This window comes from Symbiopectobacterium sp. Eva_TO (assembly GCF_053848865.1).
Window position 1 is genome coordinate 1 of record NZ_JBSPEY010000004.1, and the last position, 53,592, is coordinate 53,592.

A 53,592-nucleotide genomic window follows, 5' to 3' on the forward strand; every position below is an offset into this window, starting at 1 on the left:
ATACGGCTCTCCCTCTACTGGCGCATGTTATCCAAAGATAATGGCCAGAGCTGGAAGACCATGAGCCACGCCAAATACGACACCCAAATAGCAATATAAAAACAGGAGCACCCATGAATTATGCATTCGCGGGTCATGCTGCCCTCATGGGGAGCTATCACCCGGAAGAAACCCAACTGGATAAATGGGTTCAATGGCTGAGAAACGGATACAGAAGGCTTATCGATATCCTCGGGCAGCAAGGCAAACCTCTACGACCTGCATCAGTACTCTAACCAAGGCTGTTACAGCCTGAAATCACCTGCATCACCGCACACCCTGTCGGCAACCTTCACTGTACCGTTTCCGAGATTCACAAATTCCCCGCCTGCCACCATGACAAATGGCGCAACGGCTTAATTTTAGCAGAGGTAAATAATGGCATACATCACCTTATCCGAGTGGAATCGGCGGCAACCCCGTCCGCGCTGTATGGAAACGCTAAGACGAGCAGCTAGAAATGTACGTTTTGACCCGCCAGCAATACGTGATGGTCGCGAATATCTGGTTGACGAAACCGCCACGAGGCTAAGTCAAAACGACACACTTCATTCATACAGACCTGTTAACTCATCATTAGTATCGAGGATAAAACATGGCACGCCGGAGAAGTCATAAGAACCGCGACTTGCCGCCAAACCTGCAACCGCGCAATGGCGGCTATTTTTGCTACCGTGACCCGCGCACCGGAAAAGAATACGGCCTGGGTCGCCATCGACAGGAGGCCATTACGCAAGCCATCGCCGCCAATATGGCAATTTATGGCTCATCAAAACAATCACCGCTCGTTGACCGCATCAACGGCACACAGGTGACCACAGTTAGTCAATGGACTGAACGCTATCTGACGATACTCGACGGCAGAAAACTCAAGCCGAAAACGATGAGCGAGTACAATAAATACCTGAAAACCGTTAACACCCATTTAGGCGAATTTGTTCTTCAGAAAGTAGAAACCAAAGACATTGCCTCGTTCCTTAATCAGTGGGTAAAGGCAGGAAAACCGACAATGGCGAACCGCATCAGAGCATTGCTGCTTGACTTGTTTCGTGAAGCCATTGCCGATGGGCTGCTCAAAAGCAATCCAGCCGAGGTTACGCGTAATCAGCGGGTGGACATTCAGAGGGAGCGTATAACGCTGGATGAGTGGAGGCTTATACGCAAGGCAGCGGATACATTACCCGCATGGGTTGGGCCCTGCCTTGACCTTGCTTTAGTCACCGGTCAACGTTTAGGGGATATACAGGCGCTACGCTGGGAGGATTTCAAAGACGGACGCCTTTACATCAAGCAAGCGAAAACAGGCATGATGCTTGCGTTCTCCAAGGCAACCCGCATCGACTGCCTCAATTTATGCCTTTCCGATGTACTGAACCAGTTTAGAGAATTAAACAACGGGAGGGCACATATCGTCGCAGACGCCAAATACAAGCAATTTGCCGCAAAAACGATATCTTCTGCATTTCGTGAGGCACGCAAGGCATCAGGGTTAATATGGGAACGTAACCCTCCCTCATTTCATGAAATCAGAAGTTTGTCAGCGCGTCTCTACACCGATGAGAAAGGTAGGGATTACGCGCAAAAACTCCTGGGTCATAAATCAGCAACCATGACCGATAAGTATCGGGATGTAAGAGGGGCAGAATGGATGGAGGTGTAATTATTTCGATCGAATTTCGAGTAATTTCGATCGATTGTTTGTAACCCATTGAATAAAAATGCTGATATTTCTCTGCCGCTGTAAGCCACACAGCGAAGTTATAAAGTACTAATCTAATAATTATCAAATAGTTAGGGTTAATTGGTACTCAAAAGATAGGCGACAAAACACAACAAAGCACAACAATACACGACATTTTTATCAATAACTTACCGTCCATTTCGACTTGCCGACTACGCCAGAATCCCCACATTTGACGAAGGAAATCCCATGCGCTATAGTCGCTTTCAGGTGCTGAACACACCCTAGAAGCGGATACCGCGCCCGAAAGTAATGCGGTTTTTTTACGTCCATAGATTATTATGGTCGGGTAGCGAGTAGCGATACAACACCCGTATGGGAAAAGCTGCTGGCCGTCTTCTAGCGGTGTTCAAGTACCCGACCGCCCATCTGAACAATGGGTAAATTGAACAATCTAGAAGGATGTATATTATGACCAACCCAATCAATACAAACATTCTGTCCGTCATTACCCACAATAACATCGCCGTTATCACTACTGAACTTCTGGCGCAGCTTTACGGAACTGACGTCAAACATATTCAAAATAACTATCTCCGAAATGCGGACAGATTTATAGCAGGTAAACATTTCTTCAAACTTGAAAACGATGAATTACGAGAAGCCAAGAACAGACCATCTTTAAGAGGGTTAGTTGGCAAAAATGCTCGTAGCCTCATCCTTTGGACAGAACGCGGAGCCGCCCGCCACGCTAAGATGCTTGAGACCGATAAAGCATGGGAAGTGTTCGAGCAACTGGAAGATTGCTACTTCAATACTGAACGTGCTAACAATCCGCCACAGTATCAACCCGAGTCCCACGAACTCTTCACTGCTAACGATACCGCTAACCTCGCCCGCCTGATTTGGCACATGAGCCATAACTTCCGCTTCAAACAGGCGTGGAGCAATGGCATCTGGTACGCTTTACGCGAAGCCACCGGCATTCCCTCACCTCAGCCGATGGAAGTCCGCCACATCCCGAATATCGCCCGAGAATGCGAACGCATATGGGCTGTTATCGAACGTCTGCAATCGGCTATGGTTGACGCAGAGAGACGAACCATTAGGCAGCTTGTGCGCAAGCGTGAGAATCTGGATAGCGTGATGGCTGAAATCGATAGCTTGCTTAATGACGCCAGCCAGAGCAACGCTTTCATGCTCACCGATACGCTGACCCGCTGGCACAAGTCCGAACTCAAGCAGTTCGCGCAGAGGCACTGACAGCCGCCCCGGCTCGTTGAAGGGCCGGGGATTTCGATGGCATACCGTAACCTGAGCAAGGTATACTGCGCCGATGACAACATCCTCACTCTCCCAACATGACTCCCTGTTCAAAAACCTCGGCGATATCGCTGTGGCCCGAGACTTTTTGGAAATCCATCTACCGCCGCATCTGCACATCCTGAGTATGGTAGTCGCTCCAGCTTCCTGTCCCGCGTGGGGGATGATAAGGTTATTGGCCGAGAAAAACGGTGAACCTTGAGAGGGGAAAGGGTTTTGCGTTGAGAGGATCTGTCGTTTCACCGGGTGCAGCATAAAATCTGTTTATTCAACAAAGCCAATTTTTTATTCACTTCTTTCTTGCCGTCCTGCAAAATCCACATCCACGAATTTCGAGACCGTTAATCCGTTCAGCGAATCTTTCAGTATCACCTCAAGACTTCCTTTATACGGCGCCTCCAGGGTTATCTCTGTCACAAACGGGGTAAATACCGCGTTCTTTCTTACCACAACGGCTTCATTAAAATAATTTAGCATGTGGGCAACCCGGTGGCTGATGTCGGGACTGATAGTCACCTCTGGCTTAATGACCGCGGCGTACTTGTGGGTGTTTTGTGGCAAATTTTGTGGCTCATATTCCATATGGATTGTACCATCACTGATCGTAGAGGCCGAGACGGTCAGTGAGTCCAGCGGCGTATGGCTGTGTAACACGGTAAAACTTTGCATCGTTCCGCTTAACGTATCAGTCAGCGTGATCACCGACCTCTCATCATCTCGCCCCGAATAATTCGTGGTCATGTCAATCACACCGCTGCTTTGTGTCAGACGTGAGGCTTTTAAGGGGGTAAATCTCTCCGGCTTGTCTGCCGTGACCTGTAATGCCGCTGGCAGCTCCGCATTCAGTATTGCAAACGGGATGCGGTAATTGTGATTCACCGCCGCCCGGAAGCTGAAAACCGGCGACACAATGCGCGGGGCTGTCGGGTAACCAACCATGTGTGTGTTCTCGCGCGTCGGCCATGCCGGAACCTTATAGCCCCCTATCAACAGGTATACTTGCTTATCTTCAGGGGCGGGGGGTGTGGTCAGTGCAATTTCCACCGGATTGTACTGTCCCGTCTGGTTGGCTATTGCTATCGGATCGCCATAAGCATCAAAGCCCAGCAGTTTATTCTTGCGCATATTCACATCCGGCAGCGCCTCAACGCTGGTTTCCGGCACGGTCAGGAATTTCTTCAGGTTAATGGCCTGCCCGCCGGCGATCGACGGCATGATGTTGCTGAAATAAAATTCCTGCACACCACTCGTGTTATAAACTGCCATCGCATAGGGACCTTCTGTGAGAAAGTCGGTCACCACGCCGTTGTACACCGGATAACCGGCGTTGTTTATCACCAGAGGCTGCGCCACCTGCACCATCACGCCGGATTCGTTCGCATAATAAACCGGGATCTGATTGAGGGGCTGGGTCGGGTCGGTATCAGGACGACCGATGTAAATATTCCCGTTCGGGATGGGTTTAAAACTGCGCGGCATAACGAACAGCGAAGACGGTATGCGGACCGCGACGTTAGCATTAATATCGGCCATAAATATTTCTCCGGGCGTGAGTCGTCCCCACAGAGCGAATCTGCGGTAATAAAAAACCCGCCGAAGCGGGTTAGGTTGGGTTATCTCATTTGCCGCGCTTTACTCTTGCTGGGTAGCTTGGTTTGCCAAAATTGGCTTAACTATATTTGCAGCTTGATTTAATGCTCGTTCGTATGCTGCCGTTCCTGCTTTTGTGCCAGCCAATCGCAGCAAGGCATTTCGCATTGGCTTTGACTCGTATAGGCGCATCAATGTACCAAAACCTCCTTCAATCCCAAGCGTCGCTCCGAGAGACAGCACACTACCCATCATTCTCAGCCTGTTTGCCTGAGACTGACCAGTCTGAGTAACAACGTTTGCGGCATCGGATCTTGATGTGGTACGCAAAACGTCATCCAGCGCATCAAGCTCTCTCATGTGCCTCCCGCTAAATACGCTATTGTAGATTTCACCACCGGCTTGTTTTTTCAGTTTATTCACTTGGGTCATGAATTTTGCCGGTGAGTCACCCGCCGCATCTGCCATTTTTGTGATATATGCCGCACGCATTGCATCCTTACCTTTAGGGTCAAGGGCTGACCAAATTCTCTTGATGTCAGAGGCATTACGACTATATACAATGCTATTTATCAGTTCTGGCGTGGCTTCGTTACTCGCTTTATTCAATATCGTGGATATGCGCTTATTCAAAACCTTGTTGTAAATATTTGCGTAGTCTGAGTTGGCCTTGATGTATTTTGCCGCGTCAGATGGCCCGAGCGTTTTACCTACCGATGAGCGTAAATCACGACTCATGGCATTCTCTACCATGTGGGTGATCGCCTTTGCCTGATTAGGGAAAACCATGGCATCACCCTGAACATTTGACCGGAAAGCTGTGCGATGCTGGCGAAGCAGGTCGAAATCCACTCCTTGGCTTGAAAGTTCGTCTTTCAGGTTTTTTAACGTGCCTAATAACCCCTGATCGGCAGAAGTCCCGAGGCGCTCCAGTCTTGCAATGCTGGTGTCTATTGCGCTGATAGAGTTGGTTGTTTCAACTGGTGACGCACCCATTTTCGTGGTTACGTCATCAATAACTGCCCCGGCTGCGTCCTTTCTACCTTTCAATGTTGATGTCAGTGACTTAACGATATCATCAGGATTGTACTCGCCTACTTGATCTAGGTAATTACTGACAAGTTTGCTTCTACCCGCATACTGCTCCGCTCTTTTTTCGCCTGTTCCTAAAATGGCACCTTCCGCATCTTGTTGGAGCCCTCTCGTGAATGCATTTCTCGGCTTGACCATATCTGACGTCATTGGGGTAATACCCATGCGTTCAGCATTCGCAATGGTTTGCTGTGCCTCTGGTGCAATACTCCCCTTGAGAGCCGTAACACCTCTACCTATTGCAGTGGCAGCACCAGAAAGCAGACCTTGAGCGCCTAGATTAATTGCGGCGTTTTGAGCAGCATTAGCGGCAAAATCTCCCTGCTGATTAGAAGCCTCAGCAAGTGAGCCTGTTATCATGTTACCGGCAGTGCTTATCCCGCTTGCCAGAGATGGCGATCTAGTCAACAACTCCGCTGGCAGAGCTACTTTTGCTGCCGCGCCAATCGGCATTAAATATCCGCCAATTGCCTCGCCAGCCTGAGCGAATTTGTCAGTGGGCCTGTCTACCGGGCGATAAATAGGATCGAGCACATCACCAAGACCAACCGCGCCAGTTCCGGCATTGATTAAATCAGCTCCACCCTGGAGAATATCAAACGGAATGTTTACCAGCCCCCTGGCAGCTTGCTCAACGTTATCAGCCATGGACGGTGATTGAGATTGAGTCTGTTGCTCTTGCGCTCGCTGCTGCTCAAGGGCAGAAGGGTATGCCGAATAAAACTGATCTCTCGCTTCAGCCCAATTCTCACCAGTGCGGGGGGCAACCACTTCGTCAAAGTATTGCGCCTGTGCTTCTGTTTGCTGCTGCGGAGATAGGGATTGATATTGAGGGGAAGCTATTACGTCCTTCCATGCCTTTGGCATTAATCACCCCATAGCGAAGAAAAGCCGCCCTGTTGATGCGGTTGTGTTGGTTGTTGAGCTGGCTGCGGTGCCTGCTGCTGAGACTTACTACCACCCACATTAACGTTGTACTGCTGGTTGTAGTTGTCAGTATACTCTCGAATCTCGCGTGCAGACCTTTTCGCCGCCTCTGGGCTTGAAGAATCAAACTGTGGCATACCTTGAAAATACATCTTGGCCTCTGCCACCGTGTTAATTCCGCTGGCCCCCATGTCGCGGGCAGCCGCAACACCTTGGTTTTGCATTCTTCCCTGAATCCTCTGTGCAGCATTGTATAGTTGGCGTTGCTCGCCACCACTTAACCGACTTCTTACATCTGCGCCTAAAGCTTGCTTACCCGTGCCACCAGTAATCCCTGTCATAACCCCAAGAGCCCCTGCGCTAGCACCCTCGATGGCGTCCAGATCCTTCTTCATGGCGGAATTCTGCGCCGTCGCTGCTGATGTTGGAGGCGCAGCGATAGCGCTAGCGGGGACGCGAACCATATTCCCGGCGTCATCAACCCCTTCATAGAAAGCACTGGCACCAGATCCATGCAGCTTGCCAGTGACACTTACAGTACGCCCGTCTGCCAGTTGAACCATGCTATCCCCCATCGCCTCTGGCCTACCGCGCACCCTGAGATATGTTTTTTGTTGATCTGGCCCGAGGCTCTGAAAATATTGGTATTCTCGGACAGATGCGGGGACAGACCCACCGCTGGTTCTCAGTGAGTTCTGAAAACTAATATCCTGCCCTCTAGCCTGCAAACCTTCGCTTGCCCTATTACTGCGCACCTGCTCTGTCAGTTTTGCCGCGTCATTCTGGCGTCCCTCGCGCTTATCCAACGCTTCCAGATAACCCTTTGGTCCCAGCGAGAACATAGCCAGATTGCCGAACAGGTCAGATGCACCTTTCGGGTCTTGCTGGTATGTCTGACCTACATCTGCCGGATTTACGCCAATACGGTTAAGCTCGTCAGCATTGGTTTTCAGGAAGTTGCCGAATGCTTCCGGCCCTTGCCCTGCTGCTACCTGTGCATTCATCGCTAGATCACCCATCGTTGTACGATGGTCATCGTCAATGAATCCCATGCCTTTCTGCACATTCTCGAACTGGTCAGGGTATTTCGCTGCCAAATCACGCATGGCGGTACGGTCGCCCGATTTAAAAGCGTTGCCGAACTCCTGCTGGAATACTTTCTGACGCTCTGCCTGCTGGTTTTGCTTGTAAGCATCAGACAACCCTTGCAGCCCCTGTAATGCCTGCAATCCAACGTTGTTACCACCTGCGCGGGCGAAGTCGTTGTTATCACGAATCATGCCGAGAGTGGCGTTAACATCGCGGGCGCGTGGGGCGTTTTCGTTCATTCCGCCGATACCAGCCAGAAAGCCGCCAGAGTTAATACCTTGGTTCCAGGTAGCCATCAGAACAACCCTCCAAGCAACCCAAGCCCACCACCGATGGCAGCACCCCACGGCCCACCAATCCCCATACCAATGGACGCGCCACTTAATGCGCCGCCGATGCCTTGCTGCAATGACGATGGCTTATTAGCATTAGCCGCTGCAAGTGACGCATTCTGCTGCAATAGTTGGCCGGTGTTGTTGGCGTAGGCCTGACCGGCGTTGGCCTGACCGGTCAACGCCCCAAGACCGATATTCGCCAGATTCTGGTAGTTGTTCATCTGGCCTGAAAGCCAGTTCTGACCAAGCGTAGGCGCGATGGCAGCAAGCTGGTTTCCGGTTGCGGTGGAGCCAAGACCCCCGTTTGCCTCAGCAGCTGCAAGACTCTGATAGCGGGCCTGATTCGCAAGGTCTTTATATTGCTGTGAGTTGTAATACTGATTTAGCGCACTACCCTGACCCTCAAGCGTGGACAGGTTCTGCAACTGAGATATGTTCTGCTGAGCAAGCGGCGTGAATGGCGAAAGGTTATTCATCACCGTCTGCCACTGCTCGCGCTGTAATGCAGTGGCGCGGTTCATGGCATCAGCTTGAGCCCCTGCCCCATTGTCACTACCACCGCCTTTACCCCCCTTTTCAGGGCACCAGGGTTCTTCGCCTAGCAGTTTCCTGCCCAGCGTAAATGCATATAACATGGTTATCTCCCGTGATTGAGGAAGTCGGTTAGTTCTTCGCGAGTGGCTGCGTAAAAGGTGACGTCATCAACGCCTTTGAAGTATTTCTTGATGGTTCCCACGCGATTTAATCCGATCATCGCGCAGTAGATTTGCCCGTGACGGAACTTGCAGGCAGCAAATGATGTGACGCATTGGACATTGGTTTCTGACAGGATGAATCGCCAGAACGCCAGACCGATATCTTTGCTAAATCCTCGAATCTCAGGCAGATACATTGCGTGGCAATCAAAAGTCAGCGGCTGAATCTCTTGGTAGTAGACAATCCCGCCAAACTGTCCGTGTGCATTAACCTCGAAATATCTGCATTCTGGTTTGTAGTCGTAACCGTCTCCGTTATTGCTTCCTGCGATAATGTCCGGGTGATTTCCTACCGCCTCAATCAAGTCGATATTGCGTGTTGGTTTGAAGCTAATCATATTCACGCCTCAGTCAATAAGACCATGTGTGCGAGCCATATCCTCCAGCGCTTTTATGCGTTGCTGAGCTTTAACAAGGCCAGCGGCCAGCGCCTGAATTTCTGCCTGCGAATAGGTTGCACCTGCTGCGTATGACTGGTCAGCGTTGAATGCGCCGATAAATGCTGTGCCAGTGGCCGCTGCCCATCCTGTTTCACGGGGACCCACCACCTGCTTGTTGTCAATCAGCAGTTTCGTGACGATACCCAGCGATGAGAGTAGAGCCTGCGGTGTGTCCCGCGCTGTCGAAAGATAATCGCGCTCTATCACTGCAACTCTCTGTTTTATGGATTTAATTTCTTCCTGACCGCTGAAGGCTGTCTGCCCGGCGCTGCTTGCCCGCTGAGCAATCATCCCGATATGGCTTATCAGCGTGATCAGCTGCAACTTGAATACGGGACCCAGCGCATCAGGAATGGAGAGTGGGTCAATTCCGGGTGAACCCTGGAGCGGCGTGTTCAGTTCATCGCTCATGACTCAACCCTCACGGTCAGGCCGGACAGCGTCACCGGGGCAGAACTCACGATGCGGAGTCTGAAACCGATGTTCCGGCGAACGCGCCCGACTTTGCGCACCAGGACACGCCTGTCATACACGGCAGGTTTATCAAGCACCACCAGACACTCACGGCCAAAATTAATCCCGTCCGGCGTGGCGGAAACAAACAGGGTCCCCGTCACTGAAGAAAGTCCGCAAGAGGATTCCAGACTCAAATCAAACAGCCGGGCATTGTCGGCCGATATCAACGGGGTGAACAGAATATGCTCGGTCATCTCGTCGTAAAGCGAGGACAGAGAAAAATCCACCACACCGACAAGCCCCCGCAGCTTGTCACCCGCCGTTATACGTTCACCATCAAACATAAAATCGCACCCGTAATAAATATCGTCAGCCACACCGGACTTCAGTACCGACCAGGCTGGACCACCTGCACTGACAGATGCATCGTAAACCAAGGTATGACGGGGAAGGTGGATGATTAAAAGCACATGCGACTTAAACGTCAGTGATTCCATGAACGCCGTTGCCAGTTCATCGGCGGTATAACCCAGCAATACAGCATCCACGCTGGCAGTGGACAGAGGCTGGGCTTTCCCGATATCCATAAGCCATACGGACGGAGGTCCGGATGAGGCCCCGCTGATAAACGCATAGCTGTTCATGAAACGCGTCTTGCAGTGAACACCCGCTATGCCAACAGGGATGGTCAGTGATGCATTGGGCGCATAGATAGGAGAGCTGGCGTCCACCGCGCCGGTAAGATAAAAAAATTCAATTGACGATGAACCAAAACAGACCACCGAGCCGCGCCATTCTGCTATCGCTTCAATCACATCCGACTGCGCGGTTGCACTGTAGAAGGCCCGGTACCGGTCCGGTTTTGATTCATCCTCCAGATCCGTAATGCCAAACGTGGCAGTGCCGTCTTTCACCCAGATATAACGCCCACCCACATGACATATATCCCTCACAGACCCGATATCATATTGCTCGAACCCGGTGGCCACATCCCAGTTTGCCAGCCATTTTACTTGTCCGTCATACCGGAAAAGCACCAACTCACCATCAATGGCAACGCCCTGGCTGCTCCCGCTCCCTGACATCGATACCCGCCCATGGCCCCGTGCGGTACCGACTATTGTATTTTCTTTATACACTTTTCCGCCCATTACCCGATAAACTACCCGGTTGTGCGGGTTGAACATCACCCCCCGGGAAGGGCCATCTGAATCACGAAGCCTGCGCAATCCCGGGAATGAACGCAGATATCCGTCGGCATTCAGAACGGGCTTCTGAACGGCCAGCATGTTTACCGGCAGGAGATCAACATAATCGGCATCGCGGAAGTTTTTACCCGTCCCCTTCATTAGAGGGAGTTGTTGAATCGACATCGCACGGTTCCTTTCTGTGGAAATAACGCCAGCCAACCTGTGTAGCAAGAATGTTGCCCGAACCGATTGGCATACGATTTGGGTATCCTGATCTGCACCTTGCTTTTCTGGCGCGAGACATTGCAGATAGCTTCACAAGAAGCTCTTTGCCGTTTCGGGCATTCAGGACTAATTTTGCTGTAGGTTCGATGGCATAATCAGGAGAAATCCGACACGCTAGGTTTGAAATAACAGCGCTGAGAGCGTTATTCTGCAATCCGTGATCATCACCGGGCAGTGGGTCAATCTCTGCATCTGCAAACTGATACCCAACATCAATACCCGGTGAATCCGATCCGCCAAGCCACTCGGACATCATCATTTCGAGGTCGTTTACCGTGTCCTCAGTTGACTGTGGCTCGACGTCCGTCAGCGTGGCATTAGATGCAATGCCGAGCTTGCGTAGCGCGGCATTAACAAGATCACCCTTCGTTTTCAGGTTCATCATTCACCGCCTTCGGTTTGCGGCCACGCTTCGGTTTTTCTGTCTCAGGCTCAGGAGCATCAAACAGCTTACTCGGATGGTCTAACCAGCCATCAGCCAGATATTCTTCCAAGTCAGCCTCATCAATGACGAGAACGTGAGCCGTAGTGTTCCAAACTTTCGTTTTTCCGCCCGGCTTATAAATCATCTGTGACATGCGCACCTCAAAATAAAGGGGCCGAAGCCCCTGTTTGTTATGCCTGATTAGCCAACCCAACACCGATTGCCTCGGGGCGAACCGCACATGCCGAGTACCACAACGCGATGCGGCATTTACCGGACAGGGTGCTGATATCACCCTGATAGGCTACAACGCCGTTCAGCCCCACATTCGGGATTGAGAAGCTCTGGGTTTTCATGCCAGAGAACAATTCGTGATTGATGGGGATCGGCTGTGATACAAGGCGTATAGCGTCATCAGCCCAGAACACGTTGGATTGCGCAGTGGTGGTGTTCAGAATGTTCACCGCCATAGTGTCGGCCAATGAGGTGTTTACGTTGGCGTATGCGCGTTCTTCCGGCAGCAATGCTGTGTCATCCAGAGCAATAGGCTTTGGTGTGATGGTGACTTGAGTGCCGTTAACAGCTACAACAGAAAAAGTTGCATCCTGTGTCAGCAGGTTTTTAGCCATCTGAGAAAGGTACTTGACGCCAGCAAACGAAATTTTGTCGCCGCGTTTCAGTCCAGTTCCAGAACTTAACGTCACTGTTGCCGTGCGGTTGTCCACGTTTTCACGGTTACCGTCAGCGTCAGCAACCCATGCTTGCGGCTTGAATTTCTGTGCGCCGGATACCGTGATACCCGTTGCCGTAGAGGCTAACAGCGTTGGCATTTTGGGTGAACGAAGCACCTCATTAAACCCGGCGACCTGTTTCTGAATCGTGCCAGATTTATATACCTCCTCTGGAATGCGGCCGTATAAGTCTTTACCCGCCAATTCCTGACCCGCACCGCGATAATCGGTAGGGTTGAAGAAGAATGACAGGCCAGCACTGCGATTCAATTCGCGAGAGAAGATAAGCGCCTCTGCCTCGGAAATGAAATCCCATCCTGTTTTAGCGGAACCAATCGCAGACGTGCTAGCAACTACCAGAGAGCCCATTTCAACCGCTTGTTTTGCGATAGCGTTCTCAACGTTATTAGCCAGTTTCTGACCAGATGCAGCAGCACGGCGGCGTATTGACCGTTCATCACGCAAATCATCAGCACGCAGAGTAAAAAAGTCGTTATCCGGCACACCCATGTTGCATTTGACGGACAATTCCAGAATGCCCGTTGCCTGTCCGGTCAAGTCCCAACCCTGTTGAGTTGGCGCTTCCTGTTCCAGTGGCATCCATACGGTGTTTTGCGAACGTTGCATATCGCCAGCGTGGGGAGTGTATTTACCGACGCGCTGAGCCATCGGTGTGATATTTTCCACGGTTTCGATGATTTCATCGACCATGTAGGTAATTACTTGACCTTCGTTCAAAGCCATTATCTGATTCCTTTATTAAGTTTTGCCTTGAGTGCGCGATAGGCGTCCGTGTCACCTTTGCTTGCTGCCGCCTCCATCTGTCTGCGAATGGCGTCGGTATTAGCCGCCGTCACATCACCTGCAATGGATTGGTCAGCCGGGGGCGCGGAGGAAACCTGAGTCCCGCGAGGCTTGAGAGTTAATTGCTCAGATAGTCGAGTGAGTTCGATGAGTGCGCGTTGACCGTCAAGCGCTAAGATTCGGCGTAATTTCTCTGGGTTTGCGCCCAGGTGATACATGATGGCCGCCGACTTTTCAGGAAAGAGATCCATAATGGTAGTGTCCACGCCTGCCGGGACTAACTGCCGGAACGCATCTTCTTTCTCCTGATAGTCGGGAAGATTTAGTTTCTCTGCCGAATCGTAGTGCTTACGCGCCGCTTCAACGTATTGCGCTGATTGCTGGGTGAATGCTTGAGTTTTTCGCCCTTGCTCCGCTACTGCGTTGCTACGAGCGTCCATAGCCTTGATTTGCCAGTCAGACTGAGCGGCTTGGAATGCCGCCAGCGCTCGACCCTGATCAAAGTCGTACTTCTCCATTGCAGCATCAGACAGATAATCATTAATGTCTGGCTGAGGCGGTAACTCAGGATTAACCCGCAAATCCTCCGGCACCTCGCCACGTTGAACCGCCTGCATCTGCTGTTCAATCTCACGCTGCCGCTTACGCTCAAGGCGTTTAGCTGCAAACTTGGCGTTGGTTTCCGGGTCTTGTTTCGGTTTTGTCTCATCGTCTTTCAGGACAATCTCAAAGCCTGCATCCTGCGACTGTGCGTCGTTGGCATTTGACGCGGTATCGACTGCGGTTGCCGCCGCATTATCGACGTGCAGGGCTTGGCCTTCAGTTTCCTGAATGTCGGTGGTATCGGTCATGTTAACTCTCTCTTATTGAGGTGATTTCTCGGCTACACTGCCGGAAGGTGAATTCTGTCTCTGCGATTGCAGGATGTTGGCAATGTCCAGCCGCTGTTGATGCTGCTGTCCGGTGCCTTTGAGAAGTAGCTCAGCGTTGGCTCGGGCGTCATCGCTGTTCTGTTGTTGGAATTTACCCATGAGCGATAAAAACTCACGGAATGCTGCTTGCTTGTCCAGATCCATGTTATTGAAGATTTCAGCAACCTTGGCAGCGTTAAGCTGGTTCTGGCCTTCGACCTTCGCCGCATCAACCTGGATTTGCATCTGTTGGTTCTGCGCTTTGAGCAATTCAGCCTGACCTTGCAGGTATACACCTTGTGCCTGCGTCTGCTCTGCTGATGGTTCTTGTGGTTGCTGCTGCGCCTGCTGCACCATCTGAATCTCTTCCGGTGTCTCCGGTTTTTTCAGCCCCATAATTACCAGTTGTTTGTTGGCATACTCGCGCATCATCTCGACGCCTTTACCGTCAAGCAGCGTGAAGTATTGAAGTAGGAGCATTTGCCACTCAGGGGTGCCAGGCACAACTTTGGTAAGGAGTTCCTGAATCTCTGCGCGGTTCTGCTGCTTCATGCTCTGGAATGATGGGCCAACATCGGTATAGCACTCATAGCGGCCGCGAATGTCATTCATGACAACATGCTGCCCGGTACTCAGATCAACCATTTCAGCGAGCAACTGAATATCTTTCTCGCTTCCATCCTCAAGGGTGATAGTCACGTTGCGGGGGACGTCATAGATATCGTTAACGATGGATTGGTAAATCTCACCATCTCGCCGCATGGCTGTAGCCAGGTTGTCCTGAAACACGTAGGTTTCGAGGTCAGAGCGCATGTTCAACTGGTTAACAGTATCGAATGCCACCTGTCCGCCGTTCACTGCCTCCGCATCCACGCCGAGAGTGGCGACCTCTTTCACTGCATTGGTTGCCGCTTCCAGCATGTAGGCGTTAGCCTGCGGAACCTCTGGATTCTCCATGTATGCGATGGGTTGAGTTGGCAATTCACCGTTGTTTTCATCCGCGCGATTCAACAGGTAGTACGGGTAATCGTCGTTTCCGTCATACATGTGCTCGTAACCGAGGATTTGCTCAGGCCAGAAGATAGGTTTCTTCTTCGGCGTGCGTGCAACAATGTCGGCGTTGAATGACATGATCATGTTGCGCAGGCGCTGCCCATCTTTAGTCAAGCGAACAACGCCCTCGTACACCTCTTTGCTCTCAACAAATCCCCACTCGCCATAGCACGGCACAATAGGGATGTGCTCACCGGCGATCAGTTGCTTGTCTTTGTAGATGTCAGTGCATGAGAGCAGTGTTTTATACACGCGCTTGCGCTTAATCTTGCGCTCTGCAATCTTCACCATGCCGCGCTCTGCAAGCTCGTCGATAACATCCTTGATATCTTGCTTGAAGTAACTGACGGGCTCGCCTGTTAGCGGATCCTGATAGATGAATGCTGTCTCTTTCTTCTCCACCACCTCATAGAATTCAGCGATGTGAATGGTGTCCTGCGTCAGCCAAGGAAATACCCAATCATTGGGACTCTGAAAGCTAGGCTGATTGCTTGCATCCAGGTCGTGCTCTTCTGCGAAATCATCCCAGCCGTTACGGCTCATCGAATGGATGACAGTGCAGTGACGGGCGTCGCTCTTGTCCATCTGCTTGCTATTGCTGTCCCAGACGACACATGAGCAGGCTGAGTGAATTGGTTCGCGCCGGATAATCTGGTTGTTACTGGTCGGGTCTTGGTCTTCGTACTCAGTGACGATGCGCCACGCCCCTACACCAGCCTCTACTTGCTCACGCACAGCGACGTTTACCGCTATCTTTGCTGAGTTATGTCGCATATCAGTGCGATACATCCCCATCAGCGTGTCAGCAGCGTCTGGTTTAGCTCCGTCCTTCGGTCGATACAGCACGTCGATAGGGTTCTGACGCATCTCTGCGACCAACTTGCGCACGACTGGGCGCACCACATCAAACTGACCGCGATACTGCAAGGTTGTGTACTGCGTTAGCCAGTCGTCCCACTGAGAGACGCGAGAGAAGAAGAGATCATTCTTCGCCTCTGTTCTGGCTTCATCTCCGGCTGTCCAGTCTGCGTCAAAGCGACACAGAATGCTCTCCAGCCTGCTTTCGTTATCAGCCATTATCTTCCTCGGGAAACGGGTTTAATCGGTGCTGGGATTTTCTTTTCTTTCGGCTTCTTGATGTCGCGCATCAGCTTGGCAAAGCGACGCATCATGTAGCCGTAGCGAACGGCAGACAGAATGTCATCGTTGATTTTGACTATCTTTCCATTTTCATCGCGGTGATAGAGGCGGAACTCTTCAAAGAATGGCTCGCAGGTATTGAACACTTTGAACCTACCATCGAGCATCATGTCACGCAGTTCAGTGATTCCTGGCTCAACGGCGTTACCACCATCGGGCCACGTTGCATGCTCAGGCAGCATCATGAAACCCGCATCAGCATATTGAGCTTTAAGTTGCTCACCGCCGCCCTTCTCATGCTGATTGCCATCGTGAGGCCACGCCGTGGGAATTTTACTTGCCCATGATTTGACAGCGCCCCATGCTTGAACCGCTGTTTTCTCTTTGTCTTTCCACACGCGAGCGACATATATTGTGTCCGCGTCCTTGTCCCACCAGAGTTGAATCTGTGCTTGCGGGTGATCCCATCCGAAATCCATCGCGTCGATAACATAGAAATGATCAGGACATTCGAACGGCTGGCACTTAATCGTCTCTTCCGGTATCTGGAAGATGCGACCGCTACCCATCGTCGGGATGCCACGCGCACGAGCTTCACGCTCATGCTCTGGGTAGCCAGCAATGATTTGCTCTCGCAGCTCATCAGAATAATGTTCAGCGTCATAAATGGTCATGTTGACCACCTTCTGCGCCTTGCTGGGATTTTTGAGGAACTTGATTACAACGTCCGACATTCCCATTAACGGGGTAAATGTCAGGATGGAGAATTGCCCGTGCTTGTTGGTACGCGTCAGGCCTTCACCATAAATGCTATACGGCGGCTCTTCGTCGAACCACACCCCATGGATGGTGTCACCTTGCCAACGGGCGCGACCTTGTGAGTACGGCTTGAAGTAGCAGATAGACATGCCATCTTCAACACCATCGGCAGTGTGGTGCCTAACAAGCAGGTGATCGACAAGGTTCGGGAAGAAGGGTGACTTCTTCCAACTAATGATGTCCTCTTTCGGGATTGATCCGTAGCCGGGTTCATCATTCTCTTCGATACGACCACACAGAATGCGCTGTGTGGTCTTCGTTACTGTCTCGTTAGTCTCACCACCGACCCAGAACACAACCGGCTCATAGAAGCGCTTACCTTTCCAGTCCTCGCCGTATTTACCATCATCGGGATATCCTTTAGTGCCGGGATAGCGCCCGGTGAGATGAAAGGCCACCTCAGCACCACCGGTATAAGATTTACCCAACTGGTTGCCAGCCATAAAGCATCGCTCGGGGTAATCATGCCCTGCGTCGATAAATTCTCTTTGCTTGCTGTATGGAGTGAACTCGTAAAGCAGGTGGGTTTTGCGGTAGTTCTCTTCTTCTTCCAGTAATTCGAGCAATTCTATCTGCTCGTCTTCTGTTAGCTCATCGATATCAATCGTCGCTGCGTTTGCCACGTAAAAGCTCCTGAATTCGAGAAAGCCGCTTGCCGCGATCTCCCTTATCAGATGTCACGTCTTCAACCTGTGACTGTTCTTTGAGGCCCAGGTCTCGGGCAATGATGTTTGCGTTGAGCAGGTCAGCAGCAGCGCCAGAGAATTTCTGGTCGTAGATGACTTTCTCCGCTCGCGTAGTGACCATCATAAAATCTTCACGAGCGCGATATAGTTGCCACGTGCTTTCGGCAATATCTAAGAACAGGCATAGACCCGTTAATGTCATTGCTCGCATCTTTGCGATGGGTTCTTGCGTCACTTCCCCTTGATACGAGAAGGCCTTCATTTCCCACAATGGGTGCTCTTCTACCCACTCGAAGTATTCACAGCAGGCTGACCATAGCACCTCGGGCGAATCGAACTTAGGGTTGCGCCCATGACTGCTACGAGCCTCCCAGAATCGGTTACCCTTTGGCGCTGCCATAATCATTTCCTCATCCAAATAGTGTCAGCGCTTCTTTTGCCTCGCGGATAGCTTTTTCAGTGCGAGCAAGCGGGGTTTGTTCGGCGGCTGCGAGTGTGTACTGGTCTTTGAACAGCTCGTAATTCAGCTTAACGCCAGCAACAAATTCAATGGCCTTTTCTGCCGCTGCGGTGTCAGATTGAACCAGTCGCAGCAGTTCAAGATTCATTTGCTGAACGTCTGTTAATTCGGTGATTGCGGTCATTTTGGAGTTTCCTGCTATTGAGTGGGGATTCTTCCTGTAGGTGCACATAAACTTCATGCTGAAATATCGAACACTCTCGGGAGAATGCTCTGGATTTCGTCATTTCTTTTTGGACTGGTATTTCATCGCCCATGCCTTTGCTATGCGAAAGCAATCGTCAAACATCTTGCCCCTGGCGCTGGCGGAAGCACTGTGACGGTAATGGTCTACCGCCCTGTCTGCCCCCTTCAGGGCGACCGATGGCTCATAGCCCTGTTTCACCAGTTCGGCGACAACATGCTTTTCAATGAATGGCGTGTAGTCTTTCATGCTGCTTCCGGATCCTCGTCAGCATCGGGAAAGTCACCCAGATCCGGAATAGCTACCTGAGATAATTCACATATCAATTTTTCCGCTTCCCGAATCTTTTTCAGGTGCAGCTTACGGATTGTCATGCTTTTGCTGCCTGGACGACCAAATGTGTCCAACGACCATTCATTTACCTGCAATAAGCGGTTTTGCATCTCACCCAGCGTCAGTTCTTTAAGCTGGTTAATATTCATTAGTGCCAAATTTGGCTGAGATTCTTTGTCAACCAGATCAAGTAACCAGCGGCGTAATGCTTTGGCTATCTTAGTATCCGCCAGCATACCCAGCAGATGGCCTCCCCGCGGAGAAAACACACGCACACGATTGTATTGTATCTCTTTGTTTTTATTACGAGAGGTCACACTGACCACCCGGCTCATTTCGTCTGTAAATTCATTTTTATTGCGGTTATACAAGCGATTTACTGATTTCTCATCAGAGTATTCGAGCAATTCAGCCATATGTGCACTGGTAAACCAGATTTTCCCGTCACCGTTGTCGAACGGCACCACAGAGTGATTTTTAAACGTTAATGCTTTCATTGGTGTTTACCTTCAAAAAAGAGACCTCAGATCACACGAACAGCCAGCCCCTGAGCACACCCATTACTGGCGTTCTCCAAGGTCGCTTTTGTGAATAGTCTCAGGGTTGTGTTGATATGCGCGTGTGAAGCGCAGGCGAAAAAAAGCCCCGCGTTTGCGAGGACGGGAGTCTTTCAGGCTGCCAGTCGCTAGCATTGCCGCTGAATTAGCAGACTCATTGACAATGCTTTTGTGTCACTCACCACCAGTTAAAACGTCAGCAAAAATTGAGCTTCTTCAATCAGCACTTTTATTTTCTTCGCATGTGCCGCCTTAATACCTTTCCACTCGTTCAATACCGTGCCAAACACGCTGGCAACGGCTTTGTCCGTTTTTAATTCGGCGCAAGCTGCATTGAGTTCCTGAATGACGCTGCGCTTGCGTGGATTGGTAATCTGACCTTTAGTCCAGTATTCATAGAGCACGTCATCACACTCCTCCTGATACTGAACCACTTTGTCGCGGATTTCGGGCTTAACCTTGTTGGGACTGATGGTCTGAAGCCAGCCGTTTAATTTGCGCAGAGCCAGACAAAGCATCTTCTGTGGGCCACCAGACGTAGGGATGGTGATTTCCACCCCTCCTTTAGCAAAGCGCTGTTTTATCTTGGTTCTTTGTGATTTCCAAATCCATCCCCATTCCTTCGACGATAGGTTTCATCGGGGTATAGGGTTCGCCGTTATGGTTGATGACATACAGAGCATTTCCATGAAACGGAACGGTGATTGCTTGCATAGTGCTTATCCTTACTTAGGTAATGAACCTTTGGCGCATAGGAAATCAGCCCGTCGAAGGCAGCACTAGCCAGCTGCTTCCTCAAAGGCTCATTCCTAAACAAGGTCCGACGTGTGATGGGTGCATGCACTGCACCGATGAAAAAGGCCCGGATTAACCGAGCCTCAACGTTTCTCTTTCGCTTTTTGTCATACTAAGCCGCCAGTCGGTGTTGTTCTTCAATCAGTGGCTGGCAATGGTTTTTGTTGAATATTCCCATCAGCGTGGCCTTGCGTTGTTCAACGTCCCACCCCATGCCAATGAATACTGTGTTGGCGCGTTGCAGTTCGGTAATGCAATGGATCTGCTCTGGCGTCAGATAGTCACGGATAGATTCTTTCTTGCCTATTTCATGGTGGACTCGAAATTTTGCGGATGTCATACCAAGTGCAATGCGGTTTATTAAATCGGCCTCGTTGCTGAAGTGGTGCGGCGCAATGGTTTTCCCCTGAGCCTCACGCTCATGCTTGATAGCGTCAGTCATTGGGCGGTACTCAAGGCGGGCGGTATTGCGATCTATCTTTTTGCCCGCTAATGTCTTGCGCATACCAAAGAATTCAGCAACCAGACGCTTTTTAAAAGCACGCACAACCTCATTGTTGCGCATATAGGTAATTAAGAGTGTAGTTTGCTGCTCGTTGAGAAATGCAACACGAAGAGGCTTGCCACCACCTTGGCTTCTTTCAACCATACGGATTTCAAATCCGAGTGGCCCAAACTCTTCCAGATCGGCTTTATTACGGTCAACAAGCTTGATGATGGTGTCATGATCTTTCTTAACACCTTCAGCAATCGCCATAGTATTCGCTACGAGATCAAGTTTCTTTATTTCCACTAATTGCATCACTATTTCCTTTTGGTGATAGAGCCTGCCTCGTAGACATGAGTGGCCCAAGAGTGGTTAGCGATGAAACCGCCACTCTGTCTCAGGCTCATATCCCGAAAGACTCTTGGTTTTGTGCGCACGAGGATACACAGGCGAAAAAAAAACCCCGGATTAACGTGGTGGTTATTTCAAGCACTGCTCACGGACGTATTGCTGCAATCCGGTCAGTTGCTTTGTGATGGTTTCGATTCGCTCTCGGAGAGTGAAATAATTCCGTTGAGCGGTGTCACTAAGTCGGGCGCTGGTAGCATCATCCAGGCTGGGGGTGGAGGTGGTTTGCTTGATGACATTGACGCGCAGCCCGCACTTGCCAGCAGCAACACAGCGCTGCAAATCAGCCAGCTTGCTTTTAGCATCTGCGAGTTCTCCGGTGTATTTGGCATCAAGCTCGGCAACATCACGCTGTCTGGTCTGCAAGTCGGCGATGGTGTCTTTCGCCAGCGCCAAATCGTTTGCTGCGTTACTGTATGCGTCGTGGTAGTAGTAGACACCGAATGACAGTGCGGTAATGAGAGCAACGAGAACGGCGATCACTGTAGCCCTGATAGACATAGTTCACGCTCCTTCTCGCGCCGAGCAACGAGGCTAGGAAGAACTTTACCGCCGCCGTATACCCAACGCGGGAACTGCTCACACGCTGCCTGAATTTTTCCGGCACGGAACAACTGAAATATGGTTGAGGTCTGCACCTTTGCACAGCCAGCATTAAAAGCAATGCTTACCGCTGCGCTAAATGCGTTATCTGGTAATTTCTTACCACCTGCGTATTTATCAACGCAATTTTCAGCCTCAAGGATATTTTTCTGCCAGTCTGCGGCAATCTGCTGGTTTGTCTTGCGGGTGCCATCAACAACGCCATGCGTATTGCCAATGCCATCAGTCAAAATACCGGCTGAGCATACATAGGGGTCACGGCGGCATGATTCGGCATTACCGATAAGCTCCAGACCTGCTTTGTTAGTTCGCACCTGTCCGTTATTCATCACAATGCCGATGATCACCCCCACGGAGCAAATTACACCCGCGGCAGTTTTACGTTTGCTCATCACGCACCGCCTTTTTCCCTCAACTGGTATTCCTTCCTGCGGTAGTACCAGTTGATAGCAAAGGTGCCGACTGTGCAGACCATGCCGACGATGATCGCCCAATCACCCAGCGTTAACCCGGCCATTTTGTTTGCAAGCAACCATACGCTCTCTGTAGTTGATGCGGCGTAGGCTCTGGCAGAAGCGCCCAGCCCTATTAGCCCCGTCCCGCTTCCGTATGAAAGCCTGCTGTAGATAGTACTCATTCGTGTCATAGCCTCACCCTGCTAAGTGGGCGCTGTGTGATTTAGGAAATAAAAAGGCCGCGCGTTAGCGCAGCCTTGCAGAACTACAATAGATTACTCAGTTATATAATTTATATTGCATGAATGTAACCTAATGTTACCTATCTGTTGTTGATAAATCATTTTAGGAGTAAAGGCTGGTCTAATACTTACCGCCATTCGGCGTTTATTAATTTTCGCCGGTAAATGTTTTTCAGTATTATTTGAAATCTGATTCAAATTACAAGCAAGGGGTGACATTTCTCCAGGGCATGTAGCTGAAGTATTTTGGAAAGGTTGTACTGGAACACTTCTGTTTACATCAACAATCATGGCATAACCTATTAATAATGATTAAGAGATCATTATTATATTTTACAACTGATTGTAATTTATATAAATAAAAAGCCCCAACCAAAGTTGGGGCTTCATGTCCTGCGCGCTTTTGCCGCAGTATGGGGTGATTATGTGTTATAACGTTATAACAGTCAAGCACTTTAGCTGATCATTTGATCAGTTATTTAGCCTCATTCCGTCAATGACGCTGTAGGAATTTTTGAATATCCGCCTGCTGCCATCGTGCTAATGTATTCGTCAGTAGCAGATTATACGATTGGTTAGTTTCATCAAGCAGCTGTTTCATTTCTGACACCACGGTGTCTGCATCCTCACGATTCTTGAGAACTCGCCGAGCAGCTTGCTTTTCAGCGTCGTACATGACCTCTTTCAGTGCATTGGTGAAACTGTAAATGCGTTGGCACTCTTCCGCGAGGATCGGGATATGACTCACGCCAAAGTGCTGTGGGGAAGAGACGCCCGCCGCATAGCGCAGTGCATGCCAGATAGCATTGCTCCATGAGCGCTCGAATCGGAAGCCGTTTGCCATGCCCCAGATAAGCCTCGCAAGATGGGATGTATCATCGGTGGTTAGTGGCTCTCGGGCTTCAGGCTGGTAACGTGGCGGATTGTTAGCACGTTCAGTATTGAAGTAGCAATCTTCCAGTTGCTCGAATACTTCCCATGCCTGGTCGGTTTCAAGCATCTTGGCGTGTCTTGCGGCTCCGCGTTCTGTCCAGAGGATGAGACTGCGAGTTTTGGGTGAGATTTGCAAGTGTCTTAAAGACACTCTCAAATTATCAAGGTCACTTCCGGTTACTTTGTACAAATGCTTGCCATCAACGAACCGATCAGCATTACGGTTGTGATTTTTGCGGATTCTAGCTGGCTCTGTGCCGTAAAGTTCAGCTAAAAGCTCAGTGGTAATAACAGGAATATTTTTATGAGTGATAACACTCAAGGATTTTGTAGATACGCGGTTAGCCATAGCTGGCTCCTTCTCTGTTTAGTTTCAGTTCGGATTACCAGTTAGTAGCTGGTAGCCGGGTGTCAACTAGAGCCTAAACAGACGCTCCGGGCATATTCCCCTTGCGGGTATTGTATTACGCCTCTCCACCCGGCCTTCGGATGTGATTACGCCCTTTTACGGGCATAAAAAAGCCGCATGGCTATCGGGTGCGGTTAACCGCTGTTTAGATTCTAGTACATTCAGTATCTCGACAGCTGCGTGAGTTGTCAAGCCGCCTCCAAAAGTTCAGCCACACTACCCGCTATGTAAGCCTCGGCGCGAGCAAGAAAACCCGTTATATAGTAAGTGGGCTTCCCTAACTCTTGGCCTATCGCCCTGCAAGACGCCTTGCCCTTGTAATACGCCACCACGATATCGTACCCCAGCGGGTCGAAGTGCTTGAGTCGCCCTACCGCCCGGTCAACTGTCTCACCGTCGGCATCAGACAGCATGGGCCGGATATCGCTGCTGGCCGTGGCGAGGGGCCATGCTGCCTTGTACTCGGTGCCAATGCGTGAGCCGCTCCAGTTTCCCCATGCCGTCAACAGGTATCGAATATCTCTCATGTCACCGCCCCCCAGTTTTTGCCGTTCCTGATGCTGTAGATATGCTGCTTGCTGGTCTCGAATTTCCTTGCCACCTCCGCTACCGGCATACCGGAGGCCAGTAGCTCCCGGATAAGCGGAATATCTTCCGCCGTCAGTCGCCCTCTTTTTCTCATGCCACCTCCAACTCAGTGATGACGATATCCAGACTGCCTCCACGTTTTTGCTGCCCGCGCCTCACCCTGAAATCGTCTATCTGTTCGTCGTCCAGCATGAAGCCCGCATGCGTGAGCGCATCGAAAACCGCTTTTTGCAGGTTGTCGAGGTCACGGCGTCGTTTGTCTGGCGCGTTGGCGATGATGGAAATTTTTAGTCTTGCGGGCGTGTTGATATCGAGGTTTTGATGTTGAATTATCTGGATGATACTTTGCCGGTATGCTTTGCCTTTCTCGCTGATGTAGTGCCGATGTCGTGCGTGTCGCCAGTAGGTATTAAGCGATGGGGGCCACGGCAGTTTCAGGTGATATTCGGTCATCGCTTAATCTTCCCCTGCGCCAGTAAAATCGCCTGTGTGCGAATGACGCCTTCCAGATGATGCAGCCGGGCATAGTCGGCATCGGTGATACGCGTGCGGCGGTCTATTTCATCGTGACACCCTGAACAGGCCCATGCGCCAAAAAGGTCGTCAGGCTTCATGCCGGTGCCGCAAATGCCGGACATTCGGTAATGGGCCAGCACTACAGTTTCCGCGTTGCCGTTACAGATACCTGAGAGCATCACCTGACACTCCCGACCTCTGGCCTCTTTTCTAAGATTCGCCATATCTACCCCCAAATTTTGTTAACCATTGAGCGTGGTGTTGGTTTGAGGTAGTGCTGTTCGGGAAGGGTGACGACGACATCCCAATATTTGGGGTCGCTGCTCAGTGACCTGACAGCGCAATAGCCGTTTTCTTTGTAGTGCCTGACGAGGCGCTCCGCCTCTTCACTGGTTAACCCATCGTACTTGAAAGGTATTTTTTTCATCCAACTCTCCCAAAGTAATCCCCTGAATAACGTACCTCGCGCATCCTGACGCCGTTGCCGAGCGACCAGGCCTGGGCGTACTCAATCAAACTGTTCATGCGCTTTATGCCCATCTGAGCCGTGCTCTCACGGATGCTGCAAAACTCCCCCTCCAGCCCCGTAACCACCTCCCCCGGCCTGCCGGTAGCGATGGCATGTCCCGAGACAAACAGCGCCTTCCAGTCCAGCAGCGGGCGCGGTTTATCGGCCCACACCACCTGACGCGAAACATCGGTGCATAACGCATGGAACAGGTCGTTCTGCGGTAACGTTCGTTTAGCATCGTTGATGGTGATTTCGAGGGGGCGGTGTAGGTCGGTGGGCAGGGAATCAATAAACGCTTTCAGGTTTTTTCGTATTCTTTCATCACGCAGTAGGAAGCGTGTTTTATCCATGTCACCCTCCGCTTCTGGCGCGAAGCATTCTGTCCTGCTCTATCAACTTTCCAATAAGTGATAGAATGAAGTTTATCTTTTGCTCGCTCGGGGTTATCTCATAGCGTTGTAACAGCGTGACCTCTGGCCTATCCGCGCTACTCAATATCGTGGATATATCATTCAAATAGGGAGTTAACTTATTCATGGCTATGCTTTCCTTCAATACAACCTGTCCTCACTGTTTAAGAGAAAATGCAGTTCTTATTGGTTTAAATGAACAACAAAGGGGGACTACTGATATTTATGATGTGCACTTTGTATGCAATAGTTGCAATAAATCAGGAATAGCCGCCGTCAAAAGCTCTACGGCTCATGGCCCTTTATACTCAGTGCGAACTGGACAAAAGAACATTCTGGTGCCCGCTCCTTCTAGCACGTACTTACTTTATGAAATTTATCCTAAAGTTGAAATCAATAGTGCTCCAGACAATACCCCAGACAGAGCCGCAAAATTTTATGTTGAATCAAAGACCAATTTGCAAAGAGGTAATTTTGAAACAGCAGTGATGCTTTGCAGAAAGGTTATTGACATTGCCACCAGAAATATTCTCGGAGAAGATTCAAATAAAGAGAAACTCTCACAAAGAATATCCATGCTTCATGGCAAGGGGTTAATCACAGAACAGATGAAAGACTGGGCTCACATCGTCCGAATTGATTCAAACGGCGCTGTTCACTCCGATGAAGAGTTCACCCAGGAAGAGGCCGAAGAAATGCTCGGATTCACTGAAGTCTTCCTGCTTTATGCGTTTACCCTCCCAGCGATGGTTGAGGCAAAAAAACGATCCCACGAACAGCAATCATGATTGTGGGCTGGCTATGCAGGCCCCGCTCACTCATCTTAAGTTTCGCTTTTTTTAGGATTTGTAAACCATGTATTTTCGCATTTTTTCTATTTTGTCAACCAAATTGAGGATGTCCCCACCCAAACAAAAAGGGCCGCCATTGCCAGCAGCCCCACGATGCATTCTGTTAGATATGCTGTCATTCCTGTTTCCCTCGCTTTAAAACCCCATGACTTCTTTCAGCGGCTTTCTGTGTATCCCTTTTCATCATTCTGCCGCTGCCGTCAGTGTGTCGCACATGGTCATTTTTCATGCCTGTGATTCCACTCCTCCAGCGTCCTCGCGGCATGCCACCCAAGAAACAGCGGGAAGAACATTACGATGAGATAAGCCGCCCCACGATCAATATCAATAAGTGAACGGATGAAAATGTAACCCGTGCATATCAGGAATATCACGAACCCCATGACGCTGCCTCGCCTATCCATCACTCCTCCTGTTTGTTTGCCTAGCGCCAATCTGCAGATGATTTATCCTGAGAACGCTGGTTTTCTGCGTACTGCTTCGCCGCGGCTGATTGGTCTATGTTGATGAAATGCCCGTTGCGCCAGCCCATATAAAACGTCTTTGGTTGGCCTGAGCGATATTTACCGATAATGATTTCTGCGATGCCCTTCATGTCGCTGTTGCTGTGATAAGCCTCATCGCGGTATGGGAATATCAGAACATCAGCATCTTTCTCTATTGAGCTGGAGCCAGCCAGATCCCCCATGTTCGGGCGTTTTTCCGCTCGGCCCTCTACATTTCGATTAAGCTGGGCAAGAAGTATTACCGGGACCTTGTTTCTTAGGCAGAACTGCTTAAGCTTGCGCGTTACCTCAGCAATGGATAGGTCATAACGATCAGCCTTCGGCAGTTTCATGAGTTCCAGATAATCAATTGCCATGAAGCTAAGGCCGCCATCCATGTTCATTCGTTCAGCATGGGCTATGCACTCATCAACGGTAAATGAGCCGTCTATCACGTAATTATTTTCATCCAGCAACGTTCCAGTAGCCGCTGTCAATCTGGTGTATTGCTCCTGAATCATGTTGATGGGGTTTCTAAGAACTCCGATAGCCAGACCAGACCTATCTGCAACGTGACGCTCAACAACCTGCATATCAGACATTTCAAGCGAGAAAATTAACCCCTTCCCTTTTTGCCTTCCGATTGAGTTAGATATGTTTATCGCTAGCTCTGTTTTCCCCATGCCAGGACGCCCAGCAATGACGATCAGGTCGGTACGGTCAAACCCACCGTATGCCTCATCGAGTGGTTCAATGCCGGTTTTCAGATACATTCCAGACTCAGCACCGCCCATTCGTTTTTCCAACACCTGCAGGTAGTCATCCAGCAAATCACCAATGCGACGCGGTAGCCTGTCGTTGGTTTCGAACTGCAGCTTGCCAAGAATTCCTGATACCTCAGCGATCCGCTCGTTGATATCGTGCGTCCCAGCGCCATCCAGCAGCGATACAGCGCGGAGCAATTCAAGCTTACTCTTGCGCAACATCCAGCACTGACGTACGCGCTTAGCCCAGGCGATGATGTTTGCGGCAGACCAACATCGCTTAGCAACGGACATGACAAGCTCTTTCGTCTCCGCGGGAACGCTAGACTGAACAGCAAACTGATCTACCGGTTCCGCTTTCGCCAGCAACGCGGTGATCACCTCGTACATCTTGCGCAGGTGGAAATTCTCAAAGGCTTCTGCAGGTAGCTTCCCAGCGATATCCCGGCAGTCGATGTGGTCGCCCTTAATCATCATCGAGCCAACCAATTGCTCTTCAAATTCGTAACTGTCCATCAGGCATCCTCCGCAAGGATTTGGTCGATCTTTTCCTGACGCAAGGCGGTCTCAATGCCGTATTTTTTTCCTTCGGGATTGGCACCACAGGCCCATGCAGTGGGTGTGTAGCCGAAATCGATGTAGCCGTTGAGGAGACCGTCGATATCCCTTGGCTGCCTGCCCAGTTCGCGGCATTGCTTCAGGTAGGAGACCCATAAGCGTTTCACCCCGTTCTCGACAGTGGTGGTCACACTGCGAATTTTTGGCAGCCCGTGTTTTTCGGCTTTGCTGTTCCAGGTGTGCTTGAAACGTTCGCGATCAAACGTTGGCATAGCAGAGCGTGGATTCGTGCCTTTGGCTCTGGGATTGGTGCCTTTCTGCCGTGGGGTTAATTTTTCATCATCCGACAAGCCCACTTCGTGGGTTTGGGTATGTGTATTTATTGTCTTTTGAATAATGTCTTTGGTGTCCCCCTGTTTTGAGGGATTGCTATCCCCTAATTTGAGGGATTTTTTATCCCCTATTTTGAGGGATATTCCCTCATTTTGAGGGATACACCATTCGTCTACGTTTTTATTTGGCCCAAACCGGTTACCCTGCTGCTTGAGAAGCCCCATTCTGACAAGCTCTAACTTTGCCTCATTGCAGCGCTTAACAGGCAATCTGGCGATTGCTGATATCTGCGAGTCGCTTATCCTGTCCATGGTTTTATTCCATCCATAAGTGAGCCTCAGAACTGCCAGAAGCACCTTGAACTGACGCTTTGTTAGGTCTGCCCCGGCGTATTCTTCAAGAAGCATGTTTGCCAGCTTAGCGTAACCATCTTCGAGATCCGCCACGCGATGCTCCGTAAAATTTTGTGAGGATTGAACCAGTTTTAGTTTAGGTGCGGCCATCTTTTTTCACCCTCGATTTAGCCAGTCTGAAAACATAGATAAGCCGCTCAGCGAACGGCTTGTTATTAACGGCAGCGACAACTAATCCATCAGGTGAATCGGGATGCACACGTTCCTCTTTTTGCTTGAAATTCCGGCTGTTTCGTGCCATAATTCCTCCTGAAATCAACTGTTTTGTTGTTTATTAAGCCGACCAAGTGTTAGCGCATTGTTCGGCTTTTTCTTTTGTGCTTGCATCATGTTCCCCTCCTATGCAGCAAGGCATTCGTCGCCTGATACAGATTCAGCCGCTTCCAGTTGATACTTCGCAAACTCCATCGCTGAACGAAGCAGATAGCGGTATTCATCCAGCGGCATCTTCTTCTCTCCCTCGAAGACAAAATCCTGCACACCACTGGCGGCTAAGATATCCATCGTCTCGGTGAGCTTCTCTGAGCGGCGCAGGACGGTTGAATCGGCGACACCGAGCATTTTTGCGATGTTGGTCTGGCGTACCCGGACAATGGCCTGATATGCTGTTGTAACGAGGTGACGGCTAATGAACTCAATCGCAGAGTTTTTGCGTGTTTTTGCACGTTCCATTTGGGATGATTTCCTTGTTGAAAGAATAGGTTATCGGATGCACATGTAGATACACGGCACCAGTGTTTTGGTGATCAACAGACGTGACGAAGCCGTGAGCCAGTCACAGTGAGTGTGTTACTGTGGGATGTTGAGTTCGCCACGTTGTCGGTGGCTTCCGTAGGACGAGTGTCCGTTGTGAAGAGCGGTACTGCTGGTTAGGCGACAGAATCAGAATTCTGAAAATAATCAATTACATTCTTTTTGTTGTTTTCATATAGTGCGGGGTTGTACTTGAGTACGCCTTTTGTTCGATATTCAGCTTCTATGGCTCTAGCTTTAGGTATTAGTCGTCCTTTTCGTCTACACCACATTGATATCGCTTCTGGTGTAACACCATAAAATTTAGCAATATTTTTATTTTTCCCAAAATATGACTTTAATTGCTCAACGGTCATACCACCTCCCGCTTAATAAATTAACTTAGATTATAATGACTAGGTTTTTTTAGGTCAATAAAAACTAAAATATCTTAGTAAAATAATTTTTAGGAGCTACTTGTGGAAACGCTAGGTCAGCGCATTAAATCTTTGAGAAAATTAAAAAAATACACTCAGGTTACTCTAGGGAAAAGTATCGGCGTTACAGGCGTCACGGTTGGATACTGGGAGAAAGATTTAAACGAACCTGGAGGGAAGGCACTTAGCAAACTAGCAAAAGCACTTAATACTACAGAGAGTTATTTACTTTACGGCACCGACCCCGGCTCAGTGACAATGATACACGACTCTATGCATATGGTTCCTCTGCTATCTTGGGATGAGGCCATGGCTTTCATTGCAACCGGAGGAAATGAAATGCCTAAAAATGCAAATAATACAGCAACATTTGTTACTGCATCACAAAGGGCGTTTTGTGTAAAAATTGATGATGACACGATGGTAAACCCATATGGAAAACCTAGCATCCCGCAGGGATCAATGATTATTGTTGATCCATTAGTTGAACCCGAAAATGGCAAAATTGTTGCTGCTATTATCTCAGATAGCTCAAATCAACCACCGCGAAGTATGATGACAGTAAAGAAGTTAGTCATGGATGGCTTCAATAATTATTTAATGCCCCTAAACCCTCGATACGATAAGATTCTTGTAACAGATGCATGCAAGATTGTAGGTACTGTTATTGGCGTCCAGTTTGCACTGTAACCCTCTCCTATCCCTTTCATACAGTAAGCCATGACCGCTTAAAAATAAATATTCCTAAATTTACCTTGCCAATAAAACTAAGTTATTTTATATTTTGATTCATCAACCCACCAGACAGCCGCAAGCCAGACGGTGGACCAGCAACCCGCAACGGCAATACCCCGGCAGGCAAGACCTCGAGTTACCCGCCGATTGCCTGAGCGTAAGTAGCCAGCCCGAGGCACACGAACATGACGGCGGTTGTGGCAGATTAAACGCTCTTTCAAAACGAGCCTCGCGCTCTACGGAAGGCACCGACAACGTGCCGAACCTTTGCCCAGATGTTTTTGGGGTGTGGTGGGCTTAATAAAAATTATAGCCAACACCAGGGCCACCACTGGCTCACCACACCACCAAAACTATCTGTTGGAGGACTCATGGCTACTATCATTTACCGTAAATCCGTTAATCCTGTTAGCAAAACAAACGCCGCTATTCGCCGTCATGCCAGACGCAAGGCAGAAGCCATCCGTCGTGAACTGGTGACATCCCGTATTGATAAGGCATTGGGGCAGAAGCCAGAAAAACGCAAAGCGCTTAACCGAATTGAATTAGCCTTCAAGCGCAAACGTGCGCCACGGATTAATTTCGGCATACTGGCCAGTTTCAGGAAGCAAATTAACCGTTTCGCCAAAATGTACGACATGGTTAAGCGTATTAACCATCGCATCTGGTACAGCAAGCCGAAAACGGAGTATGGCATTACCGCCAGAGCAAGACAGACGTATACATCGTGGGGTGTTCGTGAAGTTTGAGGAGGGTCTTATTTGCCTGCCGCAAGTCGCCCCATGCGCAGCAGGCTCTCAGAAATGTGAGAATGTTACCGCCCGTTAGGCATAGTAGCACTAAAATTAAGGCAAGGATCCCATAACATGAGAAAGAGCATCCCCCGAAAAATCAGAAACCCATCCACAGGCACTGCACTGAAAAGGGAAATCCGGAAATCCACTCCCGACTTGTTTAAGACAGTTGGGGCAATAAACCGCGCTGATATAGCCACCAGAGGAATTTTTTCTAAAGGCCGCTCCCATGTGCTGGACAAACTCATCCTTTGCCCGATAAGTCGCTATTTCCTTCTCAAGTTCTACGTTTTTAGCTTTTACCTCGGCAAGTTCTTTTACGGCGGCTTCGTTGGCTTTTTCAATTACTTCAATCTGCTCATAAATGAGAGTAATACGCTCGCGCAAGACCTCGTTGCTTTGAAACGTGGAAAGCGCGCCGATGGCACTTTTGATCGAAGTGATAAGTAATCCGATATCCATACGAGTATCCCTTTAGACTGTGGAATCACCAGTCTATCCGATTTCCTTCGACTGTGGAAAGCAGGGAAACCCTCGCCGCCTGAGAGGGTCACCAAAGCAGGCACTTAACACGGAGGCCACCATGCAAAATCTCATTGACGAAAATATTTTGATAGCCAACGGAGGATTGAATGATGCAACTTAATAAGCCTCATATCACGACCTTCAATCACCCTAATTTCGGTAACATGGTCGCTGTCACCAACGGCAGCAATAATATTAATGATTCACGTTATTTGATGAGTACTGACATCCTCCCTTGTGATGACAATGAGACAAGAGTATATAAGTCAACTATTTTCTATCTGACGGAAGAAAATAAGTGGCTCAAAAAGCAGGTAAAAAAATTAACGGGTATCTATGACTGAAGCACTTTCAGCATTCCCATCATCCGCTTATCGCCGACTCATCCACCACACTGATAATAGATAACACTGAACTACCGCTTTATACCTACGCCGATATTCGCCGGCATATACATCAATCCAAATAGTTAAACGGAGAACGCCATGCAATATGCCTTTGCAGGGTGGCCTATTGCTGGCCGCTCGGAAACACAATTAGACCGAATTATTAAAATAGCTAAAGCCGCTGCCAAATGGCTTAAAGACACGTTAAACCAGCGAGGTGAGCCGTGAAATCTAATCCGTATTTTATAAAAGCCCAAGAGCTATGCAGGGAAGCCGTTCTATACGTAAACAACGAGAAATGGATTGCAGCTATGAAATTATTGCGGAGGGCGAAATATGCTTAGCCCAAACAAGTTATCAGAAATTCGAAAAATTATTGAAACGATGACGGACGACGTCATTGAAGACTGTTACGCAGAGGCTGAGCAATTGGCGGAGAAGTCTATCGAAAGGTTTCGTGTTCCGCTTAGAAAGCACTGGCCTGATGCTTACACAGCTCAAGCCTGTGAATACATGGAAAGCAGCGACGTTGATTATCAGGAAGCAGAGGGTGAACGTATTTTTGACGCCATTTTCCACCGTGTGAAGGTTGAGCGGGCACTCTGGATTTACGACAGGCAGAACAGCACGGAGGATGCAGCATGAGCACGGCATTAACAACAATGGCAGGGAAGCTGGCTGAACGCCTCGGCATGGCACCAGGCACCGAATTAATAAGCACCCTCAAGAATACGGCGTTCAAGGGGGGTAACGTCACGGACGAGCAATTTACCGCCCTACTTATCGTTGCCAACCAGTACGGGCTTAACCCGTGGACGAAAGAGATTTACGCATTCCCTGATAAGGGCGGCATTGTCCCGGTTGTTGGTGTCGATGGTTGGGCCAGAATCATCAACGAGCACCCACAGTTTGACGGGATGGAATTCAGCTACGATAAGGACGAGGGCGCATCGACTTGCAAGATTTACCGCAAAGATCGCAAACACCCCACTGTAGTCACCGAATACATGGGCGAGTGTAAGCGCAATACCCAGCCGTGGCAATCACACCCCACCCGAATGTTGCGCCATAAGTCACTTATTCAGTGTGCGCGCATGGCCTTTGGCTTCGCTGGCATTTACGACAGCGACGAAGCAGAGCGGATCATCGAAAGCAGCCCGGCAAGCGTTGTTGTTGGACAACAAACAGACGAGCGCCGCCCTGCACTCATTGCCCGGTGCGAAGAAGCGGCTCAGATGAGCATGGAAGTTTTCGCTGAAACATGGAAAAACCTGACCCACGAAGAGCGCCAGATTATCGGCAATGCCGAAAAAGAGCGTATCAAGGAAAGCATTCCCGTCGATGCAGAATATAGCGAGGTGGATCATGCAACAGCGCAGTGATGAATGGTTTTCCGCCCGGTGCGGCAACGTGACCGCCAGTCGCCTATCTGACGTAATGGCTAAAACCAAATCGGGCTATTCCGCCAGCCGTCAGAACTACATGGCAGAGCTTATCTGCCAGCGCCTAACTGGAAAGGTGGAAGAAAGTTACTCAAACGCGGCCATGCAGCGCGGCACTGAACTTGAACCGGTAGCGCGAGAGATGTACCTGCTTAACCAGTTTGACGCAGAAGTTACAGAAGTGGGATTTATTCCCCATCCCGATATCGTAGGATTTGGTGCGTCGCCTGATGGCTTGGTCGGAAATGATGGCCTGATAGAAATAAAATGCCCCAACACATGGACGCATTTAGAGACCATCAAGACCGGTAAGCCGAAAAACCAATACCTCCTACAGATGAACGCCCAAATGATGTGTACGGGCAGGAAATGGTGTGATTTTGTCAGCTATGACGACAGGCTACCGCCAGACCTTGCCTATTACCAGTTGAGAATTCATCAGGACGATAAGCTGGTTACTGAAATAGAGGAGGCGTTAAGGCAGTTTCTGTCTGAGCTTGAAAGAGAACTTGAGGTTATTAGAAACTTAGCCAAGGTGGCGGCATGAGTACCTCCACGTCGTCGGGCGGCTGCGCAAACAGGTTCCGCCTGACCCAAGGGGTATAGTGCACCGTCACATTTTGAGAATGGCAGCAATGATACTGACGGCAGCGGCGACCATTAGCCCAAGCCGGATGGTCATCTGCATGCCAAGCTTCTCAAATTTATCATTAATTTTATCAAAACCGGCAGTCATATCCTTGCGGACATCGGCTATCTGAACAGTTAAATCTTTGCGCACGTCTTCAAGGTCACGCTTGGTAGCGACATCCGCAACCTCATGAGACTTGCGTACGACGAGCGAAATCGCCTTGGCCTGCTGACTGGTAAGCCCGGCGGTTTGAAGCTCTTCTGATGCCTGCAAGGTATCAAATGCAACCTGGCCCATAATGTTATTCTCCTTTTTGGGAAGTATAACACAACCATTTTCATTGTGAACTCAGTGAGAAATCGTCGCTGACTGAAGGGAGCTTGATATCCCAACAGCCAGCTAACCCTAAACCTACTCCTAATAAATAAGGATAAGGCTAATGAAAAAGTCTAGTTTTCGTGTGCCCATTTGTGAAGCACAATCGTTAATGTCACGTTTCATCTCTCAAGATACTAGGGCGAAGAAATGAGAATATTCGATTCAAAAAAATTCGCGCAGTTAAATCATATTTTTCCTGAATTAACGCCAGCACAATTTGAAACCGCAATGTTATTTGCTCTGGGAATGACCAAAAAAGAGATTGCCTGGGCACGTAATGTTTCCTATCCAGTGGTAAGAGATACATTGCAAGAAATAAAAAATAAACTTGAATTTTATTCTTTAAGTCATCTTGTTTCGACGATTCATATACGTTTGGTTTTGTTTGCACTGTGCCAATGTACTTTGACAAACAAAGAGCACTGCTGATTAGCCAACTAAAATTGCGACTAAGGCCAGGGCAGATTCCAAGAATTCATTAATCACTAATCCCGCCCCGGGAGCGTGCCGGGGTTCCATTAATCACATTCACTTGTGAGGAGCTTTAACATGCAAAATTTAACCATTGCACAAACATTAACCATGTCCAGCCGTGAAATCGCGGAGTTGACTGACAAGCTACATAAGAACGTCAAGCGAGACATCGAAAAGATGCTCGTTGACCTGGGAGAAGATACGCTCAGTTTTGAGCACATCTATCTGGACTCCATGAATCGCCAGCAGACTGAATATCTTCTCGACCGCGACCACACCGAATGCCTGCTTACCGGCTATAGCGCTGTTCACCGTATGCGCGTTATCAAACGCTGGCATGAGCTTGAAGAGCGTGCAAGCCAGTTCGCTATCCCACAAACCTATCCAGAGGCCCTGCGCCTCGCCGCCGAACTGGCAGAGGAAACCCAGCAGCTAAAACTGATCAACAAAGAACAGGAGGAAGAAATCCACGACCTCAAGAGTCTGTTCAAGGAGGGCATGACCCCCACCCAGTTCTGCAAAATGCTCAACGGTGTTAACACCCAGAAAGTGAACCAGTGGTTAGCAGAGCGTAACTGGCTCTACAACGAAAGCCAATCCGGTACCCGTTGGCGGGCAGCATCCTACGCCCGCGACAAATACCTGACTGAGCACCAACATCTGATTAGCGTTCATGGTGCCGATGACTTCATTAAGCACCAGCCGGTACTCCTTCGCAAAGGTGCTGAACGCCTCTACGTCCTTTACCGCCGTGGAAAAGTGCCCATGAAACTCAACTGGAACGGCGATTTTACCCACCAAAAGCACGTCAGCGTTGCATCGTAAGAGGTTTACTCATGCAAGATTTAATATCTAAACATATTTAGACCATGTCCAGCCGCTACGAGCGGTTTTTTTACGCCTGAATGAAGGAGATGAAGATGGGTGGCTATACGAAAGGCCCGTGGAAATGGTGGACAAGTAATAGCTTTCGCCGCCTGAGTGGTCCAGACGGTAAGGATGGTGGCGTACTTTGCCCGACTGTGAGCAAAAGTGACGGGCACCCTGATTTAATCGTGAGCAAGGCTAATATGGAGCTGATTGAAGCCGCACCGGATTTGCTTGAGGCGCTGGAAGGTGCTTTAGGCTGGCTCAATAACGGGCTGGCACGCAAGCATTACGATAAGGCAGTTGCCGCCATAGCCAAGGCCAAAGGTGAATCATGAAGCGAACAGCGCTAACAGCAAAGCTAGCCATAGCCGCTCTTGTAGCGGCTTTTTTGTGGGGGTCATACATGATTTGGAGCGCGATATGATGCGAATACCCTTTACCCATCCTAATACTAGCACAACATCCAAACAGCCTTGCATCGTGAGAGGAACAACGAATGAAACCTAAAATACCTAACAGGATAAGAGAGCGGGAGAAGCTATTTAAGCGCTTATACCGTGAAGGACTTATTCATGCAAGACGCATACGACGAACCGGTTATTTATCAATACGGCTCTCCCTCTACTGGCGCATGTTATCCAAAGATAATGGCCAGAGCTGGAAGACCATGAGCCACGCCAAATACGACACCCAAATAGCAATATAAAAACAGGAGCACCCATGAATTATGCATTCGCGGGTCATGCTGCCCTCATGGGGAGCTATCACCCGGAAGAAACCCAACTGGATAAATGGGTTCAATGGCTGAGAAACGGATACAGAAGGCTTATCGATATCCTCGGGCAGCAAGGCAAACCTCTACGACCTGCATCAGTACTCTAACCAAGGCTGTTACAGCCTGAAATCACCTGCATCACCGCACACCCTGTCGGCAACCTTCACTGTACCGTTTCCGAGATTCACAAATTCCCCGCCTGCCACCATGACAAATGGCGCAACGGCTTAATTTTAGCAGAGGTAAATAATGGCATACATCACCTTATCCGAGTGGAATCGGCGGCAACCCCGTCCGCGCTGTATGGAAACGCTAAGACGAGCAGCTAGAAATGTACGTTTTGACCCGCCAGCAATACGTGATGGTCGCGAATATCTGGTTGACGAAACCGCCACGAGGCTAAGTCAAAACGACACACTTCATTCATACAGACCTGTTAACTCATCATTAGTATCGAGGATAAAACATGGCACGCCGGAGAAGTCATAAGAACCGCGACTTGCCGCCAAACCTGCAACCGCGCAATGGCGGCTATTTTTGCTACCGTGACCCGCGCACCGGAAAAGAATACGGCCTGGGTCGCCATCGACAGGAGGCCATTACGCAAGCCATCGCCGCCAATATGGCAATTTATGGCTCATCAAAACAATCACCGCTCGTTGACCGCATCAACGGCACACAGGTGACCACAGTTAGTCAATGGACTGAACGCTATCTGACGATACTCGACGGCAGAAAACTCAAGCCGAAAACGATGAGCGAGTACAATAAATACCTGAAAACCGTTAACACCCATTTAGGCGAATTTGTTCTTCAGAAAGTAGAAACCAAAGACATTGCCTCGTTCCTTAATCAGTGGGTAAAGGCAGGAAAACCGACAATGGCGAACCGCATCAGAGCATTGCTGCTTGACTTGTTTCGTGAAGCCATTGCCGATGGGCTGCTCAAAAGCAATCCAGCCGAGGTTACGCGTAATCAGCGGGTGGACATTCAGAGGGAGCGTATAACGCTGGATGAGTGGAGGCTTATACGCAAGGCAGCGGATACATTACCCGCATGGGTTGGGCCCTGCCTTGACCTTGCTTTAGTCACCGGTCAACGTTTAGGGGATATACAGGCGCTACGCTGGGAGGATTTCAAAGACGGACGCCTTTACATCAAGCAAGCGAAAACAGGCATGATGCTTGCGTTCTCCAAGGCAACCCGCATCGACTGCCTCAATTTATGCCTTTCCGATGTACTGAACCAGTTTAGAGAATTAAACAACGGGAGGGCACATATCGTCGCAGACGCCAAATACAAGCAATTTGCCGCAAAAACGATATCTTCTGCATTTCGTGAGGCACGCAAGGCATCAGGGTTAATATGGGAACGTAACCCTCCCTCATTTCATGAAATCAGAAGTTTGTCAGCGCGTCTCTACACCGATGAGAAAGGTAGGGATTACGCGCAAAAACTCCTGGGTCATAAATCAGCAACCATGACCGATAAGTATCGGGATGTAAGAGGGGCAGAATGGATGGAGGTGTAATTATTTCGATCGAATTTCGAGTAATTTCGATCGATTGTTTGTAACCCATTGAATAAAAATGCTGATATTTCTCTGCCGCTGTAAGCCACACAGCGAAGTTATAAAGTACTAATCTAATAATTATCAAATAGTTAGGGTTAATTGGTACTCAAAAGATAGGCGACAAAACACAACAAAGCACAACAATACACGACATTTTTATCAATAACTTACCGTCCATTTCGACTTGCCGACTACGCCAGAATCCCCACATTTGACGAAGGAAATCCCATGCGCTATAGTCGCTTTCAGGTGCTGAACACACCCTAGAAGCGGATACCGCGCCCGAAAGTAATGCGGTTTTTTTACGTCCATAGATTATTATGGTCGGGTAGCGAGTAGCGATACAACACCCGTATGGGAAAAGCTGCTGGCCGTCTTCTAGCGGTGTTCAAGTACCCGACCGCCCATCTGAACAATGGGTAAATTGAACAATCTAGAAGGATGTATATTATGACCAACCCAATCAATACAAACATTCTGTCCGTCATTACCCACAATAACATCGCCGTTATCACTACTGAACTTCTGGCGCAGCTTTACGGAACTGACGTCAAACATATTCAAAATAACTATCTCCGAAATGCGGACAGATTTATAGCAGGTAAACATTTCTTCAAACTTGAAAACGATGAATTACGAGAAGCCAAGAACAGACCATCTTTAAGAGGGTTAGTTGGCAAAAATGCTCGTAGCCTCATCCTTTGGACAGAACGCGGAGCCGCCCGCCACGCTAAGATGCTTGAGACCGATAAAGCATGGGAAGTGTTCGAGCAACTGGAAGATTGCTACTTCAATACTGAACGTGCTAACAATCCGCCACAGTATCAACCCGAGTCCCACGAACTCTTCACTGCTAACGATACCGCTAACCTCGCCCGCCTGATTTGGCACATGAGCCATAACTTCCGCTTCAAACAGGCGTGGAGCAATGGCATCTGGTACGCTTTACGCGAAGCCACCGGCATTCCCTCACCTCAGCCGATGGAAGTCCGCCACATCCCGAATATCGCCCGAGAATGCGAACGCATATGGGCTGTTATCGAACGTCTGCAATCGGCTATGGTTGACGCAGAGAGACGAACCATTAGGCAGCTTGTGCGCAAGCGTGAGAATCTGGATAGCGTGATGGCTGAAATCGATAGCTTGCTTAATGACGCCAGCCAGAGCAACGCTTTCATGCTCACCGATACGCTGACCCGCTGGCACAAGTCCGAACTCAAGCAGTTCGCGCAGAGGCACTGACAGCCGCCCCGGCTCGTTGAAGGGCCGGGGATTTCGATGGCATACCGTAACCTGAGCAAGGTATACTGCGCCGATGACAACATCCTCACTCTCCCAACATGACTCCCTGTTCAAAAACCTCGGCGATATCGCTGTGGCCCGAGACTTTTTGGAAATCCATCTACCGCCGCATCTGCACATCCTGAGTATGGTAGTCGCTCCAGCTTCCTGTCCCGCGTGGGGGATGATAAGGTTATTGGCCGAGAAAAACGGTGAACCTTGAGAGGGGAAAGGGTTTTGCGTTGAGAGGATCTGTCGTTTCACCGGGTGCAGCATAAAATCTGTTTATTCAACAAAGCCAATTTTTTATTCACTTCTTTCTTGCCGTCCTGCAAAATCCACATCCACGAATTTCGAGACCGTTAATCCGTTCAGCGAATCTTTCAGTATCACCTCAAGACTTCCTTTATACGGCGCCTCCAGGGTTATCTCTGTCACAAACGGGGTAAATACCGCGTTCTTTCTTACCACAACGGCTTCATTAAAATAATTTAGCATGTGGGCAACCCGGTGGCTGATGTCGGGACTGATAGTCACCTCTGGCTTAATGACCGCGGCGTACTTGTGGGTGTTTTGTGGCAAATTTTGTGGCTCATATTCCATATGGATTGTACCATCACTGATCGTAGAGGCCGAGACGGTCAGTGAGTCCAGCGGCGTATGGCTGTGTAACACGGTAAAACTTTGCATCGTTCCGCTTAACGTATCAGTCAGCGTGATCACCGACCTCTCATCATCTCGCCCCGAATAATTCGTGGTCATGTCAATCACACCGCTGCTTTGTGTCAGACGTGAGGCTTTTAAGGGGGTAAATCTCTCCGGCTTGTCTGCCGTGACCTGTAATGCCGCTGGCAGCTCCGCATTCAGTATTGCAAACGGGATGCGGTAATTGTGATTCACCGCCGCCCGGAAGCTGAAAACCGGCGACACAATGCGCGGGGCTGTCGGGTAACCAACCATGTGTGTGTTCTCGCGCGTCGGCCATGCCGGAACCTTATAGCCCCCTATCAACAGGTATACTTGCTTATCTTCAGGGGCGGGGGGTGTGGTCAGTGCAATTTCCACCGGATTGTACTGTCCCGTCTGGTTGGCTATTGCTATCGGATCGCCATAAGCATCAAAGCCCAGCAGTTTATTCTTGCGCATATTCACATCCGGCAGCGCCTCAACGCTGGTTTCCGGCACGGTCAGGAATTTCTTCAGGTTAATGGCCTGCCCGCCGGCGATCGACGGCATGATGTTGCTGAAATAAAATTCCTGCACACCACTCGTGTTATAAACTGCCATCGCATAGGGACCTTCTGTGAGAAAGTCGGTCACCACGCCGTTGTACACCGGATAACCGGCGTTGTTTATCACCAGAGGCTGCGCCACCTGCACCATCACGCCGGATTCGTTCGCATAATAAACCGGGATCTGATTGAGGGGCTGGGTCGGGTCGGTATCAGGACGACCGATGTAAATATTCCCGTTCGGGATGGGTTTAAAACTGCGCGGCATAACGAACAGCGAAGACGGTATGCGGACCGCGACGTTAGCATTAATATCGGCCATAAATATTTCTCCGGGCGTGAGTCGTCCCCACAGAGCGAATCTGCGGTAATAAAAAACCCGCCGAAGCGGGTTAGGTTGGGTTATCTCATTTGCCGCGCTTTACTCTTGCTGGGTAGCTTGGTTTGCCAAAATTGGCTTAACTATATTTGCAGCTTGATTTAATGCTCGTTCGTATGCTGCCGTTCCTGCTTTTGTGCCAGCCAATCGCAGCAAGGCATTTCGCATTGGCTTTGACTCGTATAGGCGCATCAATGTACCAAAACCTCCTTCAATCCCAAGCGTCGCTCCGAGAGACAGCACACTACCCATCATTCTCAGCCTGTTTGCCTGAGACTGACCAGTCTGAGTAACAACGTTTGCGGCATCGGATCTTGATGTGGTACGCAAAACGTCATCCAGCGCATCAAGCTCTCTCATGTGCCTCCCGCTAAATACGCTATTGTAGATTTCACCACCGGCTTGTTTTTTCAGTTTATTCACTTGGGTCATGAATTTTGCCGGTGAGTCACCCGCCGCATCTGCCATTTTTGTGATATATGCCGCACGCATTGCATCCTTACCTTTAGGGTCAAGGGCTGACCAAATTCTCTTGATGTCAGAGGCATTACGACTATATACAATGCTATTTATCAGTTCTGGCGTGGCTTCGTTACTCGCTTTATTCAATATCGTGGATATGCGCTTATTCAAAACCTTGTTGTAAATATTTGCGTAGTCTGAGTTGGCCTTGATGTATTTTGCCGCGTCAGATGGCCCGAGCGTTTTACCTACCGATGAGCGTAAATCACGACTCATGGCATTCTCTACCATGTGGGTGATCGCCTTTGCCTGATTAGGGAAAACCATGGCATCACCCTGAACATTTGACCGGAAAGCTGTGCGATGCTGGCGAAGCAGGTCGAAATCCACTCCTTGGCTTGAAAGTTCGTCTTTCAGGTTTTTTAACGTGCCTAATAACCCCTGATCGGCAGAAGTCCCGAGGCGCTCCAGTCTTGCAATGCTGGTGTCTATTGCGCTGATAGAGTTGGTTGTTTCAACTGGTGACGCACCCATTTTCGTGGTTACGTCATCAATAACTGCCCCGGCTGCGTCCTTTCTACCTTTCAATGTTGATGTCAGTGACTTAACGATATCATCAGGATTGTACTCGCCTACTTGATCTAGGTAATTACTGACAAGTTTGCTTCTACCCGCATACTGCTCCGCTCTTTTTTCGCCTGTTCCTAAAATGGCACCTTCCGCATCTTGTTGGAGCCCTCTCGTGAATGCATTTCTCGGCTTGACCATATCTGACGTCATTGGGGTAATACCCATGCGTTCAGCATTCGCAATGGTTTGCTGTGCCTCTGGTGCAATACTCCCCTTGAGAGCCGTAACACCTCTACCTATTGCAGTGGCAGCACCAGAAAGCAGACCTTGAGCGCCTAGATTAATTGCGGCGTTTTGAGCAGCATTAGCGGCAAAATCTCCCTGCTGATTAGAAGCCTCAGCAAGTGAGCCTGTTATCATGTTACCGGCAGTGCTTATCCCGCTTGCCAGAGATGGCGATCTAGTCAACAACTCCGCTGGCAGAGCTACTTTTGCTGCCGCGCCAATCGGCATTAAATATCCGCCAATTGCCTCGCCAGCCTGAGCGAATTTGTCAGTGGGCCTGTCTACCGGGCGATAAATAGGATCGAGCACATCACCAAGACCAACCGCGCCAGTTCCGGCATTGATTAAATCAGCTCCACCCTGGAGAATATCAAACGGAATGTTTACCAGCCCCCTGGCAGCTTGCTCAACGTTATCAGCCATGGACGGTGATTGAGATTGAGTCTGTTGCTCTTGCGCTCGCTGCTGCTCAAGGGCAGAAGGGTATGCCGAATAAAACTGATCTCTCGCTTCAGCCCAATTCTCACCAGTGCGGGGGGCAACCACTTCGTCAAAGTATTGCGCCTGTGCTTCTGTTTGCTGCTGCGGAGATAGGGATTGATATTGAGGGGAAGCTATTACGTCCTTCCATGCCTTTGGCATTAATCACCCCATAGCGAAGAAAAGCCGCCCTGTTGATGCGGTTGTGTTGGTTGTTGAGCTGGCTGCGGTGCCTGCTGCTGAGACTTACTACCACCCACATTAACGTTGTACTGCTGGTTGTAGTTGTCAGTATACTCTCGAATCTCGCGTGCAGACCTTTTCGCCGCCTCTGGGCTTGAAGAATCAAACTGTGGCATACCTTGAAAATACATCTTGGCCTCTGCCACCGTGTTAATTCCGCTGGCCCCCATGTCGCGGGCAGCCGCAACACCTTGGTTTTGCATTCTTCCCTGAATCCTCTGTGCAGCATTGTATAGTTGGCGTTGCTCGCCACCACTTAACCGACTTCTTACATCTGCGCCTAAAGCTTGCTTACCCGTGCCACCAGTAATCCCTGTCATAACCCCAAGAGCCCCTGCGCTAGCACCCTCGATGGCGTCCAGATCCTTCTTCATGGCGGAATTCTGCGCCGTCGCTGCTGATGTTGGAGGCGCAGCGATAGCGCTAGCGGGGACGCGAACCATATTCCCGGCGTCATCAACCCCTTCATAGAAAGCACTGGCACCAGATCCATGCAGCTTGCCAGTGACACTTACAGTACGCCCGTCTGCCAGTTGAACCATGCTATCCCCCATCGCCTCTGGCCTACCGCGCACCCTGAGATATGTTTTTTGTTGATCTGGCCCGAGGCTCTGAAAATATTGGTATTCTCGGACAGATGCGGGGACAGACCCACCGCTGGTTCTCAGTGAGTTCTGAAAACTAATATCCTGCCCTCTAGCCTGCAAACCTTCGCTTGCCCTATTACTGCGCACCTGCTCTGTCAGTTTTGCCGCGTCATTCTGGCGTCCCTCGCGCTTATCCAACGCTTCCAGATAACCCTTTGGTCCCAGCGAGAACATAGCCAGATTGCCGAACAGGTCAGATGCACCTTTCGGGTCTTGCTGGTATGTCTGACCTACATCTGCCGGATTTACGCCAATACGGTTAAGCTCGTCAGCATTGGTTTTCAGGAAGTTGCCGAATGCTTCCGGCCCTTGCCCTGCTGCTACCTGTGCATTCATCGCTAGATCACCCATCGTTGTACGATGGTCATCGTCAATGAATCCCATGCCTTTCTGCACATTCTCGAACTGGTCAGGGTATTTCGCTGCCAAATCACGCATGGCGGTACGGTCGCCCGATTTAAAAGCGTTGCCGAACTCCTGCTGGAATACTTTCTGACGCTCTGCCTGCTGGTTTTGCTTGTAAGCATCAGACAACCCTTGCAGCCCCTGTAATGCCTGCAATCCAACGTTGTTACCACCTGCGCGGGCGAAGTCGTTGTTATCACGAATCATGCCGAGAGTGGCGTTAACATCGCGGGCGCGTGGGGCGTTTTCGTTCATTCCGCCGATACCAGCCAGAAAGCCGCCAGAGTTAATACCTTGGTTCCAGGTAGCCATCAGAACAACCCTCCAAGCAACCCAAGCCCACCACCGATGGCAGCACCCCACGGCCCACCAATCCCCATACCAATGGACGCGCCACTTAATGCGCCGCCGATGCCTTGCTGCAATGACGATGGCTTATTAGCATTAGCCGCTGCAAGTGACGCATTCTGCTGCAATAGTTGGCCGGTGTTGTTGGCGTAGGCCTGACCGGCGTTGGCCTGACCGGTCAACGCCCCAAGACCGATATTCGCCAGATTCTGGTAGTTGTTCATCTGGCCTGAAAGCCAGTTCTGACCAAGCGTAGGCGCGATGGCAGCAAGCTGGTTTCCGGTTGCGGTGGAGCCAAGACCCCCGTTTGCCTCAGCAGCTGCAAGACTCTGATAGCGGGCCTGATTCGCAAGGTCTTTATATTGCTGTGAGTTGTAATACTGATTTAGCGCACTACCCTGACCCTCAAGCGTGGACAGGTTCTGCAACTGAGATATGTTCTGCTGAGCAAGCGGCGTGAATGGCGAAAGGTTATTCATCACCGTCTGCCACTGCTCGCGCTGTAATGCAGTGGCGCGGTTCATGGCATCAGCTTGAGCCCCTGCCCCATTGTCACTACCACCGCCTTTACCCCCCTTTTCAGGGCACCAGGGTTCTTCGCCTAGCAGTTTCCTGCCCAGCGTAAATGCATATAACATGGTTATCTCCCGTGATTGAGGAAGTCGGTTAGTTCTTCGCGAGTGGCTGCGTAAAAGGTGACGTCATCAACGCCTTTGAAGTATTTCTTGATGGTTCCCACGCGATTTAATCCGATCATCGCGCAGTAGATTTGCCCGTGACGGAACTTGCAGGCAGCAAATGATGTGACGCATTGGACATTGGTTTCTGACAGGATGAATCGCCAGAACGCCAGACCGATATCTTTGCTAAATCCTCGAATCTCAGGCAGATACATTGCGTGGCAATCAAAAGTCAGCGGCTGAATCTCTTGGTAGTAGACAATCCCGCCAAACTGTCCGTGTGCATTAACCTCGAAATATCTGCATTCTGGTTTGTAGTCGTAACCGTCTCCGTTATTGCTTCCTGCGATAATGTCCGGGTGATTTCCTACCGCCTCAATCAAGTCGATATTGCGTGTTGGTTTGAAGCTAATCATATTCACGCCTCAGTCAATAAGACCATGTGTGCGAGCCATATCCTCCAGCGCTTTTATGCGTTGCTGAGCTTTAACAAGGCCAGCGGCCAGCGCCTGAATTTCTGCCTGCGAATAGGTTGCACCTGCTGCGTATGACTGGTCAGCGTTGAATGCGCCGATAAATGCTGTGCCAGTGGCCGCTGCCCATCCTGTTTCACGGGGACCCACCACCTGCTTGTTGTCAATCAGCAGTTTCGTGACGATACCCAGCGATGAGAGTAGAGCCTGCGGTGTGTCCCGCGCTGTCGAAAGATAATCGCGCTCTATCACTGCAACTCTCTGTTTTATGGATTTAATTTCTTCCTGACCGCTGAAGGCTGTCTGCCCGGCGCTGCTTGCCCGCTGAGCAATCATCCCGATATGGCTTATCAGCGTGATCAGCTGCAACTTGAATACGGGACCCAGCGCATCAGGAATGGAGAGTGGGTCAATTCCGGGTGAACCCTGGAGCGGCGTGTTCAGTTCATCGCTCATGACTCAACCCTCACGGTCAGGCCGGACAGCGTCACCGGGGCAGAACTCACGATGCGGAGTCTGAAACCGATGTTCCGGCGAACGCGCCCGACTTTGCGCACCAGGACACGCCTGTCATACACGGCAGGTTTATCAAGCACCACCAGACACTCACGGCCAAAATTAATCCCGTCCGGCGTGGCGGAAACAAACAGGGTCCCCGTCACTGAAGAAAGTCCGCAAGAGGATTCCAGACTCAAATCAAACAGCCGGGCATTGTCGGCCGATATCAACGGGGTGAACAGAATATGCTCGGTCATCTCGTCGTAAAGCGAGGACAGAGAAAAATCCACCACACCGACAAGCCCCCGCAGCTTGTCACCCGCCGTTATACGTTCACCATCAAACATAAAATCGCACCCGTAATAAATATCGTCAGCCACACCGGACTTCAGTACCGACCAGGCTGGACCACCTGCACTGACAGATGCATCGTAAACCAAGGTATGACGGGGAAGGTGGATGATTAAAAGCACATGCGACTTAAACGTCAGTGATTCCATGAACGCCGTTGCCAGTTCATCGGCGGTATAACCCAGCAATACAGCATCCACGCTGGCAGTGGACAGAGGCTGGGCTTTCCCGATATCCATAAGCCATACGGACGGAGGTCCGGATGAGGCCCCGCTGATAAACGCATAGCTGTTCATGAAACGCGTCTTGCAGTGAACACCCGCTATGCCAACAGGGATGGTCAGTGATGCATTGGGCGCATAGATAGGAGAGCTGGCGTCCACCGCGCCGGTAAGATAAAAAAATTCAATTGACGATGAACCAAAACAGACCACCGAGCCGCGCCATTCTGCTATCGCTTCAATCACATCCGACTGCGCGGTTGCACTGTAGAAGGCCCGGTACCGGTCCGGTTTTGATTCATCCTCCAGATCCGTAATGCCAAACGTGGCAGTGCCGTCTTTCACCCAGATATAACGCCCACCCACATGACATATATCCCTCACAGACCCGATATCATATTGCTCGAACCCGGTGGCCACATCCCAGTTTGCCAGCCATTTTACTTGTCCGTCATACCGGAAAAGCACCAACTCACCATCAATGGCAACGCCCTGGCTGCTCCCGCTCCCTGACATCGATACCCGCCCATGGCCCCGTGCGGTACCGACTATTGTATTTTCTTTATACACTTTTCCGCCCATTACCCGATAAACTACCCGGTTGTGCGGGTTGAACATCACCCCCCGGGAAGGGCCATCTGAATCACGAAGCCTGCGCAATCCCGGGAATGAACGCAGATATCCGTCGGCATTCAGAACGGGCTTCTGAACGGCCAGCATGTTTACCGGCAGGAGATCAACATAATCGGCATCGCGGAAGTTTTTACCCGTCCCCTTCATTAGAGGGAGTTGTTGAATCGACATCGCACGGTTCCTTTCTGTGGAAATAACGCCAGCCAACCTGTGTAGCAAGAATGTTGCCCGAACCGATTGGCATACGATTTGGGTATCCTGATCTGCACCTTGCTTTTCTGGCGCGAGACATTGCAGATAGCTTCACAAGAAGCTCTTTGCCGTTTCGGGCATTCAGGACTAATTTTGCTGTAGGTTCGATGGCATAATCAGGAGAAATCCGACACGCTAGGTTTGAAATAACAGCGCTGAGAGCGTTATTCTGCAATCCGTGATCATCACCGGGCAGTGGGTCAATCTCTGCATCTGCAAACTGATACCCAACATCAATACCCGGTGAATCCGATCCGCCAAGCCACTCGGACATCATCATTTCGAGGTCGTTTACCGTGTCCTCAGTTGACTGTGGCTCGACGTCCGTCAGCGTGGCATTAGATGCAATGCCGAGCTTGCGTAGCGCGGCATTAACAAGATCACCCTTCGTTTTCAGGTTCATCATTCACCGCCTTCGGTTTGCGGCCACGCTTCGGTTTTTCTGTCTCAGGCTCAGGAGCATCAAACAGCTTACTCGGATGGTCTAACCAGCCATCAGCCAGATATTCTTCCAAGTCAGCCTCATCAATGACGAGAACGTGAGCCGTAGTGTTCCAAACTTTCGTTTTTCCGCCCGGCTTATAAATCATCTGTGACATGCGCACCTCAAAATAAAGGGGCCGAAGCCCCTGTTTGTTATGCCTGATTAGCCAACCCAACACCGATTGCCTCGGGGCGAACCGCACATGCCGAGTACCACAACGCGATGCGGCATTTACCGGACAGGGTGCTGATATCACCCTGATAGGCTACAACGCCGTTCAGCCCCACATTCGGGATTGAGAAGCTCTGGGTTTTCATGCCAGAGAACAATTCGTGATTGATGGGGATCGGCTGTGATACAAGGCGTATAGCGTCATCAGCCCAGAACACGTTGGATTGCGCAGTGGTGGTGTTCAGAATGTTCACCGCCATAGTGTCGGCCAATGAGGTGTTTACGTTGGCGTATGCGCGTTCTTCCGGCAGCAATGCTGTGTCATCCAGAGCAATAGGCTTTGGTGTGATGGTGACTTGAGTGCCGTTAACAGCTACAACAGAAAAAGTTGCATCCTGTGTCAGCAGGTTTTTAGCCATCTGAGAAAGGTACTTGACGCCAGCAAACGAAATTTTGTCGCCGCGTTTCAGTCCAGTTCCAGAACTTAACGTCACTGTTGCCGTGCGGTTGTCCACGTTTTCACGGTTACCGTCAGCGTCAGCAACCCATGCTTGCGGCTTGAATTTCTGTGCGCCGGATACCGTGATACCCGTTGCCGTAGAGGCTAACAGCGTTGGCATTTTGGGTGAACGAAGCACCTCATTAAACCCGGCGACCTGTTTCTGAATCGTGCCAGATTTATATACCTCCTCTGGAATGCGGCCGTATAAGTCTTTACCCGCCAATTCCTGACCCGCACCGCGATAATCGGTAGGGTTGAAGAAGAATGACAGGCCAGCACTGCGATTCAATTCGCGAGAGAAGATAAGCGCCTCTGCCTCGGAAATGAAATCCCATCCTGTTTTAGCGGAACCAATCGCAGACGTGCTAGCAACTACCAGAGAGCCCATTTCAACCGCTTGTTTTGCGATAGCGTTCTCAACGTTATTAGCCAGTTTCTGACCAGATGCAGCAGCACGGCGGCGTATTGACCGTTCATCACGCAAATCATCAGCACGCAGAGTAAAAAAGTCGTTATCCGGCACACCCATGTTGCATTTGACGGACAATTCCAGAATGCCCGTTGCCTGTCCGGTCAAGTCCCAACCCTGTTGAGTTGGCGCTTCCTGTTCCAGTGGCATCCATACGGTGTTTTGCGAACGTTGCATATCGCCAGCGTGGGGAGTGTATTTACCGACGCGCTGAGCCATCGGTGTGATATTTTCCACGGTTTCGATGATTTCATCGACCATGTAGGTAATTACTTGACCTTCGTTCAAAGCCATTATCTGATTCCTTTATTAAGTTTTGCCTTGAGTGCGCGATAGGCGTCCGTGTCACCTTTGCTTGCTGCCGCCTCCATCTGTCTGCGAATGGCGTCGGTATTAGCCGCCGTCACATCACCTGCAATGGATTGGTCAGCCGGGGGCGCGGAGGAAACCTGAGTCCCGCGAGGCTTGAGAGTTAATTGCTCAGATAGTCGAGTGAGTTCGATGAGTGCGCGTTGACCGTCAAGCGCTAAGATTCGGCGTAATTTCTCTGGGTTTGCGCCCAGGTGATACATGATGGCCGCCGACTTTTCAGGAAAGAGATCCATAATGGTAGTGTCCACGCCTGCCGGGACTAACTGCCGGAACGCATCTTCTTTCTCCTGATAGTCGGGAAGATTTAGTTTCTCTGCCGAATCGTAGTGCTTACGCGCCGCTTCAACGTATTGCGCTGATTGCTGGGTGAATGCTTGAGTTTTTCGCCCTTGCTCCGCTACTGCGTTGCTACGAGCGTCCATAGCCTTGATTTGCCAGTCAGACTGAGCGGCTTGGAATGCCGCCAGCGCTCGACCCTGATCAAAGTCGTACTTCTCCATTGCAGCATCAGACAGATAATCATTAATGTCTGGCTGAGGCGGTAACTCAGGATTAACCCGCAAATCCTCCGGCACCTCGCCACGTTGAACCGCCTGCATCTGCTGTTCAATCTCACGCTGCCGCTTACGCTCAAGGCGTTTAGCTGCAAACTTGGCGTTGGTTTCCGGGTCTTGTTTCGGTTTTGTCTCATCGTCTTTCAGGACAATCTCAAAGCCTGCATCCTGCGACTGTGCGTCGTTGGCATTTGACGCGGTATCGACTGCGGTTGCCGCCGCATTATCGACGTGCAGGGCTTGGCCTTCAGTTTCCTGAATGTCGGTGGTATCGGTCATGTTAACTCTCTCTTATTGAGGTGATTTCTCGGCTACACTGCCGGAAGGTGAATTCTGTCTCTGCGATTGCAGGATGTTGGCAATGTCCAGCCGCTGTTGATGCTGCTGTCCGGTGCCTTTGAGAAGTAGCTCAGCGTTGGCTCGGGCGTCATCGCTGTTCTGTTGTTGGAATTTACCCATGAGCGATAAAAACTCACGGAATGCTGCTTGCTTGTCCAGATCCATGTTATTGAAGATTTCAGCAACCTTGGCAGCGTTAAGCTGGTTCTGGCCTTCGACCTTCGCCGCATCAACCTGGATTTGCATCTGTTGGTTCTGCGCTTTGAGCAATTCAGCCTGACCTTGCAGGTATACACCTTGTGCCTGCGTCTGCTCTGCTGATGGTTCTTGTGGTTGCTGCTGCGCCTGCTGCACCATCTGAATCTCTTCCGGTGTCTCCGGTTTTTTCAGCCCCATAATTACCAGTTGTTTGTTGGCATACTCGCGCATCATCTCGACGCCTTTACCGTCAAGCAGCGTGAAGTATTGAAGTAGGAGCATTTGCCACTCAGGGGTGCCAGGCACAACTTTGGTAAGGAGTTCCTGAATCTCTGCGCGGTTCTGCTGCTTCATGCTCTGGAATGATGGGCCAACATCGGTATAGCACTCATAGCGGCCGCGAATGTCATTCATGACAACATGCTGCCCGGTACTCAGATCAACCATTTCAGCGAGCAACTGAATATCTTTCTCGCTTCCATCCTCAAGGGTGATAGTCACGTTGCGGGGGACGTCATAGATATCGTTAACGATGGATTGGTAAATCTCACCATCTCGCCGCATGGCTGTAGCCAGGTTGTCCTGAAACACGTAGGTTTCGAGGTCAGAGCGCATGTTCAACTGGTTAACAGTATCGAATGCCACCTGTCCGCCGTTCACTGCCTCCGCATCCACGCCGAGAGTGGCGACCTCTTTCACTGCATTGGTTGCCGCTTCCAGCATGTAGGCGTTAGCCTGCGGAACCTCTGGATTCTCCATGTATGCGATGGGTTGAGTTGGCAATTCACCGTTGTTTTCATCCGCGCGATTCAACAGGTAGTACGGGTAATCGTCGTTTCCGTCATACATGTGCTCGTAACCGAGGATTTGCTCAGGCCAGAAGATAGGTTTCTTCTTCGGCGTGCGTGCAACAATGTCGGCGTTGAATGACATGATCATGTTGCGCAGGCGCTGCCCATCTTTAGTCAAGCGAACAACGCCCTCGTACACCTCTTTGCTCTCAACAAATCCCCACTCGCCATAGCACGGCACAATAGGGATGTGCTCACCGGCGATCAGTTGCTTGTCTTTGTAGATGTCAGTGCATGAGAGCAGTGTTTTATACACGCGCTTGCGCTTAATCTTGCGCTCTGCAATCTTCACCATGCCGCGCTCTGCAAGCTCGTCGATAACATCCTTGATATCTTGCTTGAAGTAACTGACGGGCTCGCCTGTTAGCGGATCCTGATAGATGAATGCTGTCTCTTTCTTCTCCACCACCTCATAGAATTCAGCGATGTGAATGGTGTCCTGCGTCAGCCAAGGAAATACCCAATCATTGGGACTCTGAAAGCTAGGCTGATTGCTTGCATCCAGGTCGTGCTCTTCTGCGAAATCATCCCAGCCGTTACGGCTCATCGAATGGATGACAGTGCAGTGACGGGCGTCGCTCTTGTCCATCTGCTTGCTATTGCTGTCCCAGACGACACATGAGCAGGCTGAGTGAATTGGTTCGCGCCGGATAATCTGGTTGTTACTGGTCGGGTCTTGGTCTTCGTACTCAGTGACGATGCGCCACGCCCCTACACCAGCCTCTACTTGCTCACGCACAGCGACGTTTACCGCTATCTTTGCTGAGTTATGTCGCATATCAGTGCGATACATCCCCATCAGCGTGTCAGCAGCGTCTGGTTTAGCTCCGTCCTTCGGTCGATACAGCACGTCGATAGGGTTCTGACGCATCTCTGCGACCAACTTGCGCACGACTGGGCGCACCACATCAAACTGACCGCGATACTGCAAGGTTGTGTACTGCGTTAGCCAGTCGTCCCACTGAGAGACGCGAGAGAAGAAGAGATCATTCTTCGCCTCTGTTCTGGCTTCATCTCCGGCTGTCCAGTCTGCGTCAAAGCGACACAGAATGCTCTCCAGCCTGCTTTCGTTATCAGCCATTATCTTCCTCGGGAAACGGGTTTAATCGGTGCTGGGATTTTCTTTTCTTTCGGCTTCTTGATGTCGCGCATCAGCTTGGCAAAGCGACGCATCATGTAGCCGTAGCGAACGGCAGACAGAATGTCATCGTTGATTTTGACTATCTTTCCATTTTCATCGCGGTGATAGAGGCGGAACTCTTCAAAGAATGGCTCGCAGGTATTGAACACTTTGAACCTACCATCGAGCATCATGTCACGCAGTTCAGTGATTCC

At 50.2% G+C, this 53,592-nt stretch carries 66 protein-coding genes and 4 pseudogenes (1 of these 70 only partly in view); 21 read left to right on the forward strand and 49 right to left on the reverse strand.

The annotated features are described in order from the left end of the window. The 5 genes and pseudogenes from ACWWJF_RS01765 to ACWWJF_RS01785 form a co-directional block, all read left to right on the forward strand. A complete protein-coding gene (locus ACWWJF_RS01765) occupies positions 1 to 99 on the forward strand; it encodes a ParE family toxin-like protein (protein ID WP_455870892.1) in 99 nt (32 codons plus the stop codon). A 14-nt stretch (positions 100 to 113) separates the two neighbouring features. Next, complete coding sequence (locus ACWWJF_RS01770; RefSeq protein WP_455868535.1) at positions 114 to 275, forward strand: protease FtsH-inhibitory lysogeny factor CIII; 162 nt, start codon at positions 114 to 116, stop codon at positions 273 to 275. A 196-nt stretch (positions 276 to 471) separates the two neighbouring features. Then, on the forward strand, positions 472 to 657 hold the full coding sequence (locus tag ACWWJF_RS01775) for an excisionase (RefSeq protein ID WP_455868536.1): 186 nt from the start codon (positions 472 to 474) through the stop codon (positions 655 to 657). Then, positions 635 to 1,699: a phage integrase Arm DNA-binding domain-containing protein gene (locus tag ACWWJF_RS01780; protein WP_455868537.1), complete on the forward strand. Its 1,065-nt coding sequence runs from the start codon at positions 635 to 637 to the stop codon at positions 1,697 to 1,699. Before ACWWJF_RS01775 ends, ACWWJF_RS01780 begins: the two co-directional genes overlap by 23 nt. Positions 1,700 to 2,191: 492 nt before the next feature. Then, positions 2,192 to 2,572: pseudogene (locus ACWWJF_RS01785) on the forward strand (ORF6N domain-containing protein); the annotation flags it as partial. Positions 2,573 to 3,328: 756 nt separating this feature from the next. Here ACWWJF_RS01785 and ACWWJF_RS01790 read toward each other — a convergent pair. The 29 genes and pseudogenes from ACWWJF_RS01790 to ACWWJF_RS01930 form a co-directional block, all read right to left on the reverse strand. Further along, positions 3,329 to 4,576, reverse strand: a complete 1,248-nt coding sequence (locus tag ACWWJF_RS01790; protein ID WP_455868538.1) for a phage tailspike protein — start codon at positions 4,574 to 4,576, stop codon at positions 3,329 to 3,331. A 99-nt stretch (positions 4,577 to 4,675) separates the two neighbouring features. Then, complete coding sequence (locus tag ACWWJF_RS01795) at positions 4,676 to 6,592, reverse strand: DNA transfer protein (RefSeq protein ID WP_455868539.1); 1,917 nt, start codon at positions 6,590 to 6,592, stop codon at positions 4,676 to 4,678. Continuing rightward, positions 6,592 to 8,037, reverse strand: a complete 1,446-nt coding sequence (locus ACWWJF_RS01800) for a phage DNA ejection protein (RefSeq protein WP_455868540.1) — start codon at positions 8,035 to 8,037, stop codon at positions 6,592 to 6,594. The genes ACWWJF_RS01795 and ACWWJF_RS01800 overlap by 1 nt, the downstream gene beginning before the upstream one ends. Beyond that, positions 8,037 to 8,711, reverse strand: coding sequence for a DNA transfer protein (locus ACWWJF_RS01805; RefSeq protein ID WP_455868541.1), 675 nt, complete (start codon positions 8,709 to 8,711; stop codon positions 8,037 to 8,039). The genes ACWWJF_RS01800 and ACWWJF_RS01805 overlap by 1 nt, the downstream gene beginning before the upstream one ends. A 2-nt stretch (positions 8,712 to 8,713) precedes the next feature. Further along, positions 8,714 to 9,169, reverse strand: coding sequence for a DUF2824 family protein (locus tag ACWWJF_RS01810; RefSeq protein ID WP_455868542.1), 456 nt, complete (start codon positions 9,167 to 9,169; stop codon positions 8,714 to 8,716). A 9-nt stretch (positions 9,170 to 9,178) separates the two neighbouring features. Beyond that, the gene (locus ACWWJF_RS01815) at positions 9,179 to 9,682 is read right to left on the reverse strand and encodes a DNA stabilization protein (protein WP_455868543.1); all 504 of its coding nucleotides are present in this window, start codon (positions 9,680 to 9,682) and stop codon (positions 9,179 to 9,181) included. Continuing rightward, complete coding sequence (locus tag ACWWJF_RS01820) at positions 9,679 to 11,100, reverse strand: packaged DNA stabilization protein (protein ID WP_455868544.1); 1,422 nt, start codon at positions 11,098 to 11,100, stop codon at positions 9,679 to 9,681. Before ACWWJF_RS01820 ends, ACWWJF_RS01815 begins: the two co-directional genes overlap by 4 nt. Further along, the gene (locus tag ACWWJF_RS01825; protein ID WP_455870893.1) at positions 11,060 to 11,584 is read right to left on the reverse strand and encodes a packaged DNA stabilization gp4 family protein; all 525 of its coding nucleotides are present in this window, start codon (positions 11,582 to 11,584) and stop codon (positions 11,060 to 11,062) included. Before ACWWJF_RS01825 ends, ACWWJF_RS01820 begins: the two co-directional genes overlap by 41 nt. Next, complete coding sequence (locus tag ACWWJF_RS01830; protein ID WP_455868545.1) at positions 11,562 to 11,780, reverse strand: hypothetical protein; 219 nt, start codon at positions 11,778 to 11,780, stop codon at positions 11,562 to 11,564. The genes ACWWJF_RS01825 and ACWWJF_RS01830 overlap by 23 nt, the downstream gene beginning before the upstream one ends. Positions 11,781 to 11,817: 37 nt before the next feature. Next, entirely contained in the window at positions 11,818 to 13,101 is a 1,284-nt protein-coding gene (locus tag ACWWJF_RS01835; protein ID WP_455868546.1) for a P22 phage major capsid protein family protein, read from the reverse strand. After that, the gene (locus ACWWJF_RS01840; RefSeq protein ID WP_455868547.1) at positions 13,101 to 14,012 is read right to left on the reverse strand and encodes a scaffolding protein; all 912 of its coding nucleotides are present in this window, start codon (positions 14,010 to 14,012) and stop codon (positions 13,101 to 13,103) included. Before ACWWJF_RS01840 ends, ACWWJF_RS01835 begins: the two co-directional genes overlap by 1 nt. A gap of 12 nt (positions 14,013 to 14,024) precedes the next feature. Further along, the gene (locus ACWWJF_RS01845) at positions 14,025 to 16,202 is read right to left on the reverse strand and encodes a portal protein (protein ID WP_455868548.1); all 2,178 of its coding nucleotides are present in this window, start codon (positions 16,200 to 16,202) and stop codon (positions 14,025 to 14,027) included. Next, positions 16,202 to 17,707, reverse strand: coding sequence for a terminase large subunit domain-containing protein (locus ACWWJF_RS01850; RefSeq protein ID WP_455868549.1), 1,506 nt, complete (start codon positions 17,705 to 17,707; stop codon positions 16,202 to 16,204). Before ACWWJF_RS01850 ends, ACWWJF_RS01845 begins: the two co-directional genes overlap by 1 nt. After that, entirely contained in the window at positions 17,685 to 18,170 is a 486-nt protein-coding gene (locus tag ACWWJF_RS01855) for a DNA-packaging protein (RefSeq protein ID WP_455870894.1), read from the reverse strand. Before ACWWJF_RS01855 ends, ACWWJF_RS01850 begins: the two co-directional genes overlap by 23 nt. Positions 18,171 to 18,180: 10 nt before the next feature. Then, the gene (locus ACWWJF_RS01860; RefSeq protein WP_291972560.1) at positions 18,181 to 18,414 is read right to left on the reverse strand and encodes a DUF2560 family protein; all 234 of its coding nucleotides are present in this window, start codon (positions 18,412 to 18,414) and stop codon (positions 18,181 to 18,183) included. Between the two features lie 99 nt (positions 18,415 to 18,513). Further along, a complete protein-coding gene (locus tag ACWWJF_RS01865) occupies positions 18,514 to 18,723 on the reverse strand; it encodes a hypothetical protein (protein WP_455868550.1) in 210 nt (69 codons plus the stop codon). Then, on the reverse strand, positions 18,720 to 19,304 hold the full coding sequence (locus tag ACWWJF_RS01870) for a BRO family protein (RefSeq protein WP_455868551.1): 585 nt from the start codon (positions 19,302 to 19,304) through the stop codon (positions 18,720 to 18,722). The genes ACWWJF_RS01865 and ACWWJF_RS01870 overlap by 4 nt, the downstream gene beginning before the upstream one ends. A gap of 248 nt (positions 19,305 to 19,552) precedes the next feature. Further along, a pseudogene (locus ACWWJF_RS01875) lies at positions 19,553 to 20,078 on the reverse strand (phage antirepressor N-terminal domain-containing protein). Between the two features lie 193 nt (positions 20,079 to 20,271). Then, positions 20,272 to 20,961, reverse strand: coding sequence for a Rha family transcriptional regulator (locus tag ACWWJF_RS01880; protein ID WP_455868552.1), 690 nt, complete (start codon positions 20,959 to 20,961; stop codon positions 20,272 to 20,274). 165 nt (positions 20,962 to 21,126) lie between these two features. Beyond that, positions 21,127 to 21,555: a lysis protein gene (locus ACWWJF_RS01885; protein WP_455868553.1), complete on the reverse strand. Its 429-nt coding sequence runs from the start codon at positions 21,553 to 21,555 to the stop codon at positions 21,127 to 21,129. Next, positions 21,534 to 22,049: a lysozyme gene (locus tag ACWWJF_RS01890; protein WP_455868554.1), complete on the reverse strand. Its 516-nt coding sequence runs from the start codon at positions 22,047 to 22,049 to the stop codon at positions 21,534 to 21,536. The genes ACWWJF_RS01885 and ACWWJF_RS01890 overlap by 22 nt, the downstream gene beginning before the upstream one ends. Beyond that, positions 22,049 to 22,303 carry a phage holin gene (locus ACWWJF_RS01895; RefSeq protein WP_455868555.1) on the reverse strand — a complete coding sequence of 85 codons (255 nt, stop codon included), beginning with the start codon at positions 22,301 to 22,303 and terminating at the stop codon, positions 22,049 to 22,051. Before ACWWJF_RS01895 ends, ACWWJF_RS01890 begins: the two co-directional genes overlap by 1 nt. Before the next feature lie 84 nt (positions 22,304 to 22,387). After that, positions 22,388 to 22,645, reverse strand: coding sequence for a hypothetical protein (locus ACWWJF_RS01900; RefSeq protein ID WP_455868556.1), 258 nt, complete (start codon positions 22,643 to 22,645; stop codon positions 22,388 to 22,390). Between the two features lie 616 nt (positions 22,646 to 23,261). Continuing rightward, positions 23,262 to 23,636 (reverse strand): annotated as a pseudogene (locus ACWWJF_RS01905) (ORF6N domain-containing protein); the annotation flags it as partial. A 248-nt stretch (positions 23,637 to 23,884) separates the two neighbouring features. Continuing rightward, positions 23,885 to 24,223: an antiterminator Q family protein gene (locus ACWWJF_RS01910; RefSeq protein WP_455868557.1), complete on the reverse strand. Its 339-nt coding sequence runs from the start codon at positions 24,221 to 24,223 to the stop codon at positions 23,885 to 23,887. Then, complete coding sequence (locus ACWWJF_RS01915; protein ID WP_455868558.1) at positions 24,220 to 24,378, reverse strand: helix-turn-helix domain-containing protein; 159 nt, start codon at positions 24,376 to 24,378, stop codon at positions 24,220 to 24,222. Before ACWWJF_RS01915 ends, ACWWJF_RS01910 begins: the two co-directional genes overlap by 4 nt. Next, positions 24,375 to 24,737 (reverse strand): RusA family crossover junction endodeoxyribonuclease, encoded by a 363-nt coding sequence (locus ACWWJF_RS01920; RefSeq protein ID WP_455868559.1) that lies wholly within the window; start codon positions 24,735 to 24,737, stop codon positions 24,375 to 24,377. Before ACWWJF_RS01920 ends, ACWWJF_RS01915 begins: the two co-directional genes overlap by 4 nt. Then, positions 24,734 to 25,024, reverse strand: a complete 291-nt coding sequence (locus tag ACWWJF_RS01925; protein WP_455868560.1) for a DUF1364 domain-containing protein — start codon at positions 25,022 to 25,024, stop codon at positions 24,734 to 24,736. The genes ACWWJF_RS01920 and ACWWJF_RS01925 overlap by 4 nt, the downstream gene beginning before the upstream one ends. Positions 25,025 to 25,223: 199 nt before the next feature. Further along, complete coding sequence (locus ACWWJF_RS01930) at positions 25,224 to 25,661, reverse strand: recombination protein NinB (RefSeq protein ID WP_455868561.1); 438 nt, start codon at positions 25,659 to 25,661, stop codon at positions 25,224 to 25,226. Positions 25,662 to 25,846: 185 nt separating this feature from the next. On the opposite strand from ACWWJF_RS01930, the gene ACWWJF_RS01935 reads away from it, so the two are divergent. Further along, a complete protein-coding gene (locus tag ACWWJF_RS01935; RefSeq protein WP_455868562.1) occupies positions 25,847 to 26,509 on the forward strand; it encodes a DUF4145 domain-containing protein in 663 nt (220 codons plus the stop codon). Between the two features lie 487 nt (positions 26,510 to 26,996). Here ACWWJF_RS01935 and ACWWJF_RS01940 read toward each other — a convergent pair whose 3' ends face one another. The 5 genes from ACWWJF_RS01940 to ACWWJF_RS01960 all read right to left on the reverse strand — a co-directional run bounded on the left by ACWWJF_RS01940 (position 26,997) and on the right by ACWWJF_RS01960 (position 30,234). Then, positions 26,997 to 28,337: a replicative DNA helicase gene (locus ACWWJF_RS01940; RefSeq protein ID WP_455868563.1), complete on the reverse strand. Its 1,341-nt coding sequence runs from the start codon at positions 28,335 to 28,337 to the stop codon at positions 26,997 to 26,999. Beyond that, positions 28,337 to 29,215, reverse strand: a complete 879-nt coding sequence (locus tag ACWWJF_RS01945) for a replication protein (RefSeq protein ID WP_455868564.1) — start codon at positions 29,213 to 29,215, stop codon at positions 28,337 to 28,339. Before ACWWJF_RS01945 ends, ACWWJF_RS01940 begins: the two co-directional genes overlap by 1 nt. Then, positions 29,202 to 29,366, reverse strand: coding sequence for a hypothetical protein (locus ACWWJF_RS01950; RefSeq protein ID WP_455868565.1), 165 nt, complete (start codon positions 29,364 to 29,366; stop codon positions 29,202 to 29,204). The genes ACWWJF_RS01945 and ACWWJF_RS01950 overlap by 14 nt, the downstream gene beginning before the upstream one ends. Before the next feature lie 98 nt (positions 29,367 to 29,464). Next, entirely contained in the window at positions 29,465 to 29,797 is a 333-nt protein-coding gene (locus tag ACWWJF_RS01955; protein ID WP_455868566.1) for a hypothetical protein, read from the reverse strand. 197 nt (positions 29,798 to 29,994) lie between these two features. Then, positions 29,995 to 30,234 carry a Cro/CI family transcriptional regulator gene (locus ACWWJF_RS01960; protein ID WP_455868567.1) on the reverse strand — a complete coding sequence of 80 codons (240 nt, stop codon included), beginning with the start codon at positions 30,232 to 30,234 and terminating at the stop codon, positions 29,995 to 29,997. A 102-nt stretch (positions 30,235 to 30,336) separates the two neighbouring features. Between ACWWJF_RS01960 and ACWWJF_RS01965 the strand changes: the two genes are divergently transcribed. Together ACWWJF_RS01965 and ACWWJF_RS01970 are read left to right on the forward strand one after the other, a co-directional pair. Beyond that, a complete protein-coding gene (locus ACWWJF_RS01965; RefSeq protein ID WP_455868568.1) occupies positions 30,337 to 30,984 on the forward strand; it encodes a LexA family protein in 648 nt (215 codons plus the stop codon). Positions 30,985 to 31,400: 416 nt separating this feature from the next. Further along, a complete protein-coding gene (locus ACWWJF_RS01970; protein ID WP_455868569.1) occupies positions 31,401 to 31,778 on the forward strand; it encodes an antitermination protein in 378 nt (125 codons plus the stop codon). Positions 31,779 to 31,874: 96 nt separating this feature from the next. Here the strand turns inward: ACWWJF_RS01970 and ACWWJF_RS01975 are convergent, their stop codons facing one another. Then, a complete protein-coding gene (locus tag ACWWJF_RS01975; protein ID WP_455868570.1) occupies positions 31,875 to 32,285 on the reverse strand; it encodes a hypothetical protein in 411 nt (136 codons plus the stop codon). A 170-nt stretch (positions 32,286 to 32,455) separates the two neighbouring features. On the opposite strand from ACWWJF_RS01975, the gene ACWWJF_RS01980 reads away from it, so the two are divergent. The 5 genes from ACWWJF_RS01980 (at position 32,456) to ACWWJF_RS02000 (ending at position 34,723) form a co-directional block, all read left to right on the forward strand. Next, positions 32,456 to 32,692: a hypothetical protein gene (locus ACWWJF_RS01980; RefSeq protein WP_455868571.1), complete on the forward strand. Its 237-nt coding sequence runs from the start codon at positions 32,456 to 32,458 to the stop codon at positions 32,690 to 32,692. Between the two features lie 141 nt (positions 32,693 to 32,833). Beyond that, complete coding sequence (locus tag ACWWJF_RS01985; RefSeq protein WP_455868572.1) at positions 32,834 to 32,962, forward strand: protease FtsH-inhibitory lysogeny factor CIII; 129 nt, start codon at positions 32,834 to 32,836, stop codon at positions 32,960 to 32,962. A gap of 108 nt (positions 32,963 to 33,070) precedes the next feature. Continuing rightward, positions 33,071 to 33,379 carry a hypothetical protein gene (locus tag ACWWJF_RS01990; RefSeq protein WP_455868573.1) on the forward strand — a complete coding sequence of 103 codons (309 nt, stop codon included), beginning with the start codon at positions 33,071 to 33,073 and terminating at the stop codon, positions 33,377 to 33,379. Next, a complete protein-coding gene (bet, locus tag ACWWJF_RS01995) occupies positions 33,376 to 34,116 on the forward strand; it encodes a phage recombination protein Bet (protein ID WP_455868574.1) in 741 nt (246 codons plus the stop codon). Before ACWWJF_RS01990 ends, bet begins: the two co-directional genes overlap by 4 nt. Beyond that, positions 34,100 to 34,723 carry a lambda exonuclease family protein gene (locus ACWWJF_RS02000; protein ID WP_455868575.1) on the forward strand — a complete coding sequence of 208 codons (624 nt, stop codon included), beginning with the start codon at positions 34,100 to 34,102 and terminating at the stop codon, positions 34,721 to 34,723. Before bet ends, ACWWJF_RS02000 begins: the two co-directional genes overlap by 17 nt. 66 nt (positions 34,724 to 34,789) lie before the next feature. Here ACWWJF_RS02000 and ACWWJF_RS02005 read toward each other — a convergent pair whose 3' ends face one another. Beyond that, positions 34,790 to 35,104: a DUF1640 domain-containing protein gene (locus ACWWJF_RS02005; protein WP_455868576.1), complete on the reverse strand. Its 315-nt coding sequence runs from the start codon at positions 35,102 to 35,104 to the stop codon at positions 34,790 to 34,792. Positions 35,105 to 35,332: 228 nt separating this feature from the next. On the opposite strand from ACWWJF_RS02005, the gene ACWWJF_RS02010 reads away from it, so the two are divergent. The 8 genes and pseudogenes from ACWWJF_RS02010 to ACWWJF_RS02045 all read left to right on the forward strand — a co-directional run. Further along, positions 35,333 to 35,614 (forward strand): helix-turn-helix transcriptional regulator, encoded by a 282-nt coding sequence (locus ACWWJF_RS02010; RefSeq protein ID WP_455868577.1) that lies wholly within the window; start codon positions 35,333 to 35,335, stop codon positions 35,612 to 35,614. Between the two features lie 120 nt (positions 35,615 to 35,734). Beyond that, entirely contained in the window at positions 35,735 to 36,484 is a 750-nt protein-coding gene (locus ACWWJF_RS02015; RefSeq protein WP_455868578.1) for a Rha family transcriptional regulator, read from the forward strand. A gap of 80 nt (positions 36,485 to 36,564) precedes the next feature. Then, entirely contained in the window at positions 36,565 to 36,864 is a 300-nt protein-coding gene (locus ACWWJF_RS02020) for a hypothetical protein (RefSeq protein ID WP_455868579.1), read from the forward strand. Positions 36,865 to 37,025: 161 nt separating this feature from the next. Next, the gene (locus ACWWJF_RS02025) at positions 37,026 to 37,235 is read left to right on the forward strand and encodes a ParE family toxin-like protein (RefSeq protein WP_434064595.1); all 210 of its coding nucleotides are present in this window, start codon (positions 37,026 to 37,028) and stop codon (positions 37,233 to 37,235) included. Between the two features lie 14 nt (positions 37,236 to 37,249). Then, a complete protein-coding gene (locus tag ACWWJF_RS02030; protein ID WP_455868535.1) occupies positions 37,250 to 37,411 on the forward strand; it encodes a protease FtsH-inhibitory lysogeny factor CIII in 162 nt (53 codons plus the stop codon). 196 nt (positions 37,412 to 37,607) lie between these two features. Further along, positions 37,608 to 37,793 (forward strand): excisionase, encoded by a 186-nt coding sequence (locus tag ACWWJF_RS02035; RefSeq protein WP_455868536.1) that lies wholly within the window; start codon positions 37,608 to 37,610, stop codon positions 37,791 to 37,793. After that, positions 37,771 to 38,835 carry a phage integrase Arm DNA-binding domain-containing protein gene (locus ACWWJF_RS02040; protein ID WP_455868537.1) on the forward strand — a complete coding sequence of 355 codons (1,065 nt, stop codon included), beginning with the start codon at positions 37,771 to 37,773 and terminating at the stop codon, positions 38,833 to 38,835. Before ACWWJF_RS02035 ends, ACWWJF_RS02040 begins: the two co-directional genes overlap by 23 nt. Positions 38,836 to 39,327: 492 nt before the next feature. Further along, a pseudogene (locus ACWWJF_RS02045) lies at positions 39,328 to 39,708 on the forward strand (ORF6N domain-containing protein); the annotation flags it as partial. A 756-nt stretch (positions 39,709 to 40,464) separates the two neighbouring features. On the opposite strand, the gene ACWWJF_RS02050 reads toward ACWWJF_RS02045, so the two are convergent. The 13 genes from ACWWJF_RS02050 to ACWWJF_RS02110 form a co-directional block, all read right to left on the reverse strand. Further along, positions 40,465 to 41,712 (reverse strand): phage tailspike protein, encoded by a 1,248-nt coding sequence (locus tag ACWWJF_RS02050; protein ID WP_455868538.1) that lies wholly within the window; start codon positions 41,710 to 41,712, stop codon positions 40,465 to 40,467. A gap of 99 nt (positions 41,713 to 41,811) precedes the next feature. Continuing rightward, the gene (locus tag ACWWJF_RS02055; protein ID WP_455868539.1) at positions 41,812 to 43,728 is read right to left on the reverse strand and encodes a DNA transfer protein; all 1,917 of its coding nucleotides are present in this window, start codon (positions 43,726 to 43,728) and stop codon (positions 41,812 to 41,814) included. Continuing rightward, the gene (locus ACWWJF_RS02060; protein WP_455868540.1) at positions 43,728 to 45,173 is read right to left on the reverse strand and encodes a phage DNA ejection protein; all 1,446 of its coding nucleotides are present in this window, start codon (positions 45,171 to 45,173) and stop codon (positions 43,728 to 43,730) included. The genes ACWWJF_RS02055 and ACWWJF_RS02060 overlap by 1 nt, the downstream gene beginning before the upstream one ends. Continuing rightward, complete coding sequence (locus ACWWJF_RS02065) at positions 45,173 to 45,847, reverse strand: DNA transfer protein (RefSeq protein ID WP_455868541.1); 675 nt, start codon at positions 45,845 to 45,847, stop codon at positions 45,173 to 45,175. The genes ACWWJF_RS02060 and ACWWJF_RS02065 overlap by 1 nt, the downstream gene beginning before the upstream one ends. 2 nt (positions 45,848 to 45,849) lie before the next feature. Beyond that, entirely contained in the window at positions 45,850 to 46,305 is a 456-nt protein-coding gene (locus ACWWJF_RS02070) for a DUF2824 family protein (protein WP_455868542.1), read from the reverse strand. A 9-nt stretch (positions 46,306 to 46,314) separates the two neighbouring features. Continuing rightward, positions 46,315 to 46,818 (reverse strand): DNA stabilization protein, encoded by a 504-nt coding sequence (locus ACWWJF_RS02075; RefSeq protein WP_455868543.1) that lies wholly within the window; start codon positions 46,816 to 46,818, stop codon positions 46,315 to 46,317. Next, complete coding sequence (locus ACWWJF_RS02080) at positions 46,815 to 48,236, reverse strand: packaged DNA stabilization protein (protein WP_455868544.1); 1,422 nt, start codon at positions 48,234 to 48,236, stop codon at positions 46,815 to 46,817. The genes ACWWJF_RS02075 and ACWWJF_RS02080 overlap by 4 nt, the downstream gene beginning before the upstream one ends. Continuing rightward, a complete protein-coding gene (locus ACWWJF_RS02085; RefSeq protein ID WP_455870893.1) occupies positions 48,196 to 48,720 on the reverse strand; it encodes a packaged DNA stabilization gp4 family protein in 525 nt (174 codons plus the stop codon). The genes ACWWJF_RS02080 and ACWWJF_RS02085 overlap by 41 nt, the downstream gene beginning before the upstream one ends. After that, positions 48,698 to 48,916: a hypothetical protein gene (locus ACWWJF_RS02090; RefSeq protein WP_455868545.1), complete on the reverse strand. Its 219-nt coding sequence runs from the start codon at positions 48,914 to 48,916 to the stop codon at positions 48,698 to 48,700. The genes ACWWJF_RS02085 and ACWWJF_RS02090 overlap by 23 nt, the downstream gene beginning before the upstream one ends. Positions 48,917 to 48,953: 37 nt before the next feature. Next, complete coding sequence (locus tag ACWWJF_RS02095; protein WP_455868546.1) at positions 48,954 to 50,237, reverse strand: P22 phage major capsid protein family protein; 1,284 nt, start codon at positions 50,235 to 50,237, stop codon at positions 48,954 to 48,956. Next, on the reverse strand, positions 50,237 to 51,148 hold the full coding sequence (locus ACWWJF_RS02100) for a scaffolding protein (protein WP_455868547.1): 912 nt from the start codon (positions 51,146 to 51,148) through the stop codon (positions 50,237 to 50,239). Before ACWWJF_RS02100 ends, ACWWJF_RS02095 begins: the two co-directional genes overlap by 1 nt. 12 nt (positions 51,149 to 51,160) lie before the next feature. Further along, a complete protein-coding gene (locus tag ACWWJF_RS02105) occupies positions 51,161 to 53,338 on the reverse strand; it encodes a portal protein (RefSeq protein ID WP_455868548.1) in 2,178 nt (725 codons plus the stop codon). After that, positions 53,338 to 53,592, reverse strand: the final stretch of a protein-coding gene (locus ACWWJF_RS02110) for a terminase large subunit domain-containing protein (protein ID WP_455868549.1). 1,251 nt of this gene lie beyond the right edge of the window; the window shows 255 of its 1,506 coding nt (coding positions 1,252-1,506); the start codon falls outside the window, past its right edge; its stop codon occupies positions 53,338 to 53,340. The genes ACWWJF_RS02105 and ACWWJF_RS02110 overlap by 1 nt, the downstream gene beginning before the upstream one ends.

What these genes read in the sequence shown, in the direction of transcription:
- ACWWJF_RS02075 (WP_455868543.1), bottom strand. Translation starts at nt 46,818, where the DNA reads ATGAGCGATGAACTGAACACGCCGCTCCAGGGTTCACCCGGAATTGAC.
- ACWWJF_RS01990 (WP_455868573.1), top strand. Translation starts at nt 33,071, where the DNA reads ATGCTTAGCCCAAACAAGTTATCAGAAATTCGAAAAATTATTGAAACG.
- ACWWJF_RS01975 (WP_455868570.1), bottom strand. Translation starts at nt 32,285, where the DNA reads ATGGATATCGGATTACTTATCACTTCGATCAAAAGTGCCATCGGCGCG.
- ACWWJF_RS02070 (WP_455868542.1), bottom strand. Translation starts at nt 46,305, where the DNA reads ATGATTAGCTTCAAACCAACACGCAATATCGACTTGATTGAGGCGGTA.
- ACWWJF_RS01830 (WP_455868545.1), bottom strand. Translation starts at nt 11,780, where the DNA reads ATGTCACAGATGATTTATAAGCCGGGCGGAAAAACGAAAGTTTGGAAC.
- ACWWJF_RS01790 (WP_455868538.1), bottom strand. Translation starts at nt 4,576, where the DNA reads ATGGCCGATATTAATGCTAACGTCGCGGTCCGCATACCGTCTTCGCTG.
- ACWWJF_RS01775 (WP_455868536.1), top strand. Translation starts at nt 472, where the DNA reads ATGGAAACGCTAAGACGAGCAGCTAGAAATGTACGTTTTGACCCGCCA.
- ACWWJF_RS02040 (WP_455868537.1), top strand. Translation starts at nt 37,771, where the DNA reads ATGGCACGCCGGAGAAGTCATAAGAACCGCGACTTGCCGCCAAACCTG.
- ACWWJF_RS01810 (WP_455868542.1), bottom strand. Translation starts at nt 9,169, where the DNA reads ATGATTAGCTTCAAACCAACACGCAATATCGACTTGATTGAGGCGGTA.
- ACWWJF_RS02020 (WP_455868579.1), top strand. Translation starts at nt 36,565, where the DNA reads ATGAAGGAGATGAAGATGGGTGGCTATACGAAAGGCCCGTGGAAATGG.
- ACWWJF_RS01845 (WP_455868548.1), bottom strand. Translation starts at nt 16,202, where the DNA reads ATGGCTGATAACGAAAGCAGGCTGGAGAGCATTCTGTGTCGCTTTGAC.
- ACWWJF_RS01840 (WP_455868547.1), bottom strand. Translation starts at nt 14,012, where the DNA reads ATGACCGATACCACCGACATTCAGGAAACTGAAGGCCAAGCCCTGCAC.
- ACWWJF_RS01980 (WP_455868571.1), top strand. Translation starts at nt 32,456, where the DNA reads ATGATGCAACTTAATAAGCCTCATATCACGACCTTCAATCACCCTAAT.
- ACWWJF_RS01870 (WP_455868551.1), bottom strand. Translation starts at nt 19,304, where the DNA reads ATGAAAGCATTAACGTTTAAAAATCACTCTGTGGTGCCGTTCGACAAC.
- ACWWJF_RS01970 (WP_455868569.1), top strand. Translation starts at nt 31,401, where the DNA reads ATGGCTACTATCATTTACCGTAAATCCGTTAATCCTGTTAGCAAAACA.
- ACWWJF_RS02000 (WP_455868575.1), top strand. Translation starts at nt 34,100, where the DNA reads ATGCAACAGCGCAGTGATGAATGGTTTTCCGCCCGGTGCGGCAACGTG.
- ACWWJF_RS02095 (WP_455868546.1), bottom strand. Translation starts at nt 50,237, where the DNA reads ATGGCTTTGAACGAAGGTCAAGTAATTACCTACATGGTCGATGAAATC.
- ACWWJF_RS01940 (WP_455868563.1), bottom strand. Translation starts at nt 28,337, where the DNA reads ATGGACAGTTACGAATTTGAAGAGCAATTGGTTGGCTCGATGATGATT.
- ACWWJF_RS01930 (WP_455868561.1), bottom strand. Translation starts at nt 25,661, where the DNA reads ATGGATAAAACACGCTTCCTACTGCGTGATGAAAGAATACGAAAAAAC.
- ACWWJF_RS02055 (WP_455868539.1), bottom strand. Translation starts at nt 43,728, where the DNA reads ATGCCAAAGGCATGGAAGGACGTAATAGCTTCCCCTCAATATCAATCC.
- ACWWJF_RS01805 (WP_455868541.1), bottom strand. Translation starts at nt 8,711, where the DNA reads ATGTTATATGCATTTACGCTGGGCAGGAAACTGCTAGGCGAAGAACCC.
- ACWWJF_RS01795 (WP_455868539.1), bottom strand. Translation starts at nt 6,592, where the DNA reads ATGCCAAAGGCATGGAAGGACGTAATAGCTTCCCCTCAATATCAATCC.
- ACWWJF_RS02060 (WP_455868540.1), bottom strand. Translation starts at nt 45,173, where the DNA reads ATGGCTACCTGGAACCAAGGTATTAACTCTGGCGGCTTTCTGGCTGGT.
- ACWWJF_RS02050 (WP_455868538.1), bottom strand. Translation starts at nt 41,712, where the DNA reads ATGGCCGATATTAATGCTAACGTCGCGGTCCGCATACCGTCTTCGCTG.
- ACWWJF_RS01950 (WP_455868565.1), bottom strand. Translation starts at nt 29,366, where the DNA reads ATGGCACGAAACAGCCGGAATTTCAAGCAAAAAGAGGAACGTGTGCAT.
- ACWWJF_RS01935 (WP_455868562.1), top strand. Translation starts at nt 25,847, where the DNA reads ATGGCTATGCTTTCCTTCAATACAACCTGTCCTCACTGTTTAAGAGAA.
- ACWWJF_RS01855 (WP_455870894.1), bottom strand. Translation starts at nt 18,170, where the DNA reads ATGGCAGCGCCAAAGGGTAACCGATTCTGGGAGGCTCGTAGCAGTCAT.
- ACWWJF_RS01985 (WP_455868572.1), top strand. Translation starts at nt 32,834, where the DNA reads ATGCAATATGCCTTTGCAGGGTGGCCTATTGCTGGCCGCTCGGAAACA.
- ACWWJF_RS01825 (WP_455870893.1), bottom strand. Translation starts at nt 11,584, where the DNA reads ATGAACCTGAAAACGAAGGGTGATCTTGTTAATGCCGCGCTACGCAAG.
- ACWWJF_RS02025 (WP_434064595.1), top strand. Translation starts at nt 37,026, where the DNA reads ATGAAACCTAAAATACCTAACAGGATAAGAGAGCGGGAGAAGCTATTT.
- ACWWJF_RS01860 (WP_291972560.1), bottom strand. Translation starts at nt 18,414, where the DNA reads ATGACCGCAATCACCGAATTAACAGACGTTCAGCAAATGAATCTTGAA.
- ACWWJF_RS02080 (WP_455868544.1), bottom strand. Translation starts at nt 48,236, where the DNA reads ATGTCGATTCAACAACTCCCTCTAATGAAGGGGACGGGTAAAAACTTC.
- ACWWJF_RS02005 (WP_455868576.1), bottom strand. Translation starts at nt 35,104, where the DNA reads ATGGGCCAGGTTGCATTTGATACCTTGCAGGCATCAGAAGAGCTTCAA.
- ACWWJF_RS02015 (WP_455868578.1), top strand. Translation starts at nt 35,735, where the DNA reads ATGCAAAATTTAACCATTGCACAAACATTAACCATGTCCAGCCGTGAA.
- ACWWJF_RS02030 (WP_455868535.1), top strand. Translation starts at nt 37,250, where the DNA reads ATGAATTATGCATTCGCGGGTCATGCTGCCCTCATGGGGAGCTATCAC.
- ACWWJF_RS01960 (WP_455868567.1), bottom strand. Translation starts at nt 30,234, where the DNA reads ATGACCGTTGAGCAATTAAAGTCATATTTTGGGAAAAATAAAAATATT.
- ACWWJF_RS02105 (WP_455868548.1), bottom strand. Translation starts at nt 53,338, where the DNA reads ATGGCTGATAACGAAAGCAGGCTGGAGAGCATTCTGTGTCGCTTTGAC.
- ACWWJF_RS02100 (WP_455868547.1), bottom strand. Translation starts at nt 51,148, where the DNA reads ATGACCGATACCACCGACATTCAGGAAACTGAAGGCCAAGCCCTGCAC.
- ACWWJF_RS01820 (WP_455868544.1), bottom strand. Translation starts at nt 11,100, where the DNA reads ATGTCGATTCAACAACTCCCTCTAATGAAGGGGACGGGTAAAAACTTC.
- ACWWJF_RS01910 (WP_455868557.1), bottom strand. Translation starts at nt 24,223, where the DNA reads ATGAGAGATATTCGATACCTGTTGACGGCATGGGGAAACTGGAGCGGC.
- bet (WP_455868574.1), top strand. Translation starts at nt 33,376, where the DNA reads ATGAGCACGGCATTAACAACAATGGCAGGGAAGCTGGCTGAACGCCTC.
- ACWWJF_RS02010 (WP_455868577.1), top strand. Translation starts at nt 35,333, where the DNA reads ATGAGAATATTCGATTCAAAAAAATTCGCGCAGTTAAATCATATTTTT.
- ACWWJF_RS02035 (WP_455868536.1), top strand. Translation starts at nt 37,608, where the DNA reads ATGGAAACGCTAAGACGAGCAGCTAGAAATGTACGTTTTGACCCGCCA.
- ACWWJF_RS01920 (WP_455868559.1), bottom strand. Translation starts at nt 24,737, where the DNA reads ATGACCGAATATCACCTGAAACTGCCGTGGCCCCCATCGCTTAATACC.
- ACWWJF_RS01770 (WP_455868535.1), top strand. Translation starts at nt 114, where the DNA reads ATGAATTATGCATTCGCGGGTCATGCTGCCCTCATGGGGAGCTATCAC.
- ACWWJF_RS01835 (WP_455868546.1), bottom strand. Translation starts at nt 13,101, where the DNA reads ATGGCTTTGAACGAAGGTCAAGTAATTACCTACATGGTCGATGAAATC.
- ACWWJF_RS01815 (WP_455868543.1), bottom strand. Translation starts at nt 9,682, where the DNA reads ATGAGCGATGAACTGAACACGCCGCTCCAGGGTTCACCCGGAATTGAC.
- ACWWJF_RS01915 (WP_455868558.1), bottom strand. Translation starts at nt 24,378, where the DNA reads ATGAGAAAAAGAGGGCGACTGACGGCGGAAGATATTCCGCTTATCCGG.
- ACWWJF_RS02090 (WP_455868545.1), bottom strand. Translation starts at nt 48,916, where the DNA reads ATGTCACAGATGATTTATAAGCCGGGCGGAAAAACGAAAGTTTGGAAC.
- ACWWJF_RS01880 (WP_455868552.1), bottom strand. Translation starts at nt 20,961, where the DNA reads ATGCAATTAGTGGAAATAAAGAAACTTGATCTCGTAGCGAATACTATG.
- ACWWJF_RS01865 (WP_455868550.1), bottom strand. Translation starts at nt 18,723, where the DNA reads ATGAAAGACTACACGCCATTCATTGAAAAGCATGTTGTCGCCGAACTG.
- ACWWJF_RS01885 (WP_455868553.1), bottom strand. Translation starts at nt 21,555, where the DNA reads ATGTCTATCAGGGCTACAGTGATCGCCGTTCTCGTTGCTCTCATTACC.
- ACWWJF_RS02085 (WP_455870893.1), bottom strand. Translation starts at nt 48,720, where the DNA reads ATGAACCTGAAAACGAAGGGTGATCTTGTTAATGCCGCGCTACGCAAG.
- ACWWJF_RS01925 (WP_455868560.1), bottom strand. Translation starts at nt 25,024, where the DNA reads ATGGCGAATCTTAGAAAAGAGGCCAGAGGTCGGGAGTGTCAGGTGATG.
- ACWWJF_RS01800 (WP_455868540.1), bottom strand. Translation starts at nt 8,037, where the DNA reads ATGGCTACCTGGAACCAAGGTATTAACTCTGGCGGCTTTCTGGCTGGT.
- ACWWJF_RS01895 (WP_455868555.1), bottom strand. Translation starts at nt 22,303, where the DNA reads ATGACACGAATGAGTACTATCTACAGCAGGCTTTCATACGGAAGCGGG.
- ACWWJF_RS02065 (WP_455868541.1), bottom strand. Translation starts at nt 45,847, where the DNA reads ATGTTATATGCATTTACGCTGGGCAGGAAACTGCTAGGCGAAGAACCC.
- ACWWJF_RS01890 (WP_455868554.1), bottom strand. Translation starts at nt 22,049, where the DNA reads ATGAGCAAACGTAAAACTGCCGCGGGTGTAATTTGCTCCGTGGGGGTG.
- ACWWJF_RS01900 (WP_455868556.1), bottom strand. Translation starts at nt 22,645, where the DNA reads ATGATTGTTGATGTAAACAGAAGTGTTCCAGTACAACCTTTCCAAAAT.
- ACWWJF_RS01780 (WP_455868537.1), top strand. Translation starts at nt 635, where the DNA reads ATGGCACGCCGGAGAAGTCATAAGAACCGCGACTTGCCGCCAAACCTG.
- ACWWJF_RS01955 (WP_455868566.1), bottom strand. Translation starts at nt 29,797, where the DNA reads ATGGAACGTGCAAAAACACGCAAAAACTCTGCGATTGAGTTCATTAGC.
- ACWWJF_RS01945 (WP_455868564.1), bottom strand. Translation starts at nt 29,215, where the DNA reads ATGGCCGCACCTAAACTAAAACTGGTTCAATCCTCACAAAATTTTACG.